The organism is Paraconexibacter sp. (assembly GCF_059438195.1).
This window is the reverse complement of record NZ_JBLKKY010000021.1, coordinates 1-56,727: the sequence shown is the minus strand read 5'-3', so window position 1 is coordinate 56,727 and position 56,727 is coordinate 1. Positions and strand designations below refer to the sequence as shown.

Sequence of the window (56,727 nt, the reverse complement as noted above, 5' to 3'; positions counted from 1 at the left end):
CTCGACGTCCGGATGGCCGGCATGGACGTCGGGAAGATCCACGACGTCGCTCACGAGGAGGGCCATGCCGTCCTCACGCTCGGCATCGACGACGACGCGTGGCCTCTGAGCGAGGGCACGACCGCGCGCATGCGGTTCGGGACGACGGTCGGCAACGCGACCCGCTACGTCGAGCTCGTCCCGGGGCCCGACGATGCGTCGCCGCTCCCGGAGAACGGGATCATCGCGAACGAGGACACGGTCGAGGCCGTCGAGTTCGATCAGGTCTTCGACATGCTCGACCGCGAGACCCGCGCGAACGCCCAGGGCCTCGCCGCGGGATCCGCCGAGATCTTCAGCACCCGCGACGACGAGCTCTCGAAGGCGATCCGCGACACGGCGCCGGGACTCGACGCCGTCGGCGGCCTCGCGAACGAGCTGGTGCGCGACGAGAGGGCGCTCGTGTCGATGGTCCTCAACGCCCAGCGGGTCACGGGCGAGCTCGCCGAGCGTGACGCGCGGATCCGGCAGCTCGTCTCGGGGGCCGCGACGACCTTCGACGCCTTCGCGTCTGACGCGGGCGGCGTGGAGAGCTCTCTCGAGCGCGTCGGTCCCGCCCTCGACGAGACGCGCACGACGCTCCGGCGCCTCGACGAGAGCATCGGCGGCCTCGACGCGCTCGTCGCCGACCTCGCTCCCGGGGCCGACGCCCTCGGACCCCTCGGCCGCGACCTGCGGCCCGCGCTCGCCGGGCTGCGTGACGTCGTGCCCTCCGCGGTCTCGACCTTCCGGACGGCGCGCAAGGCGGCCCCCGACATCACGAAGCTGCTCTCCGACGGCAGCGCGTTCGCCCCGGTCGCCGCGCCGGTCCTCGAGAAGCTCGCCCCGATGGTCGGGTGCATCCGGCCCTACGCGCCCGAGATCGCGGGCCTGCTCTCCACCTGGACGAGCTGGCCGAAGGGCTACGACGGGGACGGCACGATCGGCCGGGTCTGGGCGAACTTCGGGAACATCCCCGTGAGCTCCACTCCGGTCATCGATCCGCAGCAGCAGCAGCAGCTCACCGGGCAGGGGTATGCCCTCGTCCGCCCACCCGGCTACAACGCCGGCAAGCCGTGGTTCCTTCCCGAGTGCGGGATCACCGAGAAGGGCCTCACCGCGTCCGCGGACCCGGACGCGAACGGAGGGACCCCCTGATGCGCCGATACATCACCGGCTACCTGCCGGTCATCGTCGTCGCCGCCGCCGCGCTCGCCGGCGCCGTCGCGATCGCCACGAAGGTGATCGGCGACAGCGGCAAGTACGTCGTGTACGCGACGTTCGACGACGCGGGCGGCATCCTCAAGAACTACACCGTCAAGGTCGGCAACGTCGCCGCCGGCACGATCGAGGAGATCACGGTCGACGAGAACGACGACGCGCGTGTGCGCATGGAGCTCGACGACGGAGTCGGACCGATCGGCGCGGGCGCGACCGCGAACGTCCGTCCGGCGAACCTGCTCGGCGAGAAGTACGTCGACCTCGACCTCGGGGACAGCGATCGGCCGCTGCCGTCCGAGAGCGTGATCCCCGAGAAGCGCACCGGAGTTCCCGTCGAGCTCGACGACGTCCTCAACACGCTCGATCCCGACACACGCACCGGCCTGCGCCTCCTCATCAGCGAAGCCGGCGTCGCGATGGCGGGCCGGGGCGCGGACTTCAACGCCGTCCTCGAGGACCTGCCGCCGGCGCTCGACGAGGCGCGCAAGGTCATCCGCGAGGTCGCCGACGAGAACGAGGCCCTCGAGTCGCTCGTCGTGCGCGGCGATCGCGTCATCGCCTCGATGCACGAGCGGCGCGACGACCTCGGCGAGTTCGTCGAGAGCACCGCGGGCGCGCTCGAGACCGTCGCCGCGCGCCGGGAGGATCTCGGCGAGGCCGTCCGGACCGCCCCCGCCGCGCTCGCGCGCCTCGGCGCCACGCTCGACGACCTGCGAGTCGCCGCGGACCGCCTCACTCCGGCCAGCCGCGACCTCCGCCGCAGCTCGCCGGCTCTCGCGTCGACGCTCGAGCGGATCCCCGGCTTCGTCGACGACGCCGACGGCACGCTCGCCGCGGTCGAGCGCGTCGCCCCGTCGCTCACCTCCCTGGGTCGCCGCGGCACCCCCCTCGTCAAGAAGCTGCGCCCGACGGTCGGTCGTCTCGCGACCTTCGCGAGCGACACCCAGCCGTTCGTCGACGCTCTCGACGGCGGCAAGGGACTCATCGAGTTCTTCAACTTCGTCAACGGGTGGGCCGGGGTCATCGACAGCGAGGACAGCCTCGGCCACGTCTTCCGACTCCGCCTGACCTTCGACGAGACGCTCGTGTCGAGCGCGATCACGCGGTACATGGAGCGCATGGGGCTCGACGAGCCCGCGACGCGCAAGCGCCGCAAGCCGAAGTCGGGCGGCGAGGCCCCGGCCCCCGCGCCGTCGCGCCCCGACGCACCGCAGCCGGCGCCACCGGCTCCGCGGCCCTCGCTGCCGAAGACGGTCGAGACGCTCACCGAGGACCTGCTCGAGCAGCCGCAGAAGGCCCTCGACGACCTGCCGAAGAGCGTCGAGTCGATCGTCTCCGGCGTCCTCGGCGGGTCGGGCGGCAAGAAGTCCCCGCGGCCCGACGACGTGAACACGCTCTTCAACTACCTCCTGGGGCCATGAGAGAACGTCTGCGAGACCTCCTCCCCGTCGCCGTGCGCCCCGGCGCCCGTGCCGCCTCCGTCCGTCGCGGCCGAGGCTTCATGGTGACCCTCGGGGTCCTCGGCGTCGGCGCCATCGTCGTGATGGTCGCGATCGCCTACAACGCGCCCAACGCCGTCCCCGGGCGGGGCTACTACACGGTGTCCGCGACGTTCGCCGACGCCGACAACCTCACACCGCACTCGCAGGTCCGGATCGGAGGCAGCCTCGCCGGTCAGGTCCTCGACCCGCGCATCGACGACGACGGCAACGCCGTCGTGGACCTCCAGATGGATCCCGAGTTCGGGCCGCTGCTCTCGGACACGACCGTTGAGGTCCGTCCGCGCAGCGCGGTCGGCGTCCGCTATGTCGACATCACGCCGGGCCAGAAGGGCCGGCCGCTCGACGACGGCGCGGCCATCCCCGTCGAGCAGACGTCGGCGACGACGGCCCTCGACGAGGTGCTCGGGACCTTCGACGACGAGACGCGCGCCCGGGCCAAGCCCCTCCTGCGTGGCATGGGCCAGGGTCTCGCGGGGCGCGGCGAGGATCTCAACGAGGCGCTCGGCGCGGCCCCCGGAATGCTCGCCGACACCGAGGAGGTCCTCGGCGAGCTCGCGGACCGCGAGGGCGCGACACGCGGCTTCATCCGCGGCGGTGAGAGCGCCGCGAGCGCGGCGGACCCGGTGCGCCGAGAGCTCGGCGAGGCCTTCCGGCCGGGCGCCGAGGCGCTGCGGCCCTTCTCCGAGTCGCGCGACAGCGTCCAGGGCACGCTCGAGCAGGCTCCGAGCGCGCTGCGCGCCGTGCGCGACGACCTCGCCCCCGTCGACGCGCTCGCGGGGCAGCTCGCCCGGCTCTCCGGCGGCCTGCAGTCGACGCTGCGCCCCGCGCCCGTCGCGCTCCGCGAGACGAGCGCGCTCCTCGACGTCTCGCGCCCCGGGCTTCGCGCGGCCGAGAAGACCGTGGAGCTCGCCGGCGAGGCGGTCGACCCGACGCTCGAGCTGCTCCGCGCCGCGGACCGGGCGCTCCCGAACCTCGACACCCTCTTCGAGGAGGCCACGCCGCTCGTGAAGAAGCTCGGGCTCCACGGGTGCGACTTCGTCGCCTTCGGGGAGCGCTGGGGAAGCATGATGGCCTACGGCAGCGAGGCCGGCGGCGTCCTGCGCTTCAACGTCTCGTCGCCGACGCCCGAGACGTTCTACGGGACCGGCGAGTTCGCGAAGGACAACCAGCTCGGCGACATCCTCTACGCGAACACGTCGGAGGCCTACGCCCGGCCCTGCTCCCGGACCACGAAGGGAGGGAAGTAGCCATGGAGTGGCTGCGCAAGCGCTTCGAGCACGTCCCGGGAATCGACCGGCCGCGACCGGTCCGCAACGGGCTCCTCGTCACAGCTGTCTTCGTCTTCGCGATGACCTACATGCTCACGGGGGGCGGTTTCCTGCCGCTCCCGAAGGGCGGGCAGGTCATCACCGCCGAGTTCGACGCCGCGCCCAACATCGAGCTTCCGACCTCGGTCGTGCGCGTGAAGGGCGTCGACGTCGGGAAGATCGAGAGCGCCGAGCGTCACGCCGACGGGCGCGGCGTCACGGTGAAGATGCGGATCGATGACGAGCACGGCATCGACATCCGCGACGATGCCGAGGCGTCGATCTTCTGGCGGACGCTGCTCGGGTTCCAGTTCTACGTGGAGCTCGATCCCGGCTCGTCCCCGCGGCCTCTCGGCGACCAGGTCATCCCCCGCGACCGCACGACGAGCCAGGTCGAGCTCGACGAGGTGCTCGCGACGCTCGACACCCCGAGCCGGACCGGCATCCGGAGGATGATCGGCGCCTTCGACGAAGGCTTCGAGGACGAGGACGCGCTCGGCGGCGTGGTCGATCGCCTGTCGCCCGCGATGCGCGAGATCGGCCCCGGCCTCGGCGCGCTCCGCGGGCGCGGATCGGGCGATCTCAGCGCGACGGTCCGCTCGGTGAGCCGGCTCGCCGGCGTGCTCGCCCGCAGCGATGACGAGCTGGGCCGGCTCGTCGACGGCGCGTCGGGGAGCCTCGCGGCGACGGCCGCCCGGAGCGGTGATCTCCGCGCGATGCTCCGCGAGGCGCCGGCCGCCCTCGACGCGACCCGCGTGACGATGGCCCGGGTGCGGACGACGCTCGACGAGCTCGATCCGGTCGCCGCCGCGCTGCGCCCGGGCGTCGCACGCATCGACGAAGCGGCGGCCACGCTGCGCCCCGCCCTGCGCCGGCTCGACCCGGTTCTCGACGATGCGCGCCCGCTCCTCGGCGACCTGCGGCCGGCGCTCCGGCGCCTCGAGGCCGCCTCCGACGACGGCAGCGCCCTCCTCGAAGGGCTCATGCCGACGGTGACCCGCGCCGAGGACTCGATCCTGCCGTGGCTCGACACCGTCGACCCCGAGACGGAGATCAAGAACTTCCAGAGCGTCGGCCCGGTGGCGGCGACCGTCGCGAGCAGCGCGCAGCAGTTCGACGTGTTCGGACACACGCAGCGGTTCGACGCGGTGCGCTCGGGCCCGCGGGCCGCCGCGTTCGCGCCGTGCCATCTCGACTTCCCCGAGACGCTCGAGCTCGACTGCGCGGATCTGCAGCGCGTGCTCGGCGCGGCGCTCGGGATCCCGGCGGCGCCGCCCGACCCGGCGGTGACCCCGAACGACACGTCGTCGTCGCGCGAGGCCGCCGAGCAGCGGCCCGCGTCCAAGGCGCGCGATCGCGTGTCCGGCGCCGTCCTCGATGCCTTGTCCGACGTCCTCGGAGGGAGGTCCCGATGAGCGGTCGCTCGGCGCGCGCAAGCCGCCTCCTGCTCGAGATCCGCCGCTCGACGCGGCCGATGGTGTTCTTCGCCCTGTTCTGCATCGCGGGGGCGATCTGCGCGAGCGTGATCGCGAAGAACATGACGTTCGCCCGGCCGTGGGCGAGCTACGAGACGATCCGCGTCGCGGTGGACGACGCGAAGGGCGTCGCCGAGGGCAAGCACCAGGTCCGCGTCGCCGGCGTGCGTGCGGGCGTCGTGGACAGCGTCGACCTCGTGGACGGAGAGGCCGTCCTCACGCTGCGCATCGACGAGGAGTTCGCCCCGATCTACCGCGACATGCGCGCGCAGGTGCGACCGGTGACTCCCCTCCAGGACCTCTACGTCAACATCACGGATCGCGGGAGCGAGGCGGCGGGACGGGCGACCGAGGACGAGATCCTGCCCGCCGACAACATCATCACGCCGGTCGACATCTCGCGGGTGCTCGACACGTTCCAGGCCGACACCCGCGAGCGCTTGGGCATCCTCCTCGATGAGCTCGGGACGGCTCTCCCCGACGGCGGCGAGAAGCTGCGGACCGCGTTCGCCGAGGTCGCGCCGTTCCTCGACGTCGCCGAGGACGCGACGAAGGTCCTCGCCGAGCGCGAGCGCAACGTGCGCGACGTCGTCTCGAACTTCGGCGGGCTCGCCGATTCGCTCGCCCGCCGGGACGGCCAGCTCACGACGCTCGTGCGACGGGGCGACGAGGCGCTCGGCACCCTCGCCCGCGAGGACGATGCGCTGCGGGCCACGATCGGCCGGATCCCGCCGACGCTGCGGTCGATGCGGACGTCCTTCGCCAGCGTCCGGGCGCTCACGGAGGAGCTCGATCCGGCGCTGCGCGAGCTGGAGCCCGTCACCGGCGAGCTCGAGAAGGGCCTCCGCGGCCTCGAGCGGTTCGGGCGCGACGCCTCGCCCGCTCTCGAGCGGCTGCGGCCCGCGGTCAACGACCTGCGCCCTCTCGCCCGTCAGCTCGTGCCGACCTCCGACTCGCTCGAGGGCGCGTTCGGGACGCTGCGGCCTCAGGCGGCGCAGTACGACCGGCTCACGAAGCAGGTCGACGGCTGCAAGGACGTCCTCCAGAGCTTCCTGCACCACACGCTGTCGGTGTTCAAGTTCCAGGACAGCCTCGGCGCCTTCCCGCGCGCGGAGATGACGATCGACGTCGACGGGGCGACGGACGGCGAGGTGCCCGGCCTCAACACGCGGGCGCTCCCGCGGTGCACGGACAGCCTCACCGAGGGCGAGGGGTGATCGCATGAGGGTCCACAACAAGCTTCAGAAGGTCGGGGCGCTGCTCGGCTTCGCGGCGATCTGCTGCGCGATCTTCTACTTCCTCTACACGATGGCCGGGGGGCGGGGGCCGCTGCACGATCCGTACGAGATCAACGCGGTCGTCCCTGACGCGTTCAACCTCGTGCCGAACGCCGACGTGCGTCGCGACGGGGTGAAGGTCGGCCGGGTGACGGAGATCGTGCCCCGCGGCACGGATTCCTTCCTCACGCTCGAGATCGAGGAGGAGGACCAGGCTCCGATCTATCAGGACGCGACCATCCGGGTCCGGACGAAGACGCTCGTCGGAGAGAGCTATCTCGACATCGAGCCGGGCACGCCCGAGAGGGGAGAGCTGCCGGAGGGATCGGGGCTCCCACTCGCCGCCGCCGAGGAGGCGGTGCCGCTCGAGCGGATCCTCAGCGCCGTCACCCCTGAGACGCGGCGGGACCTGCAGACCACGATCCGCTCCGTCGGGGGTGCTCTCGACGGCCGGGGGGACGAGCTCAACCGCCTCGCGGGCGCCCTGCGCCCGACCATCGCGGACGGCGGGCGGCTCATGGAGGCTCTCGCTCCTCAGCGCCGTCAGCTCGCTGCTCTCGTCGACGAGTCCGGACGCGTCCTGGAGGCGTTCGGCGCACGGACGGACGATCTCCGGCGACTCATCACGTCCGGCAAGCGGACCGCGGAGATCGTCGCGGCCCGGGACGAGGAGCTCGGCGAGATGTTCGAGCAGCTCGAGCCGACGCTCGCCCAGGCCCGCGAGAGCGTCGACCGCCTCGGCGGCTTCTCGACGAGGGCGGTGCCGGTCGTCGCGAAGCTCGCGTCGGCGACCGACGACCTCGCCCCGGCGGTCCGCGATCTCGCGCCCGCCGCCAGGGACGGTCGCCGGCTCTTCGAGGAGCTCCCGCCGTTCCTCGAGGCCGCCGACCCGCTCCTCGAGGAGCTCGGGCCGGCGGCCACGGCGCTCGAGCGCGTCCTGCCCGCTCTCGACGCGGTCCTGCGTGAAGCGAACCCCGCGGTCGCCTATCTCCGTCCGTACGCGGGCGAGGTGGGGGCCTTCTTCAGCAACGTCGGCGGCGTCATCGACTCTCGCGACGCGCTCGGCGACATCGTTCGCGTCCATCCGATGATCGGCGACCGGCAGTTCACGAACTACCCGAAGGAGCTGAAGGAGCTCGTCGCCGCCTTCGAGGACGTCGGCGGCATGAGCCGCTTCATCGACCGCCGCGAGAACCCGTACCCGAAGCCGGGAAGCGCGAACGAGCCCGAGAACTTCGACGGGCAGTACCCGCGCGTCGGACCGGCCGGATAGCGTGCCCGGCGTGGAGCCGCGGTTTCCGTTCGTCCAGTTCGAGTTCTCTCACGACATCGGTCCGCCGGTCGGCCGCTACACGCTGCGGCCGGCCCTGCGGCCGGGCGAGACCGCGGCGGAGCCTCCGCCGCGGGAGGACGCGGCACCCGAGGAGGACCCGCGCCTCGGCACCTCCGACGTCCTCGTCGTCTCGCTCGAGCAGGCTCGGCCTGCGCAGGCGGGGCGCTGGTTCACGCGCGACCGCGCGAAGCTCGCCGACGAGGGGGAGCCGGCGCCCGTCCCGCTCCTCCTCGCCACGGTCATCCGCGCGACCGAGATGGTGCGGACGCGAGAGGAGGCGCGCAGCCTCTTCGCGACGGTGCGCGGGTCGGCGCAGGAGCGCGAGCGGCGCGTGGTCGAGGCTCTCGGCGACGTCAACCGGGCGATCGCCGCCTACCGCACGTGCGCTGCGGATCCGTACACCCGCGAGGTGACGCGGCGCGACCCGCGGGTGACGCGCGTCGGCATCGGCGCCGCGAAGGACGTCAAGCTCGGACGCTGGGAGGAGGCCGTCGTCGCGGAGCCGCCCGTCGCGCCTCGCGTCGGACGCGGCCTGCGTCTGCTGCCGACGCAGGGCATGGCGGCGGTGCTCGCCGGCCGCGCCCGCTGCTGCGAGGGGGAGGAGCTCGTCCTGCGCGCGGTCGTGGACGTGGAGAGCGGCCGCGCCCGCGCGGCCGCGATCAGCCTCGAGGGCGCGCATCGCCTCCTCGGCGCCGAGCTCGCCGACGAGGCGCTCCACGGGCACGCCTTGCGCTGCTGGGAGCGCTTCGCGGCAGCGCGCGAAGAGGTGACCCGCCTCGCGACCGCCGCCGCTCGCGAGCCGCTCGAGGAGGAGCAGGTCGCGCGGCTCCACGAGCTGGCCCAGGAGGCGGGCGAGCTCGTCGACGCCTGGCGCTACGAGAGCTGAGCGCTCTCAGGCGGGGACCGCGCCGCCGCTCAGCAGGCCGATGTTGTCGCTCGCGGTGCGGCACGCCGCATCGACGAGCGTCCCGATCTGCGGTCGCGTGTCGTCGGCGCGCCAGGCGATGCCGATCTCGCACGCGGGCGCTCCGTCGAGACGGACAGCCCGGACGAGCGGCCCTGATTCCCAGCGCGTCATCGAGGCGGGGATCGAGATGACCGTCGGCGTCATCGAGACCATGAGGAGGATCTCCGTGACGGTACGAGCACGCGGCGCGCGGTCGCGTGCGGTGGCGCGTCCGCGGAGGTCGTCCATGAGCCAGTAGCCGCCCCACTCGGGGGGTGCGTCGAGAGCGATCGTCTCCTCGTCGAGGACCTCGTCGACGTCCAGCTGGGTCGCATCGGCGAGGGGATGCCGAGCGTTGACGAGGAGCTCGCGCGCCTCGAGCGCGAGCGGGCTGATGACGAGCCGCCGGTCCTGGAGCATGCGGAGCGGGCCACGGACGATCGCGAGGTCGACGGTGCCGTTGAGGATCGGCGTCGTCTGGTCCTGGTAGCCGAGCTCCGTCGGGACGAGCGTCACGCCGGGAACGGCCTCGGAGCAGCTCTGGAGGATCGGGCCGGTGAGCTCGCCCGCGCTCACCGCTCCGGCGGCGAGACCGAGACGCAGCGTCGGCTGATCGTCGTAGCGACGTGCCCCGAGCTCGGCACGGACCCGCGCCGTGTGCTCGAGCATCTCGTGGGCGTGGACGAGGAGGTCGCGTCCTGGCTCCGTGAGGCGGACGCCCTGCGGGCTGCGCTCGAAGAGGGTGACGCCGAGCTCCTTCTCGAGCGACCGGATCGCCTGGGTGACGGCGGGCTGCGCGACGTAGAGACGCCTCGCGGCGCGACGGATCCCGCCTTCCTCCGCCGCGGTGGCGAAGTACTCGAGCTGCCGCAGGTCCAAGGGTCTCCTCCCGAACGATCCTCAGCCGATCCCACCGATCGTAACGCGTGCGCGCGCGCGAGAGCAAGGCCTCGATATCGCTTTCTTATCGCTCCTTGCCCGCCTGTGCGCGCCGTGCGTGAATGGGCTGAGCAGGGGCGTGACACGAACGATGGCTCCCCCATCACGTGACGACGTCCCTGCTTTTCATCTTCTCCCGGCCCCACGAAAGCGAGATGCTGGATGCTCTCCGTTCGCACGAAGCAGAGATATGAGCTGTTCGGCGCCTGGTGCGCCCCGATCTTCTCGCTGCTCACCCTCGCGAGCTTCATCCTGCTCGCCCGCTTCTACGACCCGGCCGCAGCGCATCTCGAGCCGTCCGAGCTCGCCGCCCACTACGCCGGCATCAAGTACGAGACCACGATCGGCATGTCGCTCTTCGCGCTGGCGACGTGCTTCCTCCTCGTCTACAGCGTCCAGCTCAGCCTCTGGCTCTGGCGTCGCGAGGGCCGTTCGCCGCTCATGTCGATCGTCCAGGCCGGTGGCGGGTTCGCCGTCGTCCTCCTCGTCTTCATCTCGTGCTGCCTGTGGATCGGCGCCGCCTACCGCTCGGACGTCGCCGAGCCCGACGTCACGGTCGCGCTCAACGACGCGGCGTGGTTCGGGTTCCTCGTCGGCTGGTCGATGCTCGCGCTGCAGATGCTCGCGACGGCGGCCATCACGCTCGCCGACAGGGGAGCCCGGCCGCTGGTGCCGCGCTGGCTGTCGTGGTTCTCGGTCGTCGGCGCCGTCCTTCTCGTCACCGCGAACGGCTGCGCGGTGACCGAGACCGGGCCGTTCGCCTGGGACGGCGTCCTCGGGTACTACGTCCCGATGGCCATCTGGGGCTTCTGGCTCGACGCTCACGCGTGGTACATGCGCAAGGACATCCGGGAGCGCGGGGCGACCTTCGAGGCGCCCGACGCCTCCGTCCCGGGCGAACCGCTCTCGCAGAGCGTGCCGTCGCGGTCCACCGGCGACCGCGACCTCGCGCCGGCCTGAGCCCCCGGAGCCGTGAGTGTGGATCCACCCGGCTCCCAGCCGGGTGGATCCACACTCACGCCCCTCAGAGCCCCGCGAGCAGGCCGCGCTCGAGCTCCTTCAGGTGGGCCCGCATGTGCGCCGCCGAGCGGATGACGTCGGCGTGGCGGCGGATCTCGGCGAGGCCGAGGTAGTGCCCGTACGTGATGATCGCCCGGTGCTCGGCGACCGCGGGCGTCGCCCCGAGGTCGCGGAAGATCCGCCGCAGGAACGCGAGGCGCGCATCGGTCGAGCGCGCGAGGACGGCGGCGACGTCGGGGTCGTCGGTCGCCGCCAGGAGCTGGACGATGATCGTCGGCTCCATCTCGATCGCCGCGTAGCGCAGGATGCCGCGCAGCCGCTCGCGCGGGTCCTCGATCGCGTCGTAGCGCGCCGAGAGCTCCGTCACCTGGCGGCGCTCCCAGAGCCCGAGCGCGGCCCGCAGCAGCTCGCGCCGGTCGGCGAAGTGGTGGTAGACGCCGCCCTTGCTCACCCCGAGCCGCCGGGCGACCGCCTCGACCGAGAGGGCGCGGACCCCGGCGACCTCGATCTCGTCGAGGGCCGCCTGGGCCCACGCCTCGGGCGTCGTCTTCGTCGGTCGTCCGGGCCGGCTCACACGGCGATGGTCGCCGCTTCACCGGCCGGCAGCCAGCGCACCCGGTCGGCGAGGCCGGAGCCGCCGAGCACGCGCTCCGCCGCGCTGCGTCCCTGACGGAAGTGCTTCCACCCCTCGTAGTGGATCGGGAGGACCGTCGCGGGGTCGGCGAGCTCGCAGAGCTCGACCGCCTCCTCGGCGTTGAGCGTGTAGCGCAGCGGGCCCGAGAGCCACGGGAACGTCACGCCGCCGAGGTGGGCGAGGACCGTCCCGACGTCGATGCGCTTCGGGACCTCGCGCAGCCCGTCGTAGAGCACGGTGTCTCCGGTCATCCAGAACGCGCCGTGCTCCTGGCCGTCCCACCGCAGCGCGAAGCCGGCGACCGTGCCGACGATCGGCTTGCTGCCCGGCGGGCCGTGGCGGCAGGGCGTCGCGGTGATCTCGATCGGCGTCTTGCCCTCGGCCTCGAGCGTCGTCGTCGCCCACGGCGCGAGCCCGCGCGCCGAGCCGCCGAGCCTCTTCGCGCCCGGCTCGGTCGTGATGACCGTCCCCATGCGCGGCAGCAGCTCGCGCGCCGTCGGGTCGAGGTTGTCGCCGTGGTGGTCGTGGCTGAGGAGGACCGCGTCGATCGGCTCGAGCTCGTCGAACCCGATCGCCGGGCCCTGCGTCTTGCGCGAGACGGTCCCCCAGCCGAAGAAGTAGCGCTTGCCGGGCGGATCGAACGTGGGGTCGGTGAGGATCCTCCACCCGTCGATCTCGAGGAGCGCGGTCGGCCCCCCGATGTACGTGATGCGCATGTCGCTCATGCGAGCGTCGCCTCCCTCTCGTCGCTGGAGGCAGAATCATACTGCGCCGTATGAAACCGTCGGCGTCAGCGGTCGGCGGGCTCGTCGTCGCGCCCGTCCGGCCACAGCGGCCGGTAGCCGCTGCGCAGCTCGCGGCCGGGCCGCCGCCAGTGCGGCTCGTTGTCGAACTTCTTCTTGAGGTTGAGTCCCCGGAAGTAGCGGAAGATCGGCCCGTACGTGAAGCGCTGGACGTTCGCCGCGGCCGTCCCCCACGGGTCGGGGTCGTGGAAGGGCGTGTAGTGGTCGGGGAAGCCCGGCATCGTGCACCCGATGCAGATCCCACCGACGTTCGGGCAGCCGCCGACCCCGCCGACCCAGCCGCGGACCGGCACGTTGCACTTCGCGACCGGGCCCTTGCAGCCGAGCTGCACGAGGCACCGAGGGTCGTCGCCGTGGGTGGTCGCGAACTTGCCCTGCTCGGTGAAGCCGGCGCGGTTGCAGCCCTCGCGCGTCGTGCGCTCGAACATCTCGACGGGCCGGCCCTGGGCGTCGAGCTCGGGCGCCGGACCGCGGCCGACCGCGTGGAGCACGAGCTCCAGGAGGATCTGCGTGATGTTGTCCGGCTGCGACGGGCAGCCGGGGAGGCACACGATCGGAAGCCCCTCGCGGGTCCGCCAGTCGCGGCCGAGGTAGTCGGCGACGCCCATCGCGCCGGTCGGGTTGCCGCGCATGGCGGGGATCCCCCCGTAGGCCGCGCACGTCCCCACGGCGAGGACCGCCGCGGCCGTCGGCGCGAGCCGGTCGATCCACTCGTTCACCGTGATCGGCTGCCCGTCGTGCGGGTCGACGCCGAAGCCGCTCCAGTAGCCGTCGCCGCTGATCTCCTCGTTGCCGACCGCCCCCTCGATGACGAGCACGTAGGGCGACGCCCGGCCCTCCTCGGCGTCGACGAAGTGCGCGATGAAGTCCTCGCCCGACTCGACGGCGAGGACGTGGTTGCGCAGGACGACGCGAGGCACCCCGGGGATCGTGCCGAGCACGAGGTCCTCGATGCTCGGGTTCGTCGCCGCGGTCATGGCGATCGACTCGCCGTCGCAGCCGAGTCCGCCGGTGACCCAGAGGACGTGGACCGCGGGGTCGCTCGCCGGCTCAGGCACGTCGCCTCCGCGCCGCGTCGTCCTCACTCGCCGAGTCGACGACACGCGGCTCGACGGGCTCGGGGCGACCGATGTGGAAGCCCTGAGCATGCCCGACCCCGTAGCTCGTCACGATCTCGAGCGTCTCGGCGTCCTCGACGAACTCCGCGGTCGTCCGCAGCCCGAGGCTGCGCGCGATCTCGGCGACGTTGCGGACGATCACCTGGTCGGTCGGGCTCGCGGCGAGCTCGCGGACGTACTCGCCGTCGATCTTCAGCCAGTCGAGCGAGAGGTGCTTGAGGTGGGAGAGCGAGGCGAAGCCCGCGCCGAAGTCGTCGAGCGCGAAGGTGCACCCGAGGTTGCGCAGGGGCTCGGCGAACCGCCGCGCCGCATCCATGTTCGCGATCGCGGCGGTCTCGGTGATCTCGAAGACGAGGAGCCGGGGGTCGACGCCGGAGCGCTCGACCCGGTCGGCGATCCGGCGCGCGAGCCCGTCCTCGGAGAGCGAGCGGGCGGAGAGGTTCACCGCATAGCAGAGGTCGCGGCGCGCGCCGTTGCCGTTCGTCGCCGCCGCACCGGCCGCGAGCAGCTCGAGGGCGCGGTCGACCATGAACAGGTCGATCGCGACGATCATGCCGGTCCGCTCCGCCGTCGGGAGGAAGTTCCCGGGGGCGATCGGCTGCCCCGCCTCGTTGAGGACGCGGACGAGCAGCTCGTACTGGGTCACCACCCCGAGCGAGGTGTCGAGGATCGGCTGCCGGTAGGGCACGAGCTCCTCGGCGTCGAGGATCTCCCGCAGCCGCTGCGTCCAGGAGGCGCGGACCTGCCGGCGGACGACCTCGCCCGTCCCCGGCTTGTGGACGACGAGACGGTCGCGGCCACGCTCCTTCGCCGCGTAGAGCGAGACGTCGGCGGCGAGCATCACCTCGTCCTGCGTGTCGGCCTCGCCGAAGGCCGCGAGCCGCCGCTGCAGCTCACGGCGACGCGTCGGTCGCCGACGACGAGCGCGCTGCGCCGGATCGAGTCGAGCAGCTCACGCGCGAGGGCCAGCGCGTCCACGCGCGAGGTGCGCGGCAGCACGATGGCGAACTCGTCCCCGCCGAGCCGCGCGACGACGTCGGTCGCCCGGAGGCGCTCGTCGAGCAGCATCGCGATCCGTCGCAGGACGTCGTCGCCGGACCGGTGGCCGAGCGTGTCGTTGACGTCCTTCAGGCCGTCGATGTCCAGGAGGAGGAGCGCGCCCGGCTCCCCGTGGCGCGCGGCCGCGGCCACCTCGCGCGCGAACTGGGACTCGAAGCAGCGGCGGTTGAGGAGGCCGGTGAGGACGTCGTGGTCGGCGAGGTACCGCAGCTGCGCCTCGGCCTGCTTGCGCTCCGTGACGTCCCGGATCGCGCTCACGACGAGCACGCCGTCCTCCGTCTCCAGCGGGCTCAGGCTGATCTCGACGGGGAACTCGGTGCCGTCCTTGCGGCGGCCGTGGAGGTCGACGCCGATGCGTCCCATCCCGCGGGCGGTCGCGTGCTTGAGGTAGCGCTTCTGGTGATTGCGGTGCCGCGCCCTCGCGTCCTCGGGGATGAGGACGCCGACGCGCTGGCCGATGAGCTCGGAGCGCGCGTAGCCGAACATCTCCTCGGCCCGCGCGTTGACGAGCGTGATGTGCCCGTGGTGATCGACGATCACCATCGCATCGGGTGCTCCTTCGAGGAGGGCGCGGAACCTCCGCTCGGAGCGGGAGAGGAGCCGGTCCCGGCGCATGAGCCGCGCGCCGAGACGGTAGTAGGCGTGGCTCACCGTGTAGACGACCCATCTCAGGATCTCGCTGAGCGTCGTCATCGGGGTAGGGGCCGCCCGTCCTGTGCACCGCGGGCGGGCACGGTGTCCATCTCGAGACTCCTGTCGTCGGAGCGCTGCCTCCCAGGGGACGTTCGCACGTCCGGGAGGTGCCGGACATCGGTCATTCGTTGGGTGTGTCGGCGCGACGGGTGGCGGACTTGAGCGTCAGCCGGTGAGATCGCCGGTCGCCCGGCGGACGTCGCGCAGCGAGTCCGTGAGGTCGCGGAGCGTCTGCGCAGGCACGCCGTCGAGCCCGAAGCCGGCTTCCGCGGCGCCCTTCGTCGCCCGGCGCAGGAGCGTGCGGCCGTCGCGGGTGAGCACCGCGAGCGTCGTGCGCCGGTCCGTCGGGTGGGGCTCGCGCCGGACGAGCCCTCGGGTCTCGAGGTGGTCGACGAGCTGGGTGATCGTCGTCGGGTGCACCATGAGGTACCGGGAGAGGTAGGACAGCCGGCGCGCGCCGCCCTCCGAGAGGGCGAGGGTGACGAGGACGAGGTAGGAGGTGCGGCCGAGCTCGAACGGCTTGAGCGCGCGTTCGAGTCCGCCGACGACGACCTGGTGGGCGCGCATGAGCGACGCCGCGGCGGCGAACCGCTCCGGCTCGGCGAGCCCTTGCTGCTCCCAGTGCTCGCGGACCCACTCGACGGGGTCGGGCTCGGGCTCGCGCGGCACGAGGGGGACCCTACTGCGGCGACCCGGCCGGGAAGATCGCGCGCAGGCGCTTCTTGTCGGCCTTCCCGGCGTCGGTCATCGGCAGCTCCTCGGCCGAGATCCACCAGCGGCTCGGGACCTCGAAGCTCGCGAGCCGGGCCGCCGCGTGGGCCCGGAGGTCCTCCTCGTCGAGGGACGCCCCCGGCCGCAGCCGGACGGCGGCGGCGACCTCCTCGCCGAGGTCCGGGTGCGGGAGCCCGACGACCGCGACGTCCGCGATGTCGGGGTGGCTGTGGAGCGCGCTCTCGACGTGCGGGGCGGCGATGTTCTCCCCGCCGCGGATGACGATGTCCTTCGAGCGGCCGGTGATGTACAGGCGGCCGTCGACGAACCGCCCGAGATCGCCGGTGTGGACGAAGCCCTCGGCGTCGATGACCGCGGCGGTCGCCTCCTCGTCGTCCCAGTAGCCGAGCATCTGGCCCGGGGTGCGGGCGAGGACCTCGCCGACGCCCTCGTCGTCCGGCTGGGAGATGACGAGCTCGACGAGCGGGAGCGGGGCGCCGGTCGTGCCCGGATGCTCCTCCATGAGCCGCCCGGAGGCCGCCGCCATCGTGCCGCTCGTCTCCGTCATCCCGTAGACGTTCGTGACCCGGCGCTTCGTGTTCGGGAAGGCCGCCTGGATCCGCTCGAGCAGCTCGGCGGACACCGGCGCGCCGCCGAGCGGCACGGACCGCAGGCTCGCGACGTCGCGCTCGGGGAGGGAGGGGTGCTCGAGGACCCGGATCGTCATCGTCGGGATCGCGCCCCACACCTCGACGCGGTGCTTCTCGATGACCTCGAGGACCTGCCCCGCGTCGAAGCGACCCTCGAGGAAGCAGAGCTTGCCCGCCCCGAGCATCGCGGTCCCGAGCGCCTGGAGCCCGCCGATGTGGAAGAGCGGCCCGGTGAGGAGCGACACGAAGCCGGCGTCGTCCGTGAGCTGCTGGGGGAGACGGCGGGAGACCGCGAGCGACTGGTGCAGCGTCCCGATCCAGGACCGGTGCGCGAGCGTCGCGCCCTTGGGCAGGCCGGTCGTCCCCGCCGTGAAGACGATGAGGGCGGGGTCGTTCTCGTCGGCGCCCTCGGTGAGCGCGACGAGCTCCTCGAGCTCGCCGGGTCGCAGGCCCGTCTCCGCCGCTGCGTCGACGGTGGGGCGCAGGGTCTCGACGTCGATGGTCCGCACGCCGGAGTCGACCTTCGCGAGCCGCTTCGCGTCGCCGATCACGAGGGTCGGGGTGACGAGGTCGAGGGCGTGCTGGACCTCCTCCTCGCTCCACCATCCGTTGCCCGGCGCGACGATCGCGCCGGCGCAGATGCCGGCCCACAGCGAGACGACCCACTCGGGGGAGTTGGCCGCGAGGACGAGGACGCGGTCGCCGGGCCGGACGCCGTGCTCCTCCCGCAGGAGGCGCGTGACGGCGGCGACGGCCGCGAAGACGTCGCCGAAGGACAGCTCGCGGTCGCCCTGGACGAGGTGCGTCCGGTCGCCCCAGCGGGCGGCGTCGAGGAGCAGCTCGGCGAGGCGTCGCCGCCGCGGCTCGTAGACCCGGAACGGGACACCGCCGATCTCGGCGCTGGTCACGGTGTCGCCCCACTCGAAGCTCATGAGAAGAAGTCTATCGCAAAATAGTCGGGTACTAGAGTATTCTCTTCGTCATGGGACAGACCGAGACACGCGAGGAGCGCGAGGCGCGCATGCCGGAGGCGCGCCTCACCGACGAGCTCATCGAGTCGATGCGCAAGCGCGCGGGAACGCAGCTGCGCATCGAGCACTCGACGAACAACGAGGAGGCGACGCGCATCGCGATCGCGAAGTTCGCGGCGGGGATCGGCGACATCAACCCGCTGTGGACCGACGACGCGTACGCGACGGCGTCGCCGTACGGGGCGCCGGTCGCCCCGCCGAGCTTCATCATCGGCTGCTTCTCGGGCATCCAGTTCGGCTGGCCCGGCCTCGGCTCGTTCCACAACGTCTCGCGCTGCACGTTCCATCGCCCCATCTACCGCGGCGACGCAGTCCGCGCGACCTGCACCTACGACGGCTTCACCGGTCCGCGCCCCTCGAACTTCGCCGGCCAGATGGTCACCGACCTCTTCACGAACCGCTACCGGAACGACGACGGGATCGAGCTCGCCGAGATCCGCTGGGAGGTCGTCAACTTCGAGCGCTCCGTCGCGAAGGACAAGACGAAGGCGAAGTCGTCCTCCGGGTCCGGGCCCTCCCTGCCGCACGAGTGGACGCCCGAGGAGGTCGAGCGCATCGACGCCCAGGTCCTCGCCGAGATGCCGCGCGGGGAGGAGCCGCGCTACATCGAGGACGTCGCGGTCGGCGACCACGTGGACACGCTGACGAAGGGGCCGATCGGGCTCACCGACGAGATCGCGTTCGTCGTCGGGGGCGGCACGCCGATCCCGCGGCTCAGCGCGCACGCCGTCGCGCTGCACTCCTACGCGAAGCATCCGGCGTGGTCGTTCCGCGACCCGGAGACCGGCGCACAGGAGCCGATCTACTCCGTCCACTACAACCGCCACGCGGCGCGCGCGATGGGCGTCTCCTACCCCTACGACGTCGGCTTCCAGCGTCAGGCCTGGCAGGTCCACCACCTCACGCACTGGTGCGGCGACCACGGCTGGGTGAAGTCCTGCGAGGCGCGCTATCGCCGCTTCGTCTACCTCTCCGACGTCGTCGAGCTCTCGGGCACCGTCACCGGCGTCCGCGTCGACGACGACGGTGAGCACGTCGTCGACATCGAGACGCGCGCGGTCAACCAGCGCGGCGAGGACGTCATGCCGGGCAAGGCGACGGTGGCCCTCCCGTCGCGCGCGGCGCCGGGCGAGAGCCCCGCCGGGCGACGGGCGCGCTGAGTCGGGCGGGGCGCCGCGGCGTCCCCGACCGCGCGTCACTCCGCGTCCGTGACCCCGAGGTAGCGCGAGATCGCCTCGGCGCGGTTCACCGCGCCGACCTTGCGCAGGATGTGCTTGACGTGGCTCTTCACCGTCCCCTCGCGGATGACGAGCCGCTCGGCGATGACGTTGTTCGAGCAGCCCTTCACCATGAGCTGGAGGACCTCACGCTCACGGGCGGTGAGCAGCTCGTCGATCGCGTCGCTCGTCGGGAGCGCGTCGTAGCCGCTCACCCCGGCGTCGCCGCCCGGTCGGTCGGCCTGGTCGCGCACGAGCTCGAGGTCGGCGCCGGCGGCCTCGCTCACGATCCGCTCGGCGACGTCGAAGGTCTCGCGGATCTGCGAGCGCTGGCCCTCGAGGCGCTCGAGGATGACCGCGCGCTCGTAGAGGCGGCCGAAGCCCTCGGCGAACGCCCACACCGCGTCTCGGTCGGTCTCGTCGACGGTGCGGCCGCTCGGATGGTGGTCGGCGTGCAGGAAGCCGACGACGCGGCCCGCCGGGATGATCGGGGCGATGACGTGGGAGCGCGACGGCGCGAGCGGGGCGATCGGCTCGTGGAGGCGCACGGGCGAGCGCGAGTCGAGGACGAGCGCGGCCCGGCGCTCCTCCAGGACGCGACGCTCCGCCGGTGAGCTCGCGAGCGCCACCGGCTCCCGGCGGATGCGGTCCGCGAGATCCTCGTCGTCGGCGGAGTAGGCCATCCACGGGATCCATCCGTCTCCCTCGATGCGCGAGAGGAGGGCGCGCTGGACCCCGCAGCTCTCGACCGCGACGCGGCACGCGCGGTTGAGCAGCTCCGCCGACGACGAGATCGCGCGGAGCTGCCCGAGCCCCCTCTCGACGGCGGCGTCGAGCTGCGAACGCTGCTCGGAGACCTGGCGGTGGCATTCCACGGCGAGGTCCTGGGCCGCGAGCGCGAGCGCGAGGAGCTCCTCGGCGGTCTCGTCCATGTCCGTGCGCTCCGCGAGCCGCTCCCGCGCGGCCACCGCCACGGCCGGCAGGTTGTCGCCGAGCACGACGAGGTCGTCGGTGTCCTCGAGCCACTCGGCGTGGTCGGCTCCGAGGAGCGCGGCGGTCCGCGTGCGAAGCTCCGCCACGTCGCGCGCGAGGCCGCGCCGGACGCGCTCGCTGGTCATGGTCGTCGTCATGCGCGCTCGCGCCGGACGAGGTGCAGGTAGCGCGAGACGGCCTCCGCGCGGTTGCTCACGCGGAGCTTGCGCAGGATGTGCTTCACGTGCGACTTCACCGTCCCCTCGGAGATGACGAGCTGCTGCGCGACCGCCGTGTTCGTCGCACCACGCGCCATGAGCTCGAGCACCTCCCGCTCCCGCGGCGTGAGGAGGCCGTCGATCCTGGACGGGGGCCGGGTCCTCCCGGCGTGCGGTCGCTCCGGCGGCGTCACGGGCTCGTGCAGCGCGAGCTCGATGTCCGCCTCGCACATGCGGTCGATCGTCTCGGCGGCGTCGGCGAGCGCCTGGCGGAGCTGCTCGCGCTGGCTCTCGAGCCTGGCGATGAGCACCGCGCGCTCGAACAGGAGCCCGAAGTGCTCGGCGAAGAGGAAGAGGTCGTCACGATCGGTCTCGCTCACGGGCGGCTCGTCCGGACCGAAGCGGTCGGCGTGGAAGAAGCCGATGACGCGGCCGGTCGGCATGATCGGAGCCGCGACGTAGGAGTGGCTGCGGGAGATGTCGACGATCTCCTTGAACGTGCGGTTGTCGCTCGGCGGGTCGGTGATGATCGTCGGCAGCCGGCGCCGCACCAGCTCCGTCTCGACGAGCAGGTGCGCGAGCGGGATCTCCGCCTGGTCCACGTACGCCCTGAACGCCTCGCCGCCGTCGGGGTCGGCCCCCGGCTCGATGTGGAGGACCTCCGGCACCCACATCGACCCGCGGACCCGGGAGATCATCACGCGGTTGAAGCCGCACGCCGCGCAGGCCTCCCGCGGCGCCGCGTCGATGAGCTCGTCCGGCGTCGTGCACTCACGAAGACGGTCGAGCGCCCTGTGGATGCGCAGGAGCCCGTCGAAGCGCCGGGCGACGGCGTCGCGCGTCGTCGTCCACGCCTCCTCGTCGAGCTCCGCGAGGCGGTCGAGCGCATCGACGACCTCCGCGACGGTGCGCGGTGGGTTCTCGTCCAGCTCCTTGCGCAGGCTCGCGCGGACCTCGTCGCAGCGCCTCCCCGCGTCCGGTTCCGTCACAGCCGTCGCCATCCGCACTCCCCTCCCAGAGAGATAACCCGCCAGGAGGGTAACGCGCAGAGCGCGCGAAAGCGAGCGGAGGCGCGGCGCGGCGAGCCCCGGAGCCGTCACACGGGCCGCGGCCTGCGGCTACCATCCGTCGTCCATGGCGCACGACCCGGAGAAGCGGGAGGTCGAGGAGGGATCCCTCCGCCGCCGCGTGAGCGACGCGCTCGCGCAGATGGGGAGCCTCGGGCTCGTCGCCCTCTGCGTCGTCGGCTTCGTGCTCCCCGCGATCGCGGGCATCACGATGATCAGCCGCCTCGGCGGGGCCGGCTGGTTCATGTACGCCCTCGTCATGGGCACGTGGGCGCTCGTCTTCGGTCCGATCCTCGCGAGCGCCGCCCAGCTGCGCGAGAGCGGGAGCCGCCGCCATCGCGAGGAGAAGGCCCGCCGCATCGAGGAGCAGCGGCGGAAGTTCGGCCTGCACCACCGCATCGCGGAGGAGCAGGACGGCCCGGACGCCCCCTGAGCGGCGTCGCCGCGACTCGTCGCACAGACGCGAGAGGCGGCGGGCCTCTCGGCGCCGCCGCCTCGGGTCGACCGGGTGGGTCGTCGCTCGCCTACTCGTCGAAGACGAGCACGGGCTTGATGACCTCGCCCTTGTGCGACGCCTCGAACGCCTCGTTGATCTGCTCGAACGGGAAGGTCTTCACGACCTTGTCGAACGGGAACTCGCCGTCGGCGAAGTGCTTCGCGAGCTTCGGGATGAGCTCCTGCGGGTTCGCGTCGCCCTCGATGACGCCGCAGAGGTTGCGCCCGACGAGGAGGTGCCCCTGGTCGATCGTGATCTCGTGCTCGAGGCCCTGGAAGCCGACGGTCGCGCACGTGCCGGGCGTGCGGAGGCACTCGAGCGCGTTGCGGATGACCTCGTTCGTCCCGACCGCGTCGAGCGAGCAGTGGAAGCCGGGCGCAGCCGGGTCCATGAGGTCCCAGAGGAGATCCTTCGACTCCTTGGGGTTGAACGTGTGCGTCGCGCCGAGCTCCTTCGCGAGCTCGAGTCGCGCCGGGTTGATGTCGACGGCGGCGATGACGTCGCAGCCGCAGATCTTCGCGGCCATGATCGCCGACATGCCGACGCCGCCGAGGCCGAAGACCGCGATGTGCTCGCCCGGCTGCGGCTTGAGGACGTTGAAGACGGTGCCGGCGCCGGTCTGCAGGCCGCACCCGAGCGGGCCGAGCATCTCGATCGGGTAGCTCGAGTCGACCTTCACCGCGTTCGTCGCGAGCGCGATCGCGTGGCTCGCGAACGAGGACTGGGAGAAGAAGCAGCCGTGGACCTCCTCCTCGCCCTTGTGGAGCGGCGTGGTGCCGTCCATGCGCGTCCCGAAGTAGTTGAGCGGCGCGAACATCTCGCAGTAGGCGGGACGGCCCCTGTCGCAGTAGGTGCACTCGCCGCAGTGGCCGAAGGTGAGGACGACGTGGTCTCCGACGGCGAGGCTCGTGACCCCCTCGCCGACCGCCTCGACGATGCCCGAGCCCTCGTGGCCGAGGACCGTGGGCAGCGGGAGGGGGATCGTCCCGTCCATGCCGGTGGCGTCGGTGTGGCAGATGCCCGCCCCCTTGATCTTCACGAGGACCTCGCCCTCGGCGGGCGGGCCCACCTCGATCTGCTCGATCGACAGCGGCGCGTCGACCTCGCGCAGGACCGCGGCGGTCGCCGTCGCGCTCGCGGTCGTGTCGGCGCCTGCCTGCTCGGACATCGTCATGAAGTCTCCTCCCGGATCACGTGGTGCTCGCGAGACTAGGCGGGGTGCGACCGGGGCGCCTGCCCGGAAGGGGGGAACCCGCCCTCCCGGGAGGGAGATGAGGGCGCCCCGGCTCAGGCGTCCCCGGGGTGCGCATCGCGGGATCCGGACGAGGGTGCGCCCTCCGCGCCCTCATCGGTCGCCTCGTCACGCACCTCGTCGGCGGCGAGCCCGGCGCCGAGGACGACCGCGGCGACGGCGAGGAGCGCGATGAACGGCCCGATCCGCCGGTCGACCTCGAGGATGAACTGCCCGAGCGCCTCGTCCGGCGGAGCGCCGATCCGGTAGGCGACGCCGGCGAGCCCGATGACCGCCGCCCCCGCGAGCGCCCGGTAGGCGAGCGCGTCCGACGGACGCAGGACGAGCAGCGCGGCCGTCGCGGCCGCGACGGCGGCGAGGATGACGTCGAGCGTCCCGAGCCACTCCCATCCGGTCGTGAGCTCCTGGACCTCGATGCCGCCGCGTGCGCCGGAGTACCAGGGGAGGAAGAGCGCGACGACGATGAGGACCGCGCCGCCGAGCATGAGCGCCGGCCCGAGGCTCGGGGGCAGGGCCACCGCCTCCTCGTCCGCGGGCTCCTCGTGCGACGCGTCCCGGGCGGCCTCGGCCTCCACGGGAGGCGTCGCGAGCCGCTCGCGGCGGGCGGCCCGCTCGGTCCAGCGGCGGCCCGACCACGGCCGGTCGCCGCCGCGCTCCCCGGCGGGCGCCGGCGCCGTCTCCGGCGTCCCGGCGGTCTCCGCCTCCCGTCGCGTGCGCGCCTCCTCGGCCGCGCGGGCCCGCTCCGCCTCTCGCGCCCGCTCGCGCGCGGCGCGCTCCTCCGCGGCGCGTGCCTCTTCCGCGGCACGTGCCTCCTCCGCCTCCCGCGCCCGCTCACGTGCGGCGCGCTCCTCCGCCGCTCGAGCCTCCTCGGCGGCGCGCGCCTCCTCGGCCGCCCGGGCCTCCTCGGCCGCGCGGGCCTCGGCGCGCTCGCGGGCGGCGCGCTCCTCCGCGGCCCGTGCCTCGGCCTCCTCGGCGCGGCGCTGCGCCTCTCGCGCGGCCTCCGCCGCTGCCGCGCGCTCCTCCTCGTCGCGGCGACGCTCCTCCTCGAGCTCGCCGGCCGCGCCGAGACGGACGACGACCTCCACGTCGAGCCCCGCCTCCTCGATCGGCGGCTCGACCACGATGCCCTCGCGGGCGAGCGCGTCGGCGACCATGCGACGGTCGCCCTCGTCCGGATCCTGGATCCGCCAGGTGCCGATGAGCTTGCGAAGCGTCACGCGGCTCGGGCGGCCCCGCTTCTCGAGGTACTCGCGGATGCGCTGCTCTGCGGGTGGGGTCATGTCGACGAAGTGGCTCCTCGTGGTGGCCGGCAGGACGGGTGCCCGGCAGGAGGACGGCGCGGGACGGCGAACGTCCACGGATGGCGTGGGCGTTCGAGTTCGTCGAGGTGCGCCATCGCGTCGGGTCGCGGCGGGTGCTCGACGGGGTGAGCTTCGGCGTGAGGGTCGGCGAGGCCGTCGCGCTCCTCGGCCCGGCGGGATGCGGCAAGACGACCGCCTTCCGGCTCCTCGTCGGCCTCGACCGGGCGGACGAGGGCGCCGTCGTCGTCGCCGGGCGCGACGTCGCCCGCTCGTCGAAGCGGGTCCGGCGGCGTCTGCAGCGCCGGCTCGCGGTCGTCTTCCAGGCGGCAGGCAGCGACGGCTACGCGCTCTTCGACTCGGCCGACGTCCTCGAGAACCTGCTCTTCCCGATGCGGGAGGTCGGCCGCGTCCCCGCGCGCCGCCTCGAGGCGGCGGCTCGAGACGAGCTCGACCGGTTCGGGCTGCTCTCCCGCGCAGGGCTGCGTCCCTCGCAGCTCGACCGCGATGCGCGCAAGCGGCTCGCGCTCGCCCGCGCGCTCGCGCTGCGCTCCCCGCTCGTCGTCATCGACGCGCTCGAGGACGGGCTGCGCCCCGACTCGCTCCCGCTCGTCGTCGACGCGCTCGCCCGGGAGCACGCCGATCGCGGGACGAGCCTGCTCCTGACGACGCGCGACCCGCGCGTCGCGGCGGCCGTCGGCGATCGGGTCGTCGAGCTCGAGCAGCGCCATCCGTCCTCCGGCGCGGCGTCCTACGACCGGGATCCGAGCGAGCTGATCCGCAGGTAGCGCGAGACCGCCTCGGCGCGGTTCGCTGCGCGCAGCTTGCGGAGGATGTGCTTCACGTGCGACTTCACCGTCCCCTCGGAGATGACGAGGCGGCTCGCGATCCCCGAGTTCGTCTCGCCCGCGGCCATGAGCTTGATGACCTCGATCTCGCGCCGCGTGAGGAGCTGGTCGAGACGCGACGGGCCCGAGGCGAGCATCGCCGCCGCCCGGCCCGCCGTCGCCGAGTCGTCGCCCTCCACGTCGGCGACCGCGATCTCGGTGTCGCAGAGCTCGTCCATGAGCTGCTCCGTCGAGGCGACCATGCCGCGGACCTGGTCACGCTGCGCCCGCAGGCGCTCCATGAGGACGGTGCGCTCGTAGGCGTACCCGAACCCCTCCGCGAAGGCCCACAGCATCTCGCGGTCGAACTCGTCGACGTGACGGCGCTGGAAGTAGCGGTCGGCGTGGAGGAAGCCGATGACCCGGCCCTCCGGCATGATCGGCGCGGCGACGTAGGACCGCGTGTCGGCCGCGTCGACGATCGGCCGGTGGACGCGAGGGTCGTTCTTCGGGTCGGTGACGACCATCGGGATCCGCCGGCGCACCATCTCCGTCTCGAGGAGGAGGTGCGTCAGGTCGGCCGGTCGGTCCCGCGCGAAGGCGAGCAGCTGGGCCGCGCCGTCGGGGTCGTCGACGAAGTGGACGGCCTCGGCGACGAGGCGGCTGTCGTGGACCCGGAAGAGGATGGAGCGGTCGAAGCCGCAGGCGCGGCACACCTCGACCGGCGCGCGGTCGAGCATCCCCGAGACCGAGGCGACGCCGCGCAGCCGGGCGAGCCCGGCCTGGACGTCACCGAGCGCGCGCAGCCGCACGCTCACCTCGTGGTCGCGGTACTCGCGACGCAGGTCCTCCGCCTCGATGAGGAGGTCGCTCAGCTCGAGGGCCGCGTCGCGTCCGAGGGACGGGTCGGGATCGCGGAGACGCCCGACGAGGATCGGCCGCAGGCTGTCGAGGAGCTCGACGGCGCGCGTCGAGCCGTCGACCCCCTCCTCGCCGTGCCACTTCTCCCACCCGAGGACGCGTGCCACGCGGTCGAGCAGCGACACGGTCCGCAGCTCGAGGCGGGAGTCCGCGATCGACCCCTCCGACCGGGGGGGCCAGGCGGCCGGCGGGCGCGCTGGCGGGCGACCGTCAGCCGCCCGCGAAGGCACTCCGGCGTCCCCCCGCTCGAGTGCGCCCGACGCCATCGCCGTGCCCGTGGCCTATGCGTCCGGCGACCAGGGCGGAGGCGGGGCGGCGTTCTCCTTCTGGTCGCCCATGATCTCCTTCCACACGGAGAAGTCGAGGGAGCGCAGGATCGGGACGATGCGCAGGAACTTCCGCACCGGTCCCTCGTAGGCGATCTCGCCGCGCGTGATGGCCATCGCCATCTGCTTCTCGCGACGGATGACCTCGAGGAAGACCTCCGGGGTCCCGTACATCTGGACCTCCGAGGTCCCGGCGATCTCCGGCTCCGCCGTGATCGGCGTCTTCGTCAGGTCGAGCGTCACGCCGACGTCGTCGGCGTAGTGGATGTGGACGACCGTCTGCGCGAGCACGAGTCGCTCTGCGAGACGGGACTCGTTCGCGCCCTCGAAGAACCGGGCGGTGACGTCCGCCATCTGCTGAGGATCGATGGTCATCGTGCTCGTCGTGCCTCCGTCGTGCATCTCGGTCAAGGTGTTCTCCTCCCTCGTGCGGTCCGACGCCTCCCCGCGCCGGTTGCCGCTATGTTCGCTTCTTCGTTGGCGTCGTGAGGGGAGGAGGTGAGATGGCCGACCACGTGCCCGTGGACAGCGAGAAGTGGAGCGATGGCCCCCGCCTCGAGATCCCCGGCCTCGCGGACGCCGTCCTCGCCCTCTGGCAAGAGTCCGCCGTCGTCGCCGGTGAGGACGATACGGCCATCGCCGCTCCCGAGGACGTCGCGGGCGCCGAGCAGCTCCTCGACGAGTCCGCGACGTGGCTCGTCGGCGTCCTCGAGTCGCGTGGCGGGGGCGAGCGGGGCGACGAGGATCGCGCAACCGCCGCGCGCCTCCTCGTCCGTCACGGTGAGATCGCCGCGGACGTCAGCCAGGTGCCTCTCACCCGGCGCATCACGGGCTTCGCGCAGGTGCACGCCGCGCTCGGACGTCTGCGCAGCTCGGCGACCGTCGACCAGATGATCGAGCGCGCGCCCGCCGAGGTCGCGCGCTGCGGCTTCGACCGCGTGATGGTGACGCGTGTCGACGGAGCGGCCGCGACGCCCGCGAGCGTCCACGTCGTCGGCGACCCGGCGGCCGCCGAGGAGATCCTCCGGCTCGGCCGCGCGAAGCCGGCGCAGATCGATCACCTGCTCCTCGAGTCCGAGATGCTGCGCCGCCGCGGCCCGGTCCTCGTGGCCGACGCGCAGAACGACCCGCGCGTCCACGAGACGCTCCGTCGCGGCACCGGCACCCGCTCGTACGTCGCCGCCCCGATCATCCCGCAGGGACGCGTGGTCGGCTTCATCCACGCGGACTGCCACCGGCAGCGCCGCAGCGTCGACGAGTTCGACCGCGATCTCCTCTGGATGTTCGCCGAGGGCTTCGGTCACGCCTACGAGCGTACGGTCCTCCTGCAGCGACTGCGAGCGCTGCGCCAGGAAGTGCGCCGCGCGAACCACTCGATCCTCGCCGTCATGGACGAGTTCTGCGAGGCGGAGGTCGAGGTGGTGCGGGCCGGGCGCGGCGACGAGGGGGTCGCCCGGACGGCGGCGGCGATGTTCGTCACGTCCGACAGCCGCATCGAGTCGCTCCTCACCGCCCGCGAGCTCGACGTCATCCGCCTCCTCGCGACCGGTGCGACGAACGCCGAGATCGCGACGAAGCTCGTCGTCGCCGAGGGCACGGTGAAGTCCCACGTGAAGCACATCCTGCGCAAGCTCCGCGCGAGCAACCGCGCCGAGGCCGTCTCGCGCTACGTGCGGCTCACGCACGGCGGCTCCGAGGCCTGAGCTCCCGCGCCGCGCGCTCATGCGGCCGCCTCCTGCGTGAGCCCCAGCTCGTCGACGAGCTCGCGCTGTCCGGCGAGGACGCGCTCGAGTGACGATCCGCGCGCGTCGCCGACGGCGAGGTCCGCGGTGAGGGAGGCGAGCCCCTCGGCGGCTTCGCGCGCGAGGGGCGTCCAGCGGCGCACCCAGGACCCGATGGTCTCGCGGTTGTGCTCGCCGTGCTCGGGGTGCGCGCACGCGCTGCGGAGGACCTCGAGCGTCCATTCGCGGGCCCAGCGCGGCTGCACCTGCGCGGGTTCGGCGAGGACGGGCGTCGTCGTGTCGCCGTGGAGCGCGGCGGCGCGCAGCCCCCACTCGCGCCGGATCATCTGGCCGACGAGCGGATCGAGGCAGACGTTCACGGCGACGACGATCTCGCCCCAGTCCTCACGGAGGCAGACCGCGGACTGCGCGCGCCGCGCGGGCTCCCAGCCGCGTGCCGCCTCCCAGCGGGCGCGAGCCGACTCCAGTGGCAGGTGCCCGACGATGGACTCGAGATCCATCGCGTAGAGAACCACGGTCTGGGCCTGGCGCAGGAGCATCGACGCCTCGACGTCGATCGCGCGGGCCACGGGCCCCCACCGGCACGTCCTCGCAGCCCGGCTGAGCGCCTCGTGGGTCGTCTGGTACCAGAACGCAGCGACCTGCAGGTTGTCGCAGAGGAACGCGAGCCAGGTGTCGTCGACGTCGGCGAGGGCGGAGCCCTGCGTGATGCGCCGCACCGCGGACTCGACGCGTGCGGTCGCCCGCGACTCGCGCTCGAGCGTCGAGCTCCAGCGGGCGTGGACGGCGTCGAGCTCCACGTCCTCGGTCCCGCGGAGCAGGCCGCGCGGACGAGCGGCCGGACGCGCGGACGTCGACGTGCGGCTCTCCTCCAGGGCCATGGGGCGAGCCTACGTGACTCACGGAGGACGGGGGCATCGCTCTGGCGCGTCATCTTTCCCCCCCGGAAGGAGGATGCCCCCGCGCGGGTCGGGTTCGCGACGCGTGCGACGTGAAGGCCCGGAAAGGAGGTGAAGATCCCTCCTCGGAGGGATGGCACCCACCCGCTCCGCGCCTACGGTCGCCTCTCAAGCTCCGCCGGTCCGACGGATGGCTCCGGCGGCGCGACATGACACCCGATGAGGAGGATGCAGTGGCTTACTTCAACGACGCCGACGAGGTCTACAAGTACATCGGGGGCGCGTTCCGCGCGGCCCGCGACACCGAGGCCGGCCCCAAGATGGCGGCCGCGGACATCGACCTCCAGGTCTACTACTCCGATCCCGAGGCGCCGATGCTCATCAAGATGCACGGCGACAACATCGAGGTCTGCGACGGCGAGGACAACCCCGACGCCGACGTGAAGCTCTTCATGCCCGCCGACATCGGCGACAAGTACTGGCGCGGGGAGTACAACCTCGCCGTCGGCCTCGCGAAGGGCCACGTCAAGGCGAAGGGCCCGGTCAACAAGATCCTCAAGCTCGTGCCGCTCACGAAGCCGCTGTTCCCGATGTACAAGGACATGATCGCCGAGAAGGACGCCGCCGCCGCCTGAGGTCGCGCGGCTGCCGCGGGACCCGGCGCGAGCCGGCCCGCGGCACCCTCGGTGGGCGCCCCGCGGCGTCCGCACGGGCGCGACGGTTGATCCGGCCGCCCCGTCCGCCGGTATAAGTGGGGCATGGGCATCGGCTGGCTCATCCTCATCTTCTTCGGCGGCATCATCCTCTTCTTCTTCCTCCTGGGGAAGTTCACGGCCGGCTCCGGCGCCGACCTCGTCGACTGGGATCCGACCCGTCGCCAGGAGATGAAGCTCGCTCTCGAGGACGAGGACGCAGCCGACCTCCTCGAGATCACGAACCGCCGCCGGCGGGCGCACGGCCTGCCCGAGCTCTCGCAGGACGACGTGCGCGCCGCGCTCGCCCGCCAGCGCAAGTCGGGCGACCTCTGAGCGGGGCGCTCCGGCGCCTCGCCCCGGCCCTCCCGGGGGCTCCGTCGGACGGTCGAGGCGTCCCGATCCACCCCGGAACCGTCCGAAAGGGGGGGAGAGATCCCTCCCTCGGGTTGCGGCACGGCCCTTCCCCATCGGTCTAGACTCGCTCTGGCGGAGGGAGGCCCGGCGGTCCTGCGCGTTCTGGAGAGAGAGCCGGGGAGGAGGAGGACTCAATGGCTCGAGGGTTCGGCGGCAATGGCACGTCATCCGCGCTGGATGCCCAGTTCGAAGGCGGGAAGCAGCTCGATCCCAAAAGCGCGACGCTGCTCGACAAGGCGGCCGAGCACGCCGACGAGCACGCGCTGCACGAGGGCGCCGTCCAGCTCGAGGAGCGCGAGCCGGGCGAGTTCTGGTCGATCGAGACGCGTGGGGTGAAGAAGGCCTTCGGGCGCGCGAAGATCCTCCAGGGGCTCGACCTCGGCATCCCGGAGGGCATGGTCACCGTCGTGCTCGGCCCGTCCGGCACGGGCAAGTCGGTGCTCATCAAGCACATCATCGGCCTGCTCTTCCCCGACCAGGGGGATGTCCTCGTCCACGGGGAGTCGCTGAGCAAGATGACGATGTCGCGCCTCCTCGAGGTGCGCAAGAAGTTCGGCATCCTCTTCCAGGACGGCGCGCTCTTCGGGTCGATGTCGGTCTACGACAACGTCGCGTTCCCGCTGCGCCAGCACACCGACCTCGGTGAGGACGAGATCGCGGAGATCGTCAACGCGCGCCTCTCCGACGTCGGCCTCACGCACGCAGGCGGCCGTCTTCCGAACGAGCTCTCGGGCGGCATGCGCAAGCGCGCCGGCTTCGCCCGCGCGCTCGTCCTCGAGCCGGAGATCGTCATGTTCGACGAGCCGGACTCCGGCCTCGACCCGGTCCGCACCGCGCTCCTCTGCGAGCTCATCACGCAGATGCACGAGCAGCACGGCGGCACGTACATCGTCATCACGCACGACATCGAGTCGGCGCGTCTCGCGGGCGAGTACTTCGCGGTGCTGTGGAAGGGCAAGATCGTCCAGGCGGGGGAGGCGGAGGGCATGTTCAACTCCGAGAACCCGTTCGTGCAGCAGTTCCTGAACCGGCGCCTCGACGGGCCGCTCGGCATGGAGTAGGAAAGGGCCCGCTCCCCCGCGCGGGGCACGGATCGCACGGCGATCCTGGGCGCGCGGAGGGGCATTCTCCCCCAGGGGGGGGATCTGTTCTCCCCCCCCGGATGATTGGCCGGGGGAGTGCAGTTCAGGCAAAGTCGTTCAAGCCCGAGGGGAGCGGGCTGGCCGCCACCGGTCTCTCCCCGACCCATTCCACGAAGCAGGTCGAAGGAGAGAGACACGTCAATGGCGACAGTCGCCAACAGAACGGTCGCACCGCCCGTCAGTGCGCCCCCCAAGACGCCGCGGCGGAGCGGTGCTCGCGCGCTCACGGACGCCCCGATCGGCATCCTCGAGCAGATCGCCGGGATGATGCTCCTCACCGGCAAGGCCGTCGTGGCGACGTTCACGCCGCCTTACAGCTGGAAGGAGGAGTTCGTCGAGGAGTCGTGGAACATCCTCCGCCGCTGCCTCATCCCGATGATCCTCTCGACCGTCGCCTTCGGCTTCGGCGCCCCCGGCCTCCAGGCCGCGAACCTCACGCAGATCTTCGGCACCGTCGATCGCGAGGGCGCGTTCTTCGTCATGGCGTCGATCCGCGAGTTCGCCGGCTGGATCAACGGCATGGTCATCGCGGGCGTCGCCGGCACGGCGATCTGCGCCGACCTCGGCGCCCGGAAGGTCCGCGAGGAGCTCGACGCCCTCGCCGTCCTCGGCCTCGACCCGATCCGCACGATCGTCACCCCGCGCTTCCTCGCGCTCGGGATCATCACGCCGCTCATGAACATCGTCGCGCTCGTCTTCGGCGTGCTCGGCGGCTGGATCGCGACGGTCGTGGTGTGGGAGGAGACGACGGCGGGCTACATCGCGACGTTCACCTCGAACTTCACCCTCCCCGACCTCCTCGGCTCCGTGCTGAAGACGACGGGCTTCGGGTTCATCATCGCGATCGCCTGCTGCTACAAGGGCATGAACGTGAAGGGCGGCGCCGAGGGCGTCGGCCGCGCGGTCAACCAGGCCGTCGTCATCGCGTTCGCGGGGATCTGGGTGTTCAACTTCCTGTTCACCGCGCTGCTCCTCGCCGCGTACCCCGAGACCGGCAACCTCCACTAGGGGAGAGGAGAGAGAGTCATGGAAGCTTCAGCGACCAGGGCCCCGCGACTGCGCGGTGACCTCGCCCCTCGTCCGACGACCGGCTCGCGCGTCGCGACCGGCTTCGCGACGCCGGTGCGCAACGTCCTCTCGGAGCTCGCCGAGATCGGGACGTTCTTCGGACGGACCTTCATGGAGCTCCGCGGGGTGTGGAAGTACTCGGCGGAGATCCTCCGTCAGTCCTCGATCCTCATCACGGGATCCGCGGCGATCATCTGCTTCATGGTCTTCATGATGGGCGTCGTCTGCGGCACGGAGGCCAACTACGTCCTCCGCGGCTACGGCGCGACCGTCTACTCCGGCGTGTTCACCTCGTACTGCGCGGTGCGGGAGATGATCCCCTACATGTGGGGCTACATCCTCTCCGCGAAGGTGGGGTGCGGCCTCGCCGCGGAGATCGGGTCCATGCGGATCCAGGACGAGATCGACGCGATGGAGTCGATGGGCATCAACCCGATGCGCTACGTCGTCGCGACGCGTCTCGTCGCCGCGTGGCTCGTCTTCCCGTTCATCTTCATCCTCGCGACGGCGTTCCACTACGTCGGCAACTACCTCATCCTCATCGTGCAGATCGGTGAGGTCTCGCAGGGCGGCTGGGAGAACGTCCACTGGACGTTCACCACACCCATCGACATCTTCTACTCGTTCCTGAAGATCTTCGTCACCGGCACCGTCATCGTGATGCTGGGGATGTTCTACGGCTTCAAGGCGAATGGCGGACCGGTCGGGGTGGGGACCGCGACCGCGAAGTCGATGATCCTCAACCTCGTGCTCGTGCACGTGTTGGGGGCCGGCATGACCATGCTGTTCTGGGGCGCGGCACCGAATGCCCCGGTCGGCGGCTAGGGAGAGAGACGAAGGGTCACACCAGCAATGGCGATCGGAAACGCGCCCCGGGTCGATCTCGACCCGGGGCAGGATGAGAAGCAAGGACCGCTGCGGCGAGTGGGGTCGACGCTCGTCGACCGCCCGTGGATCGTGGTGGGTCTCGTCGGCTTCGCGATCCTCTGCCTCTGGATCTACGGCACCCGTACCCAGGAGAACGAGGTGAAGGCCGTCTTCGACGAGGGGGTGAGCCTCTACTCGGGGCTCGACGTCCGCGTCGACGGCCTCGACGCCGGCAAGATCAAGAAGGTCGAGAACGTCGACGGCCAGGCCGTGGTCACCCTCGGCATCGAGGACGACGAGGTGTGGCCGCTCACGCGGGGCACGAAGGCGGTCCTCCGGTTCGGGACGACGATCGGCAACGGCACGCGCATCGTCGAGCTCGAGCCCGGTGACCCCGAGGCGCCGGAGATCCCGGACGGCGGGATCATCCCGACCAAGGACACCGTCGAGCCGACGGAGTTCGACCAGGTCTTCGACACGCTCGACACCGAGACGCGCTCGAACCTCCAGGACACCCTCGCGGCGACCGGCGAGACCTTCGGGGATCGCGAGAAGGAGCTGAGCGAGGCGGTGCAGGAGAGCGCCGACGGCCTCTCCGCGGTCGGCGGCTTCGCCGACGACCTCGCCCGCGACGACCAGGCGCTGCGCGCGTTCGTCATCAACTCGAACCGGGCCATGCGGACCCTCGGCGCCCGGCGCGGCGAGATCTCGAGCCTCATCGGCGGCGCCTCCGCCACCTTCGACGAGTTCGCGGCGAACACGCGGGGCATCGAGCAGTCGCTCGACAAGTTCGCCCCCGCGGTCCAGGAGACGCGGACGACGCTCGCCCGCCTCGACGACTCCGTCGGCACCCTCGACGGGCTCATGCAGGACCTCAAGCCCGGGGCGAAGGAGCTCAGCGCGCTGAGCAAGGACCTCCGTCCCGCGCTCGCGTCGCTGCGTGACACGGTGCCGGACGCCGTGACGACCTTCCGCACGACGCGCAAGGCCGCCCCGGCGGTGACGACCTTCCTCAAGGACGCCCAGCCGTTCTCGAAGGAGGCCGGCCCGGCTCTCGCCGAGTACGCGCCGATGCTCAACTGCATCCGGCCGTACGCGCCCGAGATCGCCGGCCTCATCTCGACGTGGGCGGCGTGGTCGACGCACTACGACAGCAAGGGCCACATCGGCCGCATCTGGGGCAACGCCGGCACGACGTCGCCGACCAGCATGCCCAACAGCGTCATGGACTCGGACACGCTCACGCCGCTCGGCCAGGGCTACGCGCTCGTGCGTCCGCCCGGCTACAACGCCGGCCAGCCGTGGTTCCTCCCGGAGTGCGGCATCACGCAGGACGGCCTCGATCCCACCAAGGACCCGACGGACGAATGATCGCAAGGTACGTTCCCGCCCTCCTCGGGCTCGCCGCGGCCGTCGTGGCTGCCGTCGTCATCGCCGGACAGGTGAGCGACGACGACAGCTACAAGGTCTACGCGAAGTTCGACGACGCCGGCGGCATCCTCAACAACTACAACGTCAAGATCGGCGGCGTCCCCGCCGGCAAGGTCTCCGACATCTCGCTCGACGGCGAGGACAACGCCGTCCTCGAGCTCTCGCTCGACGAGGGGGCGGCGCCGATCGGCAAGGGCGCGACCGCGAAGGTCCGCCCGGTCAACCTCCTCGGCGAGAAGTTCATCGACCTCGACCCGGGCGACCTCTCGGCGCCGCTGCCCGAGGGCGCGGTCATCGAGAAGGAGCAGACCGACATCCCGATCGAGCTCGACGACGCCCTCAACATCCTCGACCCCGACACACGCGGGGCGATGCGGATCCTCATCAACGAGGCCGGCCTCTCGATGGCCGGACGCGGGGCGGACTTCAACGCGGTCCTCGAGGAGCTCCCGCCGGCGATCGACGCCGCGCAGGAGGTCGTCCAGGAGGTCGCGGACGAGAACGAGCGCCTCGAGGAGGCGATCGTGCGCGGCGACCGCGTCGTGGCGGCGGTCGAGGACAAGGACGACGACCTCGGCGAGCTCGTCGAGAGCGCCGCCGATGCCCTCGAGAACGTCGCGCAGAAGCGCGAGGAGCTCGGCGGCACGCTGCGGAGCGCCCCGTCGGCGCTGTCGCAGCTGCGCTCGACGCTCGTCCGCCTCCAGGGCGCGAGCGACGAGCTCCGCCCGGCCGCGAAGGACCTCCAGGCCACCGCGCCGTCGCTCGCGCAGACGCTCGAGCGCACGCCGCAGTTCGCCAAGGACGCGAAGGCGACGCTGGAGACGGCGACGGAAGTCGCGCCGACCCTGCGCAAGCTCGGCAAGCAGAGCACGCCGATCCTCGGTGAGCTCCGCCCGACGGCCGACCGACTGGCGGCCTTCACCTCCGACGCCACGCCGTTCCTCAACACGCTCGACGAGCGCCGAGGCTGGAAGGACTTCCTCGGCTTCGTCGACGGGTGGACGGGAGTGACCGACGGCTCCGACGGCTTCGGGCATCACTTCCGCCTGCGGCTGTCGGCCGACGAGGAGTTCGTCACCCGGGCGCTCGACCAGTTCGCCGACATCGAGATCTTCGACGAGAAGGGCTCGCGCGGCGGCGAGGGCACCGAGTCGAACCCGGAGCCCGCTCCGGCCCCGGCGCCCGCGCCGGCGACCCGCGAAGCGGACAAGGCTCCGAAGCCGAAGGACTCCGTCAAGCCGCTCACCGACAGCCTCCAGAAGGGTCTCGCCGACGTCGGCAAGTCCGTCGAGGACGCGGTCGGCGGGCTCACGAACGGCCTCCAGAAGGGTCTCACCGATCCCCTCGAGAAGGGCCTCGGCAAGACCCTCTCCGGCAACCGGTCCGGCGGTGGCGGCAGCGCCAGCGACGCGACGAAGCTCTTCAACTACCTCCTCGGCCCATGAGAACACGATTCACAGAGCGCCCGGCCGCGCATCAGCGCGGGCGCGGGTTCATGGTCGGCCTCGGCCTCTTCGGGCTCGCGGCGGCGATCGGACTCGTCGCGATCGGCTTCAACGCGCCGAACAACATCCCGGGCCGCGGCTACTACAACGTCGAGGCGGAGTTCGACTACGCCGACAACATCGCCAACCACGCGCAGGTGCGTCTCGGCGGGAAGATCATCGGCCAGGTCCTCGACCCGCGGGTCGAGGACGGCAAGGGCATCGTCGACCTCCAGCTCGACCCCGCTCACGAGCCGCTCCCGGCCGACACCCGCGCCGAGGTGCGCCCCCGCTCGGCGGTCGGCGTCCGGTACATCGACCTCAAGCCCGGCGATTCGACGCAGCCGATCCCCGAGGGGGGCCGCATCAGCGCCGAGAACACGACGTCGACGCTTCCGCTCGACGCGGTCCTCGGGACGTTCGACGCCGAGACCCAGGTGAACACGCGGAAGTTCCTCCGAGGCCTCGGCGGCGGGTTCGCCGGCCGCGGCGAGGACCTCAACGAGACGCTCGCGACCGGTCCGCAGTTCCTCGAGGACACGGACACGGTGCTCGGGGCGATCGCCGATCGCGAGGGCGCCACCGCGAGCCTCATCCGCGGCGGCGCGACGGCGGCGACGGCGGCCGATCCGGTCCGCGACGCGATCCGCGACGGTTTCGCGCCGGAAGCGGAGGCGCTGCGGCCGTTCGCGGACGACGCGGTCCAGCGGGCGCTCGACTCGGCGCCCTCGGCGCTGCGCACGGCGTCCTCCCGGCTCCCCAGCGTCACCGCCTTCGTCGGCGAGCTGGAGGGCCTCGCGAAGGAGTCCCGGCCGGCGCTCCGCGCGTCGCCCGCGTCGCTGAGGCAGACGGCCGCGCTCCTCGATGAGGCGCGCCCCGGACTGCGTGACGCGAACGAGACGCTGAAGATCGCGCAGCAGGCGGTCGACCCGACGCTCCAGCTCCTGCGGATCGTCCGGCCCGTCCTCCCGCAGCTCGACTCGACGCTCGCGAACGCGCTCCCGCTCGTCACCGAGCTCGGTGCGCACGGCTGCGACTTCATCCAGTTCGGCCGCAACTGGACGAGCATGCTCAGCACCGGCAACGCAGCCGGCGGCACGCTGCGCTTCAACGTCGTGACGCCCGGGCCCGAGTCGGTCTACGGCCAGCAGACGAAGGCGCTGGGCACGAACATCCCCGAAAACGCGTACCCGGCGCCCTGCGCGGCGGGCGGCCCTCAGGAGGACGACTGATGAAGGGCTTCCTCTCGCGGTTCGAGCACATCCCGGGCCAGGAGCGGCCCAGGCCGATCCGCAACGGCACGATCGCCCTCCTCGTGGGCGCCGCGATCGTCGCCTTCATGTACATGGGCGGCACCGTCCCCTTCTGGCCGAAGGGCGGGGAGACGATCACGGCGGAGTTCGAGACAGCGGCGAACGTCACCTCGAAGACGCCGGTCCGCGTGCGCGGCGTCGAGGTCGGGCAGGTCGAGAAGGTCGAGCGCCGACCGGGCGGTCGCGGCGTCGTCGTGACGATGCGCGTCGATGAGGACGACCTCGACCTGCGTCGCGACGCCCGCGCCGACATCTACTGGCGGACGCTCCTCGGCTTCGCCTTCTACGTCGAGCTGACGCCGGGGTCCGACCCCCAGGAGCTCGGGGACACGACGATCCCGATCGACCGCACGACGACCCAGGTGGAGGCCGACGAGGTCCTCGCCGCGGTCGACGCGCCGAGCCGCGCGGGCATCCGGTCGATGCTCCGCGAGTTCGAGACCGGCTTCGCCGCCGACTCGGGGGCCGGCGAGACCGTCGACAACCTCGGGCCCGCGATGGAGCAGATCGGTCCCGGCCTCGAGGGCCTCCGCGGCATCGAGAGCGGCGATCTCACCGACCTCGTCCGCGACGGGAGCCGCCTCATGGGCGCGCTCGCGCGCAACGAGGTGCAGCTCGGCCAGGTCGTCGGCAACGCGAACGAGACGCTCGCCGTCACCGCTGCGAAGCGTGCGGCGATCGGCCAGACGCTCCAGCAGGCGCCCGCGACGCTCGACGAGACGCGCACGACGATGGCGCGCGTGCGGACGACGCTCGACGAGCTCGATCCGATCGCCGAGGGCCTCCGGCCTGGAGCCCGCGAGCTCGACGACGCATCGGTCGCGCTGCGGCCGGCGCTCCGCGAGCTCGAGCCGCTCCTCGACAAGGCCGAGCCGCTGCTCGAGGACCTCCGGCCGGCGGTCCGCCGCCTCGGGAGCGCGAGCACGAAGGGCACGGGCCTCATCAAGGGCCTCGACCCGACGGTCAAGCGCTCCAACTCCACTCTCATCCCGCGCCTCAACCGCGTGGACCCGGAGACGAACCTCAAGGAGTTCGCCGAGGTCGGGCCGACGATCGCGTCGGTCAACTCGAGCGCGTCGCTCTTCGACGTCAACGGGCACACCCAGCGGTTCCAGCCGATCGCCGGCGGTGAGCAGTCCGTGATGTTCCCGTGCACGACCGACTTCCTCAACGGCTCGACCGAGATCGACTGCTCGGACCTCAAGAGGGTCCTCGGCGTCGCGTTCGGACTGCCGATGGGCTCGGACTCGAGCGGCAAGAGCACGTCGGGCGGCTCGAAGAGCCGGAAGGCGACCCCGAGCGGGTCGAAGAAGGGCGGCTCGTCGGCGAAGGGCGGCTCGGCGCCGTCGGCCGGCGGGACCGGGAACACGTCGTCGGCACCGCTCTCCGGGGTCGATGACATCGTCAAGGACGTCGTCGACGTCGTCGGAGGTCTGCTGTGAACTCCCGCCTCCTCCTCGAGGTCCGCCGCTCCCTGCGGCCGTTCATCATCCTGCTCGTCCTCATCACGCTCGGCGTGATCGCGTTCGCGGGCATCTTCCGGAACCTCACGTTCGAGCGCCCCTGGCAGGGCTACAACGAGGTCCGGGCCGAGTTCGACGACGTCAAGGGCATCTTCCCCGGCGGCCACCAGGTCCGCATCAACGGGGTGAAGGTCGGCGTCGTCTCCAAGGCCGACCTCGAGCCGGGCAACCGCGCCGTCCTCACGATGAAGATCGAGGACAAGTACGGGGACGTCTTCAAGAACGCGAAGATGCGGATCCGTCCGGTGACGCCGCTGCAGGACCTCTACGTGAACATCACCGACCGCGGTGACGCGTCGGCCGGCGTCGCGACGAAGGACGACATCATCAAGGCGGAGAACACGATCTCGCCGGTCGACATCTCGCGGGTCCTCGCCCAGTTCAACGAGGACACGCGGACGCGGATGTCGATCCTCCTCACCGAGCTCGGCAAGGGGCTCGGCGACGACGGCGGAGAGCGGCTCGCACGTGCCTTCACGGAGATCGCGCCGTTCCTCGAGGTGGCCGAGGACGCGACCGAGGTGCTCGCGAAGCGCGAGCGCAACGTCCGTCGCCTCGTGCACAACTTCGGCAACGTCGCCGCCGCGCTCGCCGAGCGCGACCGGGACATCAACCGCTTCGTCACCGAGGGCAACAAGAGCCTCGGCGTCCTCGCGGCGAACGACGACCAGCTCGCGGCGACCTTCCAGGGGATCTCCGATCTCCTCCCGGTCATGCGGAGCTCGTTCACGAGCCTGCGGGGGCTCTCGGACGACCTCGACCCCGCGCTCGCGAGCCTCGAGCCCGTGACGCAGGAGCTTGAGGAGGGCCTCAAGGGCCTGGAGACCTTCGGCAAGGACGCGACCCCGGCGCTCACCGCGCTGCGGCCGGCGGTCACCGATCTGCGGTCGATGGCGAAGGAGCTGTCGCCGACCTCGGTGGCGCTCGACAACTCGTTCGCGCGGCTCACCGGTGAGGTGGCGCCCGCGCTCGACACGGTGACGAGCGAGACGGTCACGTGCATCGAGGAGATCACGAGGTTCTTCTCGAACACGATGTCGGTCACGAAGTTCGAGGACTCGAACGGCGCGTTCCCGCGGGCGGAGATGACGGTCGACCTCGACAGCGCGAGCGTTGGGAAGGACCTCCAGATCCCGGGTCCGACCGCGCACCGACTGCCGAGCTGCACGGACAACATCGGAGGCTAGGGAATGCGCGTCGAACATCTCCGCGGGAAGGTCATCGGGCTCGTCCTCTTCGGGCTCGTGTGCCTCCTCACGTTCCTCTACCTGTTCCAGCTCGCCGGTGGCCGGATCCGCTTCAGCGAGCCGTACGGCGGCAAGGCGATGGTCCCCGACACCTTCAACATCGTCCCGAACGCGGACGTGCGGAAGGACGGCGTGAAGATCGGCCGCGTGAAGACGGTCGAGCCCGTCGGCGGCATCGGCGAGGTGCTCTTCGAGCTCGAGGACGAGGACCACGCGTTCATGTACCGGGACGCGACGGTGAAGGTCCGCACGAAGACCCTCGTCGGCGAGTCCTACCTCGAGCTCGACCCGGGTACGCCGTCGAGCGGCGATCTCCCGGACGGCTCGACCCTCCCCGTCGAGGCGAACGTCGAGTCCGTGCCGCTCGAGCGCATCCTCTCGAGCGTCGACGAGGACACGCGCGCCGAGATCCGCCGCAACATGCGCGGCATCGGCAACGGCCTCGACGGCCACGCCGGCGATCTCAACGAGACGTTCGGCGCGATGAAGCCGACCGTCGCGAGCGGCGGGCGCCTCATGCGGACGCTCGAGCCGCAGCGCCGGCAGGTCGCCGCGGTCCTCGAGAACACCGGCGAGGTCCTCGAGGCCTTCGGTGAGCGCACGGCCGCCTTCCGCAACCTCGTCGTCGACGCGAAGCGGACCGCCGAGGTCGCGGCCGATCGCGACGAGAAGATCGTCGAGCTCTTCGACGAGCTCGCTCCGACGCTCGACAAGGCGGAGGAGAGCGTGAACGTGCTCGCGAGTTTCTCGGGCCGCGCGACGCCCGTCGTCCGCGACCTGAAGGTCGCCTCACGCAACCTCACCCCCGCGATCCGGGACCTCGGGCCCGCGGCGCGGGACGGCCGGACGCTCTTCGCCGAGCTCGAGCCGTTCCTCGACCGGGTCGACCCGCTCCTCACCGAGCTGAAGCCCGCCGCCGAGACGCTGCGCGAGCTCGTGCGTCCGCTCGACGCGGTCCTCCGTCAGGTGAACCCGGCGGTCGAGTACCTCAAGCCGTACAGCGCGGAGTTCGGGGCGTTCTTCTCGAACATCGGCTCGCTCCCGAGCTCGCGGGATGCGACGGGCGCACGCGGCCGGGTGTTCGCGATGGTCGGCCCCGACCAGTTCACGATGCTGTCGCAGACGCAGGCCGATGTGCTCAAGGCGCTCGTCGAGGCAGGCGGCTTCCAGGAGATCTACACCAACAAGCAGAACTCCTACCCGAAGCCCGGCGCGGTCGCCGATCCGCAGGACTTCGACGGGACCTACACTCGCGTCGAAGCTGACAAGTAGGCTCACCGCGTGACACGGCCGCGCCTCCGCCTTCCGACGGGGGAGGTCGGCCGCACGCTGTGGGCGGCCGGCCTCGTCCTCCTGCTCGCCGCGTTCGCGGCGAGCAGGTTGTCGCCGACGCCCGCGCCCGACCTGCTCGTCGCCGACGGCTCCGAGATCGGCGAGGCGAGCGCCGTCCTCGAGGAGCGGTTCGGCGAGGAGCCGATCGCCGTGAGCCTCGAGGGCGACCTCGCGCTCACGCTCGCGCCGGCGAACCTCGTCGCGTCCCTGCGGCTCGAGGGCGAGATCGCCCAGCTCGACGGCGTGCGCTCCGTCTACGGGCCGGGCACGTTCGTCAACCAGACGATCCTGCAGGCCGAGGAGGTCGTGAAGCGCGAGCTGGGCGCCGTCGGCGAGAGGGCGACCGCCGCCGCGCAGGCGGCTCGCGCGCGCGCGATCGAGCGGGGCGCCAGCGCACGGGCGGCCGACGAGGCCGCCGAGCAGGCGCGTCAGGAGGCGCTCGGCGAGCAGGCCCAGCAGTACCAGGAGCTCCTCGTCCGGGTCGGCGCGGTCGGGCTCCCGGCCCTCTCGAACACGTCGTTCGTCCGCACGCTCGTGTTCGGGCCGGGGGTCGAGCCGAAGCAGCGCTTCCAGTGGCTGTTCCCCGACGCGGAGCACACCGTCATCCTCGTCCGCCCCGATCCGGGCATCGACGCCGACGCGGTCCTCGACCTCGGCGAGCGCATCGAGGACCTCGTCGCCGAGAGCGGGCTGCAGGACGTCGAGACCGAGGTCGCCGGCTTCCCCCTCATCGCGGCGGGCCTCGAGCGCGAGACGCGCGAGGAGATCCTCCGCATCGCGCCGGTCGCGATCATCGCGATGCTCATCCTGCTCGTCGTCGTCCTGCGACGGCGACGCGGTCGCTTCGTCTCGCTGGCGCTCGCGCTCGGCGGCACCGTCATCGCGGCCGGCCTCAGCTGGCCGCTCGGGCTCGGGCTCTCCGTGTCGACGGTCGCCGCCCTCCCGGTCGTCCTCGGGCTCGGACTCGACTTCGCGGTGCAGCTCCAGGCGCGCTACTGGAACGAGCGGTCACGCGGCCGTGAGCCGGTGGAGGCGGCCTCGGCGGCCCGCGCGGCCGTCGGCCCGACGCTCGCGCTCGCCGCGGGGGCGATGACGATCGCGTTCCTCGTCCTCGTGCTCTCCGCGGTGCCCCTCCTCGACCGGCTCGGCGTGTTCCTCGCCGTCGGCACGCTCTCGTCGCTCGCGATGACCCTGCTCGCCGGCCCGGCGCTCCTCGTCGCCCTCGACCGCGGGCCGGTGGCGCCGATCGCCCTCGGGCGGCGTGCTCCGTTCTCCCGGCTGCGGCTGCGGCCGGCGGCGCTCGCCGTCGCCGCCGGCCTCGCCGTCGGCGGCCTCGCGGTGAGCGGCGAGACGAAGCTCGAGACCGACATCGCGTCGCTGTCGCCGGCGGGCATGGACGAGCTCGAGGCGACCGAGACCGTCCAGGAGGCCCTCGGGACGAGCGGGCAGGTCCGCGTCGCGATCGAGGCGCGGGACGTCACCGCCCCGGAGGTCGTCCGCTGGATGGGCCGGGCGGGGGACCGCGTGCTGGAGGCCCAGCCCGACCTGCGCCCGGGCCCGAACCTCCCCGAGCTCGTCACGGGCGGGGGCACGAGCCCCGTCATCACGCGCGAGGGCGTCGACGGCATCCTCGCGCTCCTCCCGCAGTACTTCGTCGACGCCGTGGTGACGCGTGACCGCAGCGTCGCCGAGCTGAGCTACGGGATCCCGCTCGTGCCGGTCGCCGAGCAGGCGGAGATCGTCGCGGACATCCGCGACGCGATGCGGGGGGCGCCCGACGGCGTCGAGGTGACGACCGCGGGCCTCGTCGCGGCGGCGACGACGAGCGCCGAGGACCTCGAGGGGGCGCGGCCCGACCTTCTCCTCCTCGCCGCCCTCCTCGTCGCGCTCATCCTCTTCGCCGCGTGGCGGGACGTCACGCGGGTGGCGATCGTCCTCGCTCCCGCGCTCCTCGCCGCCGGGCTCGCGGCGCTCGTCCTCGTCGCCGTCGGTCTCGACCTCTCCCCGCTCGGGGCGGCGCTCGAGCCGCTCGTGCTTGCGGTCGGGCTCGAGTTCGGCATGCTTCTCGACATGCGGTACCGGGAGGCACGTGCGGCGGGGCGCAGCCCATCGCGCGCACGGGAGGAGTCGACGCGCGAGATCGGCGGCGCGGTCGCGCTGTCGGCCGGCACCGTCGCCGCCGGGTTCGCCGTCCTCGTCGCGAGCCGGCTCCCGCTCCTCAGCCAGCTCGGGTGGCTCGTCGCCCTCGAGCTCGCGCTCTGCCTCCTCGCCGCGCTTCTCGTCGTCCCCGCCCTCTCCGAGCGTCGCGACCTCGCGCGCGCGACGACGCCGCGCCCGCCGCGCGGCTCGAGCGGGCCCGACCCGGTGACCGAGCCGCCCGCCGCGGGCGCGAGCGGTCACGCCCTCAGCACCGCCGGAGGAACCCCCAGCTCATGAGCCCGCGTCTCCAGGTCCCCGGCGAGGAGCCGGGCAGCCAGCCCGCCGACGAGCCGGCGGCGACTCCAGCGCCTCAGCTCTCCCACGAGGAGATGGCGCGCGAGCGCCGGCAGGGGCTCATCGCGGGCGCGATCGGCATCATCTCGATCCTCCTCACGTTCATCGCCTTCCCGGTGGAGGCGAGCGACCTTCCCGAGCGCGTCGGCGACAGCGACGACCGCACGCAGCTCATCGACGTCGGCTCGAGCGGCGACGGTCAGCTCATCGCGATCCTCCTGCGCTGCGCGAGCCTCGTCCTCGCCATCGCGATCGTCGTCTTCCTCTATCGGGTGACGAAGAACCGCAATCCGTTCACCAGCGCGTGGATCCCCCGGCTCGGCGTCGTCGCGCTCATCGGAGCGGCGGCCTTCCTCCTCCTCGGCTTCCTCGAGGTGCGGGACATCGGCCGCGAGTACCTCGCCTCGGGTGAGCGGTCGCTGGAGCGCGCCGAGTCGCTCCTCGACGACGCCCGCGACGGCGGCACGCTGCGCTGGATCAACATCGGCTCGCTCCTCACCGCGTTCCTCAGCGGCGTCTGGGTCTCGCTCGCCTCGCTCGAGGCGATGCGGACCGGCCTCCTCACGCGCTTCCTCGGCATCTTCGGCATCGGCGCCGGTCTCGCGACGGCGATCAGCTTCCCGGTCGGGCCGTTCCTCTTCATCGGCTGGCTCGGCAGCGTCGCGATCCTCGCCCTCGGCTGGTGGCCGGGTGGGCGGCCGCCCGCATGGGAGGAGGGCCGCGCCGTCGGGTGGGACGAGGTGGACGCGCGCGAGGGCCGGGCCCGGCGGGCGCGGAGGGAGCAGGGATCGCTGTGAGTGATCCGATCGCGACCGGGGAACGTGACTAGGGTGGAGAGGAGGACGTGATGATCCGTACGACCGACCAGGGCGGGGGCGCGACGGGCACCGGCGGCGTCCCGCCGATTCCGCCGGACATCGAGCCGGTCGCCTCGGACGAGGGGCCGATGCGCGGTGAGCTCAAGCGCCAGATCGAGGCCCTCGAGACCGAGATCGCCCAGTTCATCGTCGACAACTGCCCCTACGAGGAGCTCCCGAGGCTCGCGCAACGCGGCCCGGCGGTGCTCACGACGGAGCAGCTCGAGTTCGTCCGCGACGAGCTGCTGCAGCTCCAGGCCGATCTGCACGAGCGGCTCGTCGGCAGGATGAGCGAGCGGTTCGACGACGACGGAACGCCAGAGCCCGAGGTCGTCGGGCTCTTCGAGCGCCTGCGACGGCGCCTCCAGCAGGTCATCTCGGGCTGACGGACGGAGGGACGAGTGGGGAAGCGCAGTCGGAAGCGCGGTGGGACCGCGTCGGCGGACAGGCCCCTGCCGCCGCGGGCGAGCGCGCGCCCGCCGGGCGCGCGGGAGTCGGATCTCCGCACGCCCGCGACGACGTTCTGGGGGCGGATCACCGAGTCGTGGAAGGTCGCGGGCGAGCGACCCTCGAAGTCGATCCCGAAGGATCAGCGCCGTGCGGGGCGGCCCGAGCGGCCGCCCGGCCTCTGGGGGCCCCTGCCGATCAGCGAGGTCCTCATGCTCGTCGGCATCGTCGGGCTCGTCATCGGGATCGCTCGAGGCCCGGAGGACGGCGAGTTCGCGATCCTCGCGAGCCTCGTCGTCATCGGCATCGGCGCGTTCGAGTTCGCTGCGCGCGAGCACTTCCGCGGCTACAAGTCGCACGTCCTCTTCCTCTCGCTCCTCACCACCGTCGGCTTCCACGCGCTCGTCGCCTTCGTCGGCCCCGACGGCGCGGGGAGCAGCCCGGCGCTCGTCGCCGCAGACGCGGTCGTGTTCGGCGTCGTCGCGTGGCAGCTCGGATCCATCTACAAGCGGTCGCGACGGCGGCTGCGGGACGGCACGGCATGAACCGCTTCCCCTTCGTCCAGTTCGAGGTCACCTCGTCGCTCGGCCCGCCGCCGGGGCGCTATCTCGTCAACCCGCTGCCGGCGCACGAGGCGGAGACGGCGGACGGGGGCAGCGTCCTCGACGAGCTCGACGGGCTCGTGCCCGAGGCCGCCGGGCCGTCGGCCGAGCCCGGGGCGGCACCCGCGACCGTCGCGGCGAACCCCGCGGCGGGGCCGGCGCGGACGGGCTACGAGGTCGACGCCGAGCTCCTCGGGACCGCCGACGTTCTCGTCATCCGGACCGTCGGGGCGCCTCCCCCGCGGTCGGGCCTCTTCGGGCGCAAGGGCGCGCCCTCCGTCGCGGAGGGGGAGGCGCCGCGGGAGCTCGCGGTCACGCTGGCCACGATCGTCTTCGGCACGCGCCTCCTGCCGGACCCGGCGACGACGCGGCGCTTCTACGACTCCGTCCAGGGCTCGCCGGAGCAGCGCGACCAGTGGGTCGGCGCGGCCCTCGTCATCCTCAACCGGGCGATCGCCGCCTACCGGCTCTGCGCCGCCGACCCCTACGTCAACGAGATCGCCTCGCTCGATCCGCGGGCGATCCGCATCGGCTACGGACCCGCCGACGTCCTCGTCGGAGGCAAGTGGGAGGAGGCCGTCGCGGTGCCTCCGCCGCCGCCCATGCGGATCTCGCGGGACGCCCGCGTCATGCCGGTGCAGGCGATGGGATCGGTGCTCACCGAGCAGGCGCAGACCCTCGAGGCCGAGGAGCTCCTCCTGCGGGCGGTCCTCGATCTCGAGCAGGGCCGCCCGCGCGCGGCCGCCGTCGGCTTCGGCGCCGCCTTCGAGCTCCTCCTCGGGGAGCTCGCCGGCGTGGTCCTCGCCGGCTCGGTGCGCGCGAAGCTCGAGGAGGTCATCGACCAGCGCTCCGACATCGCCCAGATCGCGGCGGCGGCGCGACGGGCCCCGCTCGAGGACGCGCAGGTGGAGCGGCTCGCGACGCTCGTCGAGCAGACCGGCGCGCTCATCGATCACTGGCGCTACCAGGCGCTCGGCTACGCCTGAGCACCACGCCCGCCCGAAGAGGGGACGGATCTCCCCCCGCGGGGTGTGGTCGGTCCGGCGGCAGGCCGGGACGATGCTCCGCGACGCACCCACGATCGGCCTGACCCGATCGACCTCCCATCCGTCGGCCCGGCCGGGGCGACCATGCGTCGTCGCGGCCGGGCTGGCACCCCTCCCGGGGGTGGATGATCACCCCAAGGGACGATGCCCGGGTCGGCGGGTCGGCATAGCCTTCGGCGACCGATCTCAGCGAGAGGAGAGAGACCCGTGGCGACAGTTGGCGTGACGCACCACCAGATGTTCATCGACGGCCAGGACGTCGATTCGGAGGACGTGTACGAGATTCGTCATCCCGCGACCGACGAGCCGGTCTGCACGATGGCGAAGGGCACGGTCGAGCACGCGGACCGGGCCGTCGAGTCGGCGCGCAGGGCGTTCGAGTCGGGCGTGTGGGCGAACAAGCCCCAGGAGGAGCGCGCCGAGATCATGAAGGCGATCTCCGAGCGCATCGCCACGGACCTCGACGACTTCGTCGAGGCGGAGATCTCCTGCAACGGCGCGACGATCCGCCAGGCGATCGGCTTCCACTGCGGCCTCGCGTCCGGCCACTTCCTCTACTTCGCCGAGCAGGCGGCGGCCTACGAGTTCGAGAAGGACGTCCCGACCGTCGCGTACCCGACGATGTCGATGAACCGCGTCCGCCGGGAGCCGATCGGCGTCTGCGCGGCGATCGTCCCGTGGAACTTCCCGCTCGTCCTCGGCATCTGGAAGATCGGCCCCGCGCTCGCCGCCGGCAACTCGATCGTCGTCAAGGTCGACGAGAAGACCCCGCTCTCGCTCCTCAAGCTCGCGCAGGTCGCGCACGAGTGCGGCGTGCCGCCCGGCGTCTTCAACCTCGTCTCCGGTGACGGCAAGGAGGTCGGCGCCCGGCTCGCTTCGCATCCGGACGTCGACAAGGTCGCGTTCACCGGCTCGACCGCGGTCGGCCGCGAGATCATGCGTCTCGCCTCCGGCACGGTGAAGAAGGTGACGCTCGAGCTCGGCGGCAAGGCGCCGACGGTCGTCCTGCCGGACGCCGACATGGACATCACGCCGGACGGCTGCCTCTTCGGATGCATGCTCTACAGCGGTCAGATCTGCGAGTCGAGCACGCGGATCCTCGTCCACGAGTCGATCCACGACGAGTTCGTGGAGCGTCTCGTCGCGCGAGCGAAGACGATCCAGCTCGGCGACCCGTCGGACTTCGACACCGACATGGGGCCGGTCGTCTCCGAGCGTCAGCGCGACCGCATCGTCGACTACATGGAGGCGGCGAAGGCGGCAGGCGCGACGGTCGCGCTCGGCGGCGGCACGCCCGAGGGCCCGGAGTTCGAGAAGGGCTGGTGGATCGAGCCGACGATCTTCACGGACGTCACGAACGACATGCAGATCGCCCGTGAGGAGATCTTCGGCCCGGTGATGGTCGTCATCAAGTACTCGACCGAGGAGGAGGCGCTCGCGATCGCCAACGACACGGACTACGGCCTCACCGCCGGCGTCTGGTCGACGGACTACGAGAACGCCGTCGAGCTCGGCAACAAGCTCCGCGCGGGCACGATCTGGATCAACAACTGGCACCAGGTCGACCCTGCCCTCCCCTTCGGCGGCTACAAGCAGTCGGGCGCGGGCCGCGAGCTCGGCGAGGGCGCCCTCGACGAGTACACCGAGACGAAGCACATGCACGTCGACCTCACCACGAAGCTCGAGCGGCACATCTTCGACATCCTCCTCTCGACGCCCCCGGGCGAGGAGTAGGAGCCGTCGACACCTGAGTCGTCCCGACGGGCGGGCCTCGCGGCCCGCCCGTCGTGCGTAGAGTCCCTCACAGAATGAAGAGTGCGTCCGCAGGCGTCCGGATCGTGGATGCAGGGCGGAGCGGATCCATCCGATCGATGCTGGTGGCATCGGTTGGATGGACCCGCGCCGATCCGGCGCCGCGAGACGGCCGCCTGCGGGCGTTCTCTCTTCTTGAGGGACTCTGAGGGTCCGCGTCTCGATGACGCTCCTCGAGGCGATCGCGCTCCTCGCCGCCGGCACGTGCGCCGGGACGATCAACGCCGTCATCGGCTCGGGGACGCTCGTCACCTTCCCGATGCTCCTCGCGGTCGGCTACCCGCCGGTGGTCGCGAACGTGACGAACGGCCTGGGTCTCGTGCCGGGCTCCGCGACGGCGGTCCACGGCTACCGTCGCGAGCTGCGCGGGCACTGGCCCCACGCGCTGCGGCTCGCCGCGATGTCGGCGGCCGGGGCGGTCGTCGGCGCCGTCCTCCTCCTCACGCTGCCGGCCGCGGCGTTCCGCATCGTCGTCCCGTTCCTCATCGCCGGCGCGCTCGTCCTCGTCGTCCTGCAGCCGCGCATCCGAGAGCGCGTCGTGGCGCGCCGCGCGGCGCGCGGTCCGGCCGATCGGCCGAGCCTGCGGCTTCGGGCGTCGATCGGCGCCACCGGCGTCTACGGCGGCTACTTCGGCGCCGCGCAGGGCGTCATGCTCTTCGCCCTCCTCGGGACGTCGCTGCCCGACGACCTCCAGCGGGTCAACGCGCTGCGCAACCTCCTCGCGGGGACGGCGAACGGCGTCTCGGCGCTCGTGTTCGTGGTCGCCGCCGACGTCGCCTACGAGGCGGCGGCGGTCATCGCCGTGGGCGCGGCGGCGGGCGGCGTCATCGGCGCGCGGATCGGCCGCCGCCTCTCGCCGACGACCCTGCGCGTCATCGTCGTGATCGTCGGCCTCGCCGCGATCGTCCAGGTCGTCCTCTGACCCGCCCCACCCGCCGTGAGTGTGGATCTACCCGGCGCTGCGCCAGGTGGATCCACACTCACGGGGAGGTGGTCAGGTCTCGAGGCCGCGAGGGAACTCGCCGCGCTCCTCGCCGGACTTGATCCACGGCTGCGAGCGCTCGCACCACACCTCCATCTCCGGCGCGATCCACGAGCGGTCGTCGAGGGTGCCGGCCTTGATCGCGACCATGTCGCCCATCTCGCGCAGCGTCGTGAGGATCGGGGAGCCGCACTTCGAGCAGAACTTCCGCTCACGCGTCTCGCCCGTGTCGGTGCCGACGGTCTCGAACGTCGCGAGGGTGTCGCCCTCGATGTTCAGCGACGAGCCGTCGATGACGATGTTGAGCGAGAACGGCGCGCCGCTCTGGCGCTGGCAGTCGTCGCAGTGGCAGATCGCTGTCGCGGCGGGATCCGCGTCCGCGGAGTAGCGGATCGACCCGCAGAGGCAGTGGCCGGAGATCGGTGTGTCGCTCATCGGCCTACCCTCCTCGACCGCGCCCGCCGCGCGCAACACGTCTCTGCCCGAGGGGGGAGAAAGACCCACCCCCGGAGCGAGCGGCTCAGAGCCGCCAGAGCATCGTCCCCGTCCCGAGGCCGCCCGCGCAGCACATCGTGACGAGGCCGGTCTCGGCGCCCGTGTCCTCCATGCTGTGCAGCAGCGTCGTCACGAGACGGGCGCCGCTCGCGCCGAGCGGATGGCCGAGCGCGATCGCGCCGCCCCGCTGATTGACCCGCGACATGTCCGGCTCGAGCTCGGCGGCCCACGCGGCGACGACGGAGGCGAACGCCTCGTTGATCTCGATCGCGTCCACCTCGGCGATCGACATCCCCGTCTGCCGCAGGAGCTTGCGCGTCGCCGGGATCGGGCCGGTGAGCATCTCGACCGGGTCGACGCCGACGGTGCAGTGCGCCTGGATCCGCGCGCGCGCGTCGAGGCCGAGCGCGTCGGCGCGGTCCCGGCTCATGAGGAGGACGGCGGCGGCGCCGTCGGAGATCTGGCTCGAGTTCCCGGCGGTGATGACCCCGCCCTCCGCGAAGACGGGGCGCAGCCCCGCCAGAGCCTCGGGGGTCGTCTCGGGGCGGATGCCCTGATCGGCGGTCACCTCGCCGTCCGGCGTCATCACCGACACCGTCTCGCGGTCGAAGGCGCCACCGGCGGACGCCTTCGCGGCGCGGCGGTGCGACGCGGCGGCGATCGCGTCGAGGTCGGCCCGGGGGACCCCGTAGCGGAGCGCCAGATCCTCGGCCGCGAGCCCCTGGCTGCGCAGCGGGTGGCGGTCGAGGAGGTCCTGGGGGCGGGGGGTCCCGTACGCGTCGCGCATCTCCGCGGCGGCGCCGAACGAGACGCGTCCCATGTGCTCGACGCCCCCGGCGATGACGATGTCGCATGCACCGGCGGCGATGAGCGCGGCCGCGTGGTTGACGGCCTGCTGGCCCGAGCCGCACGCGATGTCGAGGGAGGTCGCCGGCACGGTCACGGGCAGGCCCGCCTGCAGCCATGCGTTGCGCGCGACGTTGAGCGACTGCTCGCCGACCTGCTGGGCGCACCCGACGACGACGTCGTCGACCGTCCACGGGTCGACGCCCGTGCGCTCGAGGAGCCCGCGGTAGCACTCGCCGAGGAGCGCGTTCGGGTGGACGTCGCGGTAGACGCCCTTCTCCGGGTGTCCGCGTCCGATGGGCGTGCGGACCGCTTCGACGACGACGGCCTCCGCGTTCGTGCTCACGAACCGGACGCTAGTCGATGCCCGGCGGTCTAGACTCCACCCCGAGGGGAGAGGGCGTGCCGACACTCGACAACTGGGTCGCGAAGAGCCCGCAGATCACGGATGGCGACCTGCGGGAGCGGGTCGCGGCGATCGTCGGGCGAGCCGCGACGGCGCTTCCCGAGCACGGCGACGAGACCGTCCGCTCCCCGCGCGAGATCGAGGCCGCGATCGCCGTCGTCGACGGGCTCAGCGGCATCGTGCGCGACGAGCTCGCCGCCGGCGTCATCGACGCGTCACGCGCGACCGAGCTCGCCGACCTCATCGTCGATCTCCGGGACGCGAGCGGCGACCTGCGGGAGCACCGCATCGCGCAGCGCTCGGACGCGATGGCGCGCATGCAGCGTGGCCTTGCGCGCCTTCGCGGCATCGGCTCCGTCGACGACATGCTCCGCCGGGCGCCCGCGGAGCTCTGCCAGGCGCTCGGCTTCGACCGCGCGTTCATCTCGCGCGTCGAGGACTCGGTGTGGGTCCCGGTGATGGTCCACGTCGAGGGCGACGACGCGTGGGCCAAGCAGATCCTCGAGGCCGGTCAGGCGGCGCCGCAGCCCCTCGACCACCTCATCCTCGAGTCGGAGATGGCCCGGCGCCGAGCGCCGATGCTCGTCCGCGACGTCCAGAACAGCGAGTACGTCCACCAGCCGATCGCGAAGTCCTCGGACAGCCGCTCCTACGTCGCGGCGCCGATCATGCCCGAGGGCAGGGTCATCGGCTTCTTCCACGCCGACTACTACGTGCAGCAGCGCCACCCCGACGAGTGGGACCGCGACCTCCTCTTCGCGTTCGCCGAGGGCTTCGGGTACGCCTTCGAGCGGACGGTGCTCGCGGAGCGCCTCAAGGCGCAGGGCGACCAGGTCCGCGCGATGACCGCCTCGCTCGAGACCGTGCTCGGCGAGATCCGCGAGAGCGAGGTGAGGATCGCGGGCCGCGAGGAGCCCGCGCCGGTGGGCCGCTCCGCGCCGGTGCTGCTCGACAGCGCCGCCGACCACCGGCTGAAGACCCTCCTCACCGCCCGCGAGCGGGAGGTCCTCGCGCTCCTCGCCGCCGGGGAGACGAACGCGTCGATCGGCGTGCGCCTCGTCATCTCCGAGGGCACGGTGAAGACGCACGTCAAGCACATCCTCCGCAAGCTCCGCGCCGCGAACCGGGCCGAGGCGGTGTCGAAGTACCTCCGCCTCTCGGCGCGGTCGGGGAACGGCAGCTTCTGAGCCACCCCCGCCTGACGACACTCACCCTCAGCGTGGGTCTCGTCAGGGAGGATGGGTCAGCGGCGCGGGTCGTCCTCGCGGAGGACGATCCACATCCCGGTCGCCTCGGCGACGAGGTGACCGCCGATCGTCGCCTCACCGGCGACCTGGACCTTGCGGCCGTCGACCTCGGTGAGGCGGGCCGTCACGCGCACGGGCGCGTCGCTCGGCGCCGGCGCCCGGAAGGCCGTCGTGAGCGTCCCGGTCACGGAGGGGTAGGCGAGGACATCGGTGACGAGCGTGCCGAGCGCCTCGTCGAAGAGCGTCGCGAGGACGCCGCCGTGCAGGTGCCCCGGCCAGCCCTCCGGCGCCCCCGCCGGCGTCCAGTCGAGGACGAGAGCGTCGTCGCCGACGGCGTAGAGCCGCGCCCCCATGCCGCCCGCCTCGACCGGCGAGCAGGCGAAGCACCGGGGGTTGTGCGTCGTGATGCGACGCGCCCCCGGCGGCGGCGCGTCGTGGAGCGGCGTGCTCACTCGCCGTCGGTGCGCAGCGGCGTGCGCTCGAAGGGCTCGGCGAGGAGCATCTCCTTCGTGAAGATGAGGTCCGACCGGTTGTAGTCGCTCATCTCGTAGTCGTGGCCCATCGTGATCGCGTCGAACGGGCACGCGACCTCGCAGTAGCCGCAGAAGATGCAGCGCGAGAGGTTGATCTCGTAGACCGCCGCGTAGCGCTCGCCCGCGGAGACGCGGTTCTCGGGGGTGTTCTCGGCGGCGACGACGCGGATGCAGTCCGCGGGGCACGCAGCCGCGCACAGCGAGCAGCCGACGCACTTCTCGAGGCCCGTGTCCTCGAAGCGGTGGAGGCGGTGCCGGCCGCGGAAGCGCGGGTAGACGGGCACCTTCTCCTCGGGGTAGTGGATCGTCGTCACGCCCTCGACGACGCGCGAGAACGTCGTCTTGAGACCGCGGAGCGTCTCGCCGAAGATGCGGTAGGCGCCGCCCGCGCCGCCCGGCTCGGGGCCGCGCTGCACGGTGACGACGTCGTCCTGGGGATTCCACCTGGCCATGGTGCGGTGAGCCTTTCGGTCAGACGGCGACGATGATCGCGGTGACGATCGCGTTGATCGTCGCGATCGGAAGGAGGACCTTCCAGCCGAAGTTCATGAGCTGGTCGTAGCGCAGGCGCGGCAGCGTCGCGCGGATCCAGACGAAGAAGATGACGAAGAGCGACATCTTGCCGAGCACGACGAATGGGTCGACCCACGTCGGCGGATCGATGCCGAAGGGGAGCATCCAGCCGCCGAGGTAGGCCGTCACCATGACGCCCGACACGACGAGGATCTCGAGGTACTCGGCGAAGAAGTACGAGGCGAAGCGGGCCCCGCCGTACTCGGTGTTGTAGCCGCCGACGAGCTCGGCGTCCGCCTCGATGAGGTCGAACGGCGCGCGGTTCGTCTCCGCGAAGCTCGCGACCATGAAGATGAGGAAGCCGACGAACTGCGGCAAGACGTGCCACATGTCGTCCTGCGCCTCGACGATCTCGGTGAACGAGAGCGTCCCCGCCATGAGGATGACGCCGACGAGGGCGAGGCCCTGCGCGAGCTCGTACGAGATGAGCTGCGCGGCCGCGCGCATCGAGCCGAGGAACGAGTACTTCGAGCCCGAGGCCCAGCCGCCGAGCATGACGCCGTAGAAGGCGACGCCACCGAGGGCGAAGAGGTAGAGGACGCCGATGTCGAGGTCGACGCCGTAGAGGCCGACCTGCGTGCCGAAGATGTCGACGGTGTTCCCGAACGGGATGACGGCGAAGGCGCCGACCGCGGTGATGATCGAGATCGCCGGCGCGAGGATGTACAGCCAGCCGATCGACGTCGACGGGCGGAACTGCTCCTTCGTCGCGAGCTTGATGATGTCGGCGAGCGGCTGCAGGAGCCCGAAGGGGCCGACGCGGTTCGGTCCGTAGCGGTTCTGGAATCGACCGAGGAGCTTGCGCTCCGCGACGAGGACGAGCGGGACGAGCTGGAGGGCGAGCGCGAAGAGGACGACGCCCTTGAGGATCTGGATCCACCAGTCCTCGTAGTAGCCGACGACAGCGAGCATCAGGTGAGGTCCTCCTCGTCGGGCGCGGGCGGCGCGCCCGTGATCTGCTCTTCGGGCGCCGCCTCGAGGCCGCCGGGCGAGTCGTCGGTCGCGCGGTCGGTCTCGTGGTCGGGCGCGTCCTCGGGCGCGACGGTCGCGCTCGCCGAGGGCTCAGGTGTCTCGGCGGCGGCCGCCCGCGCGGCGCCGGGGCCGCTGCTCACGAGCGCGCGCGAGCGGACCTCGACGAGCCCGCCGGGCCGGCCGAGCCGGTTGGCGGAGTCCTCGGCGAGGCCGGTCTCGAGGAAGACGGTGCCCGCGGGGCCGTCGGCGCGGAGGTGGACGACGCCCTCGACGGAGCCCTCGTCGGCCGCGACCTCGACGCGGTCTCCGTGCCCGATGCCGAGACGCTCGGCGTCGGCGGGCGACATCTCGACGCGCTGGGTCGGGACGAGGAACCGCAGCGCGGGGCTCGCGGCGACGTCGGCGCTCGCCCAGATCGAGCGGAACGAGCCGACGCGGAGCTTGCCGTTCGGCGAGGCGGCACCGGCGGTGGCGGCATCCGGCGCGGCGATCTCCGGCGGCGAGGGGAAGGCGCTCGCGGCGGCCCGCTCCTGCCAGCGGACGCCCCTGCCGCCGATCTCGTCGAGCGTCAGGCCCGCGTAGAACGGGACGGCAGCGGCGAGCTGCTGCGTCGCCATCGCGCCGGTGAGGACGTCGAGGTCGAGGCCGAGGCGCGTCCCGAGCTCGTCGATAACCTGCCAGGTCGGGCGGGTCTCGCCCTGACGGCCGATCGCGGGACGCAGGCGCTGGAGGCGGCCGTCGGGATGGGTGACGGTCCCCTCCTTCTCGGCGTGGCTCTCGGCCGGGAAGACGACGGTCGCGTGCTCGGCGAGCCCCTCGGTGAGGAACCGCGTGTGGGCGACGACCGCGGTGGCGCGCTCGAGCGCCGCGTCCCACGCCGCGGCGTCGTCGAAGTCGCGCAGCGGGTCGACGTGGAGGAGGTGGACCGCGGTGAGGTCCCCGGCGCGCAGCGCCTCGGCGATCTCGGGTGCGCCGCGGCCGCGGCGGTCGCCGGCGGCGAAGCCCGGTCCGACGCCGGGGAGGACTCCGGCCTCGGCGAGCCCACGGCCGTTCGCGGCACGCGGGACGGCGAGGAGCCCGGCGCCCTCGCGGCCCGAGAGGTTGAGGCCGCCGGCGATCTTCTTCAGCGCCGCGGCGGCCGTCGCGCCGCCGGCGCGGAGCATGTCCTGCCCGTAGAGGACGACGACGTCCTCGCCGTTCGTCCGCAGGAGGTCGGCGAGCGCGCGGACGGCGTCGGCGTCGGCGGCGGCGTCCCGGGCCGGGCCGTCGACGTCGCCGCCGTAGAGAGCGGCGGCGAGGGCCCGGACGAACGCGGCCTCGCCACCCGGCGCGAAGCGCACGGAGCGCGCGGCGATCGGGTCGAGCGAGGAGGGGCGCTGCGAGGCGACCGCGAGCTTCACCTTGCGCCGGCGCACGCCCTTGCGGATGCGGAGGTCGACGATCGCCATGTCGTCGACGGGCTCCGTGCCGAGGACGAGGACGGTGTGCGCGAACTCGAGGTCGGCGACGGTCGCCTGGAGCGACGGGTCGGCGAGCGCGTGGACGAGCGACGGGTCGATGCCGCCGGTCGAGTCGAGATCCTCGCCCTCGAGCGCCTCGCGGACGATCCGCTGGAGGAGGAAGCCCTCCTCGTTCGTCGTCTCGCCGCCGGCGATGCCGGCGACCTTGCCCTGCATGCGGCCGAAGGCGCGGGCGGCCTCGTCGAGCGCGCGCTCCCAGCTCACGGGGCGCAGGACGCCGCCGTCGCGGATCATCGGGCTCGTCACCCGCTCGGGCGAGTGGATCGCCTGGTAGGCGAAGCGGCCGCGGTCGCAGAGCCAGCCGTCGTCGACGTCGTCGTTCTGGCGCGCGAGGACGCGGAGGACGCGCTCGTCGCGGACGGTGAAGTGGACGTTGCACTGGCCCGGGCAGAGCGTGCAGACCGAGCC

The 56,727-nt window shown here is 72.4% G+C and carries 52 protein-coding genes (1 of these 52 only partly in view); 31 read left to right on the top strand and 21 right to left on the bottom strand.

The window, feature by feature from the left end:
- The 7 genes in view from ACME2J_RS09625 to ACME2J_RS09595 are tightly spaced (at most 10 nt apart) and all read left to right on the top strand, a layout consistent with a single transcriptional unit that may run on beyond the window.
- A protein-coding gene (locus ACME2J_RS09625; protein ID WP_495544688.1) for an MlaD family protein crosses the window boundary here: on the top strand, window positions 1-1,176 show its 3' portion. It extends 180 nt beyond the left edge of the window; 1,176 of the gene's 1,356 nt are visible here — the last part of the coding sequence; its start codon lies beyond the left edge, outside the window; it ends in the stop codon at window positions 1,174-1,176.
- A complete protein-coding gene (locus ACME2J_RS09620) occupies window positions 1,176-2,660 on the top strand; it encodes an MlaD family protein (protein WP_495544687.1) in 1,485 nt (494 codons plus the stop codon). The genes ACME2J_RS09625 and ACME2J_RS09620 overlap by 1 nt, the downstream gene beginning before the upstream one ends.
- Window positions 2,657-3,988: an MlaD family protein gene (locus ACME2J_RS09615; RefSeq protein ID WP_495544686.1), complete on the top strand. Its 1,332-nt coding sequence runs from the start codon at window positions 2,657-2,659 to the stop codon at window positions 3,986-3,988. Before ACME2J_RS09620 ends, ACME2J_RS09615 begins: the two co-directional genes overlap by 4 nt.
- 2 nt (window positions 3,989-3,990) lie before the next feature.
- The gene (locus ACME2J_RS09610) at window positions 3,991-5,463 is read left to right on the top strand and encodes an MlaD family protein (protein WP_495544685.1); all 1,473 of its coding nucleotides are present in this window, start codon (window positions 3,991-3,993) and stop codon (window positions 5,461-5,463) included.
- A complete protein-coding gene (locus ACME2J_RS09605) occupies window positions 5,460-6,740 on the top strand; it encodes an MlaD family protein (protein WP_495544684.1) in 1,281 nt (426 codons plus the stop codon). Before ACME2J_RS09610 ends, ACME2J_RS09605 begins: the two co-directional genes overlap by 4 nt.
- A 4-nt stretch (window positions 6,741-6,744) precedes the next feature.
- The gene (locus ACME2J_RS09600) at window positions 6,745-8,073 is read left to right on the top strand and encodes an MlaD family protein (RefSeq protein ID WP_495544683.1); all 1,329 of its coding nucleotides are present in this window, start codon (window positions 6,745-6,747) and stop codon (window positions 8,071-8,073) included.
- Between the two features lie 10 nt (window positions 8,074-8,083).
- A complete protein-coding gene (locus ACME2J_RS09595) occupies window positions 8,084-9,019 on the top strand; it encodes a hypothetical protein (RefSeq protein WP_495544682.1) in 936 nt (311 codons plus the stop codon).
- Window positions 9,020-9,025: 6 nt separating this feature from the next.
- Here ACME2J_RS09595 and ACME2J_RS09590 read toward each other — a convergent pair whose 3' ends face one another.
- Entirely contained in the window at window positions 9,026-9,958 is a 933-nt protein-coding gene (locus tag ACME2J_RS09590; protein ID WP_495544681.1) for a LysR family transcriptional regulator, read from the bottom strand.
- A 222-nt stretch (window positions 9,959-10,180) separates the two neighbouring features.
- On the opposite strand from ACME2J_RS09590, the gene ACME2J_RS09585 reads away from it, so the two are divergent.
- Window positions 10,181-10,978, top strand: coding sequence for a hypothetical protein (locus ACME2J_RS09585; protein ID WP_495544680.1), 798 nt, complete (start codon window positions 10,181-10,183; stop codon window positions 10,976-10,978).
- 64 nt (window positions 10,979-11,042) lie between these two features.
- Here the strand turns inward: ACME2J_RS09585 and ACME2J_RS09580 are convergent, their stop codons facing one another.
- From ACME2J_RS09580 to ACME2J_RS09550, 7 genes are all read right to left on the bottom strand, one after another.
- Entirely contained in the window at window positions 11,043-11,612 is a 570-nt protein-coding gene (locus ACME2J_RS09580) for a TetR/AcrR family transcriptional regulator (RefSeq protein ID WP_495544679.1), read from the bottom strand.
- A complete protein-coding gene (locus tag ACME2J_RS09575) occupies window positions 11,609-12,397 on the bottom strand; it encodes an MBL fold metallo-hydrolase (protein ID WP_495544678.1) in 789 nt (262 codons plus the stop codon). The genes ACME2J_RS09580 and ACME2J_RS09575 overlap by 4 nt, the downstream gene beginning before the upstream one ends.
- A 65-nt stretch (window positions 12,398-12,462) precedes the next feature.
- Entirely contained in the window at window positions 12,463-13,533 is a 1,071-nt protein-coding gene (locus ACME2J_RS09570) for an NADH-quinone oxidoreductase subunit B family protein (RefSeq protein WP_495544677.1), read from the bottom strand.
- Window positions 13,526-14,434, bottom strand: coding sequence for an EAL domain-containing protein (locus tag ACME2J_RS09565; protein WP_495544676.1), 909 nt, complete (start codon window positions 14,432-14,434; stop codon window positions 13,526-13,528). Before ACME2J_RS09565 ends, ACME2J_RS09570 begins: the two co-directional genes overlap by 8 nt.
- Entirely contained in the window at window positions 14,434-15,345 is a 912-nt protein-coding gene (locus tag ACME2J_RS09560; protein ID WP_495544675.1) for a GGDEF domain-containing protein, read from the bottom strand. Before ACME2J_RS09560 ends, ACME2J_RS09565 begins: the two co-directional genes overlap by 1 nt.
- 165 nt (window positions 15,346-15,510) lie before the next feature.
- Window positions 15,511-16,014, bottom strand: a complete 504-nt coding sequence (locus ACME2J_RS09555) for a MarR family winged helix-turn-helix transcriptional regulator (RefSeq protein ID WP_495544674.1) — start codon at window positions 16,012-16,014, stop codon at window positions 15,511-15,513.
- Between the two features lie 10 nt (window positions 16,015-16,024).
- Complete coding sequence (locus ACME2J_RS09550) at window positions 16,025-17,638, bottom strand: class I adenylate-forming enzyme family protein (protein ID WP_495544673.1); 1,614 nt, start codon at window positions 17,636-17,638, stop codon at window positions 16,025-16,027.
- A 50-nt stretch (window positions 17,639-17,688) separates the two neighbouring features.
- Here ACME2J_RS09550 and ACME2J_RS09545 point away from each other — a divergent pair, with 50 nt between their 5' ends.
- Window positions 17,689-18,897, top strand: a complete 1,209-nt coding sequence (locus ACME2J_RS09545) for an FAS1-like dehydratase domain-containing protein (protein ID WP_495544672.1) — start codon at window positions 17,689-17,691, stop codon at window positions 18,895-18,897.
- Between the two features lie 35 nt (window positions 18,898-18,932).
- Here the strand turns inward: ACME2J_RS09545 and ACME2J_RS09540 are convergent, their stop codons facing one another.
- Together ACME2J_RS09540 and ACME2J_RS09535 are read right to left on the bottom strand one after the other, a co-directional pair.
- A complete protein-coding gene (locus ACME2J_RS09540; protein WP_495544671.1) occupies window positions 18,933-20,072 on the bottom strand; it encodes a LuxR C-terminal-related transcriptional regulator in 1,140 nt (379 codons plus the stop codon).
- Window positions 20,073-20,080: 8 nt separating this feature from the next.
- Window positions 20,081-21,145 (bottom strand): helix-turn-helix transcriptional regulator, encoded by a 1,065-nt coding sequence (locus ACME2J_RS09535; protein ID WP_495544670.1) that lies wholly within the window; start codon window positions 21,143-21,145, stop codon window positions 20,081-20,083.
- Window positions 21,146-21,278: 133 nt separating this feature from the next.
- Between ACME2J_RS09535 and ACME2J_RS09530 the strand changes: the two genes are divergently transcribed.
- Window positions 21,279-21,644 carry a hypothetical protein gene (locus tag ACME2J_RS09530; protein ID WP_495544669.1) on the top strand — a complete coding sequence of 122 codons (366 nt, stop codon included), beginning with the start codon at window positions 21,279-21,281 and terminating at the stop codon, window positions 21,642-21,644.
- 91 nt (window positions 21,645-21,735) lie between these two features.
- Here ACME2J_RS09530 and ACME2J_RS09525 read toward each other — a convergent pair whose 3' ends face one another.
- Together ACME2J_RS09525 and ACME2J_RS09520 are read right to left on the bottom strand one after the other, a co-directional pair.
- Window positions 21,736-22,875 (bottom strand): NAD(P)-dependent alcohol dehydrogenase, encoded by a 1,140-nt coding sequence (locus ACME2J_RS09525; RefSeq protein WP_495544668.1) that lies wholly within the window; start codon window positions 22,873-22,875, stop codon window positions 21,736-21,738.
- Window positions 22,876-22,994: 119 nt separating this feature from the next.
- Window positions 22,995-24,239, bottom strand: coding sequence for a hypothetical protein (locus ACME2J_RS09520; RefSeq protein ID WP_495544667.1), 1,245 nt, complete (start codon window positions 24,237-24,239; stop codon window positions 22,995-22,997).
- A gap of 80 nt (window positions 24,240-24,319) precedes the next feature.
- Here ACME2J_RS09520 and ACME2J_RS09515 point away from each other — a divergent pair, with 80 nt between their 5' ends.
- Window positions 24,320-25,045, top strand: coding sequence for an ATP-binding cassette domain-containing protein (locus ACME2J_RS09515; RefSeq protein ID WP_495544666.1), 726 nt, complete (start codon window positions 24,320-24,322; stop codon window positions 25,043-25,045).
- Here the strand turns inward: ACME2J_RS09515 and ACME2J_RS09510 are convergent.
- Together ACME2J_RS09510 and ACME2J_RS09505 are read right to left on the bottom strand one after the other, a co-directional pair.
- Complete coding sequence (locus ACME2J_RS09510; protein WP_495544665.1) at window positions 25,009-26,130, bottom strand: LuxR C-terminal-related transcriptional regulator; 1,122 nt, start codon at window positions 26,128-26,130, stop codon at window positions 25,009-25,011. The two genes, ACME2J_RS09515 and ACME2J_RS09510, sit on opposite strands and share 37 nt — an antisense overlap.
- A 156-nt stretch (window positions 26,131-26,286) precedes the next feature.
- A complete protein-coding gene (locus ACME2J_RS09505) occupies window positions 26,287-26,742 on the bottom strand; it encodes a hypothetical protein (RefSeq protein WP_495544664.1) in 456 nt (151 codons plus the stop codon).
- Between the two features lie 92 nt (window positions 26,743-26,834).
- On the opposite strand from ACME2J_RS09505, the gene ACME2J_RS09500 reads away from it, so the two are divergent.
- Window positions 26,835-28,034 (top strand): LuxR C-terminal-related transcriptional regulator, encoded by a 1,200-nt coding sequence (locus ACME2J_RS09500; protein ID WP_495544663.1) that lies wholly within the window; start codon window positions 26,835-26,837, stop codon window positions 28,032-28,034.
- A gap of 17 nt (window positions 28,035-28,051) precedes the next feature.
- Here ACME2J_RS09500 and ACME2J_RS09495 read toward each other — a convergent pair whose 3' ends face one another.
- On the bottom strand, window positions 28,052-28,954 hold the full coding sequence (locus ACME2J_RS09495; RefSeq protein ID WP_495544662.1) for a ferritin family protein: 903 nt from the start codon (window positions 28,952-28,954) through the stop codon (window positions 28,052-28,054).
- Between the two features lie 251 nt (window positions 28,955-29,205).
- On the opposite strand from ACME2J_RS09495, the gene ACME2J_RS09490 reads away from it, so the two are divergent.
- The 18 genes from ACME2J_RS09490 to ACME2J_RS09405 all read left to right on the top strand — a co-directional run bounded on the left by ACME2J_RS09490 (window position 29,206) and on the right by ACME2J_RS09405 (window position 49,667).
- Entirely contained in the window at window positions 29,206-29,607 is a 402-nt protein-coding gene (locus ACME2J_RS09490; RefSeq protein ID WP_495544661.1) for a hypothetical protein, read from the top strand.
- Window positions 29,608-29,730: 123 nt separating this feature from the next.
- Window positions 29,731-30,000, top strand: a complete 270-nt coding sequence (locus ACME2J_RS09485; protein ID WP_495544660.1) for a hypothetical protein — start codon at window positions 29,731-29,733, stop codon at window positions 29,998-30,000.
- A 215-nt stretch (window positions 30,001-30,215) separates the two neighbouring features.
- Window positions 30,216-31,142 carry an ABC transporter ATP-binding protein gene (locus ACME2J_RS09480; protein ID WP_495544659.1) on the top strand — a complete coding sequence of 309 codons (927 nt, stop codon included), beginning with the start codon at window positions 30,216-30,218 and terminating at the stop codon, window positions 31,140-31,142.
- Between the two features lie 222 nt (window positions 31,143-31,364).
- Window positions 31,365-32,231 carry an MlaE family ABC transporter permease gene (locus tag ACME2J_RS09475; protein ID WP_495544658.1) on the top strand — a complete coding sequence of 289 codons (867 nt, stop codon included), beginning with the start codon at window positions 31,365-31,367 and terminating at the stop codon, window positions 32,229-32,231.
- 18 nt (window positions 32,232-32,249) lie between these two features.
- Entirely contained in the window at window positions 32,250-33,116 is an 867-nt protein-coding gene (locus ACME2J_RS09470) for an ABC transporter permease (protein WP_495544657.1), read from the top strand.
- Window positions 33,117-33,215: 99 nt separating this feature from the next.
- Window positions 33,216-34,529: an MlaD family protein gene (locus ACME2J_RS09465; protein ID WP_495544656.1), complete on the top strand. Its 1,314-nt coding sequence runs from the start codon at window positions 33,216-33,218 to the stop codon at window positions 34,527-34,529.
- A complete protein-coding gene (locus ACME2J_RS09460) occupies window positions 34,526-36,034 on the top strand; it encodes an MlaD family protein (RefSeq protein WP_495544655.1) in 1,509 nt (502 codons plus the stop codon). Before ACME2J_RS09465 ends, ACME2J_RS09460 begins: the two co-directional genes overlap by 4 nt.
- Entirely contained in the window at window positions 36,031-37,305 is a 1,275-nt protein-coding gene (locus ACME2J_RS09455) for an MlaD family protein (RefSeq protein WP_495544654.1), read from the top strand. The genes ACME2J_RS09460 and ACME2J_RS09455 overlap by 4 nt, the downstream gene beginning before the upstream one ends.
- On the top strand, window positions 37,305-38,828 hold the full coding sequence (locus ACME2J_RS09450; RefSeq protein WP_495544653.1) for an MlaD family protein: 1,524 nt from the start codon (window positions 37,305-37,307) through the stop codon (window positions 38,826-38,828). Before ACME2J_RS09455 ends, ACME2J_RS09450 begins: the two co-directional genes overlap by 1 nt.
- Window positions 38,825-40,096: an MlaD family protein gene (locus tag ACME2J_RS09445; protein ID WP_495544652.1), complete on the top strand. Its 1,272-nt coding sequence runs from the start codon at window positions 38,825-38,827 to the stop codon at window positions 40,094-40,096. The genes ACME2J_RS09450 and ACME2J_RS09445 overlap by 4 nt, the downstream gene beginning before the upstream one ends.
- Window positions 40,097-40,099: 3 nt before the next feature.
- Window positions 40,100-41,428 carry an MlaD family protein gene (locus ACME2J_RS09440; protein ID WP_495544651.1) on the top strand — a complete coding sequence of 443 codons (1,329 nt, stop codon included), beginning with the start codon at window positions 40,100-40,102 and terminating at the stop codon, window positions 41,426-41,428.
- Between the two features lie 9 nt (window positions 41,429-41,437).
- Window positions 41,438-43,924, top strand: a complete 2,487-nt coding sequence (locus ACME2J_RS09435; RefSeq protein WP_495544650.1) for an MMPL family transporter — start codon at window positions 41,438-41,440, stop codon at window positions 43,922-43,924.
- Window positions 43,921-44,778, top strand: a complete 858-nt coding sequence (locus ACME2J_RS09430; protein WP_495544649.1) for a DUF4386 family protein — start codon at window positions 43,921-43,923, stop codon at window positions 44,776-44,778. The genes ACME2J_RS09435 and ACME2J_RS09430 overlap by 4 nt, the downstream gene beginning before the upstream one ends.
- Before the next feature lie 50 nt (window positions 44,779-44,828).
- Complete coding sequence (locus ACME2J_RS09425) at window positions 44,829-45,224, top strand: hypothetical protein (protein WP_495544648.1); 396 nt, start codon at window positions 44,829-44,831, stop codon at window positions 45,222-45,224.
- Window positions 45,225-45,239: 15 nt separating this feature from the next.
- Complete coding sequence (locus ACME2J_RS09420; protein ID WP_495544647.1) at window positions 45,240-45,830, top strand: hypothetical protein; 591 nt, start codon at window positions 45,240-45,242, stop codon at window positions 45,828-45,830.
- Window positions 45,827-46,873 (top strand): hypothetical protein, encoded by a 1,047-nt coding sequence (locus ACME2J_RS09415; protein ID WP_495544646.1) that lies wholly within the window; start codon window positions 45,827-45,829, stop codon window positions 46,871-46,873. Before ACME2J_RS09420 ends, ACME2J_RS09415 begins: the two co-directional genes overlap by 4 nt.
- 267 nt (window positions 46,874-47,140) lie before the next feature.
- Window positions 47,141-48,667, top strand: coding sequence for an aldehyde dehydrogenase family protein (locus tag ACME2J_RS09410; protein ID WP_495544645.1), 1,527 nt, complete (start codon window positions 47,141-47,143; stop codon window positions 48,665-48,667).
- Between the two features lie 241 nt (window positions 48,668-48,908).
- Window positions 48,909-49,667 (top strand): sulfite exporter TauE/SafE family protein, encoded by a 759-nt coding sequence (locus ACME2J_RS09405; protein ID WP_495544644.1) that lies wholly within the window; start codon window positions 48,909-48,911, stop codon window positions 49,665-49,667.
- Between the two features lie 72 nt (window positions 49,668-49,739).
- Here ACME2J_RS09405 and ACME2J_RS09400 read toward each other — a convergent pair whose 3' ends face one another.
- Window positions 49,740-50,162 carry a GFA family protein gene (locus ACME2J_RS09400; RefSeq protein ID WP_495544643.1) on the bottom strand — a complete coding sequence of 141 codons (423 nt, stop codon included), beginning with the start codon at window positions 50,160-50,162 and terminating at the stop codon, window positions 49,740-49,742.
- 85 nt (window positions 50,163-50,247) lie between these two features.
- The gene (locus ACME2J_RS09395; protein ID WP_495544642.1) at window positions 50,248-51,414 is read right to left on the bottom strand and encodes a thiolase family protein; all 1,167 of its coding nucleotides are present in this window, start codon (window positions 51,412-51,414) and stop codon (window positions 50,248-50,250) included.
- A gap of 56 nt (window positions 51,415-51,470) precedes the next feature.
- On the opposite strand from ACME2J_RS09395, the gene ACME2J_RS09390 reads away from it, so the two are divergent.
- Window positions 51,471-52,661 (top strand): LuxR C-terminal-related transcriptional regulator, encoded by a 1,191-nt coding sequence (locus ACME2J_RS09390; protein WP_495544641.1) that lies wholly within the window; start codon window positions 51,471-51,473, stop codon window positions 52,659-52,661.
- A 56-nt stretch (window positions 52,662-52,717) separates the two neighbouring features.
- On the opposite strand, the gene ACME2J_RS09385 is transcribed toward ACME2J_RS09390, so the two are convergent.
- From ACME2J_RS09385 to ACME2J_RS09370, 4 genes are all read right to left on the bottom strand, one after another.
- A complete protein-coding gene (locus ACME2J_RS09385; RefSeq protein ID WP_495544640.1) occupies window positions 52,718-53,173 on the bottom strand; it encodes a PaaI family thioesterase in 456 nt (151 codons plus the stop codon).
- Entirely contained in the window at window positions 53,170-53,706 is a 537-nt protein-coding gene (nuoI, locus tag ACME2J_RS09380) for an NADH-quinone oxidoreductase subunit NuoI (protein ID WP_495544639.1), read from the bottom strand. Before nuoI ends, ACME2J_RS09385 begins: the two co-directional genes overlap by 4 nt.
- 19 nt (window positions 53,707-53,725) lie before the next feature.
- Window positions 53,726-54,739 carry an NADH-quinone oxidoreductase subunit NuoH gene (nuoH, locus tag ACME2J_RS09375; protein ID WP_495544638.1) on the bottom strand — a complete coding sequence of 338 codons (1,014 nt, stop codon included), beginning with the start codon at window positions 54,737-54,739 and terminating at the stop codon, window positions 53,726-53,728.
- The coding region (locus tag ACME2J_RS09370; protein WP_495544637.1) for a molybdopterin oxidoreductase family protein at window positions 54,739-56,727 on the bottom strand (1,989 nt) is incomplete at its 5' end. The genes nuoH and ACME2J_RS09370, both read right to left, overlap by 1 nt.

Coding starts and splice junctions, on each gene's coding strand:
- ACME2J_RS09620 (WP_495544687.1), top strand. CDS start 1,176: ATGCGCCGATACATCACCGGCTACCTGCCGGTCATCGTCGTCGCCGCC.
- ACME2J_RS09615 (WP_495544686.1), top strand. CDS start 2,657: ATGAGAGAACGTCTGCGAGACCTCCTCCCCGTCGCCGTGCGCCCCGGC.
- ACME2J_RS09610 (WP_495544685.1), top strand. CDS start 3,991: ATGGAGTGGCTGCGCAAGCGCTTCGAGCACGTCCCGGGAATCGACCGG.
- ACME2J_RS09605 (WP_495544684.1), top strand. CDS start 5,460: ATGAGCGGTCGCTCGGCGCGCGCAAGCCGCCTCCTGCTCGAGATCCGC.
- ACME2J_RS09600 (WP_495544683.1), top strand. CDS start 6,745: ATGAGGGTCCACAACAAGCTTCAGAAGGTCGGGGCGCTGCTCGGCTTC.
- ACME2J_RS09585 (WP_495544680.1), top strand. CDS start 10,181: ATGCTCTCCGTTCGCACGAAGCAGAGATATGAGCTGTTCGGCGCCTGG.
- ACME2J_RS09575 (WP_495544678.1), bottom strand. CDS start 12,397: ATGAGCGACATGCGCATCACGTACATCGGGGGGCCGACCGCGCTCCTC.
- ACME2J_RS09565 (WP_495544676.1), bottom strand. CDS start 14,434: ATGCTCGCCGCCGACGTCTCGCTCTACGCGGCGAAGGAGCGTGGCCGC.
- ACME2J_RS09560 (WP_495544675.1), bottom strand. CDS start 15,345: ATGACGACGCTCAGCGAGATCCTGAGATGGGTCGTCTACACGGTGAGC.
- ACME2J_RS09550 (WP_495544673.1), bottom strand. CDS start 17,638: ATGAGCTTCGAGTGGGGCGACACCGTGACCAGCGCCGAGATCGGCGGT.
- ACME2J_RS09545 (WP_495544672.1), top strand. CDS start 17,689: ATGGGACAGACCGAGACACGCGAGGAGCGCGAGGCGCGCATGCCGGAG.
- ACME2J_RS09540 (WP_495544671.1), bottom strand. CDS start 20,072: ATGACCAGCGAGCGCGTCCGGCGCGGCCTCGCGCGCGACGTGGCGGAG.
- ACME2J_RS09535 (WP_495544670.1), bottom strand. CDS start 21,145: ATGGCGACGGCTGTGACGGAACCGGACGCGGGGAGGCGCTGCGACGAG.
- ACME2J_RS09530 (WP_495544669.1), top strand. CDS start 21,279: ATGGCGCACGACCCGGAGAAGCGGGAGGTCGAGGAGGGATCCCTCCGC.
- ACME2J_RS09525 (WP_495544668.1), bottom strand. CDS start 22,875: ATGTCCGAGCAGGCAGGCGCCGACACGACCGCGAGCGCGACGGCGACC.
- ACME2J_RS09520 (WP_495544667.1), bottom strand. CDS start 24,239: ATGACCCCACCCGCAGAGCAGCGCATCCGCGAGTACCTCGAGAAGCGG.
- ACME2J_RS09515 (WP_495544666.1), top strand. CDS start 24,320: ATGGCGTGGGCGTTCGAGTTCGTCGAGGTGCGCCATCGCGTCGGGTCG.
- ACME2J_RS09500 (WP_495544663.1), top strand. CDS start 26,835: ATGGCCGACCACGTGCCCGTGGACAGCGAGAAGTGGAGCGATGGCCCC.
- ACME2J_RS09495 (WP_495544662.1), bottom strand. CDS start 28,954: ATGGCCCTGGAGGAGAGCCGCACGTCGACGTCCGCGCGTCCGGCCGCT.
- ACME2J_RS09485 (WP_495544660.1), top strand. CDS start 29,731: ATGGGCATCGGCTGGCTCATCCTCATCTTCTTCGGCGGCATCATCCTC.
- ACME2J_RS09480 (WP_495544659.1), top strand. CDS start 30,216: ATGGCTCGAGGGTTCGGCGGCAATGGCACGTCATCCGCGCTGGATGCC.
- ACME2J_RS09475 (WP_495544658.1), top strand. CDS start 31,365: ATGGCGACAGTCGCCAACAGAACGGTCGCACCGCCCGTCAGTGCGCCC.
- ACME2J_RS09470 (WP_495544657.1), top strand. CDS start 32,250: ATGGAAGCTTCAGCGACCAGGGCCCCGCGACTGCGCGGTGACCTCGCC.
- ACME2J_RS09460 (WP_495544655.1), top strand. CDS start 34,526: ATGATCGCAAGGTACGTTCCCGCCCTCCTCGGGCTCGCCGCGGCCGTC.
- ACME2J_RS09455 (WP_495544654.1), top strand. CDS start 36,031: ATGAGAACACGATTCACAGAGCGCCCGGCCGCGCATCAGCGCGGGCGC.
- ACME2J_RS09450 (WP_495544653.1), top strand. CDS start 37,305: ATGAAGGGCTTCCTCTCGCGGTTCGAGCACATCCCGGGCCAGGAGCGG.
- ACME2J_RS09440 (WP_495544651.1), top strand. CDS start 40,100: ATGCGCGTCGAACATCTCCGCGGGAAGGTCATCGGGCTCGTCCTCTTC.
- ACME2J_RS09430 (WP_495544649.1), top strand. CDS start 43,921: ATGAGCCCGCGTCTCCAGGTCCCCGGCGAGGAGCCGGGCAGCCAGCCC.
- ACME2J_RS09425 (WP_495544648.1), top strand. CDS start 44,829: ATGATCCGTACGACCGACCAGGGCGGGGGCGCGACGGGCACCGGCGGC.
- ACME2J_RS09415 (WP_495544646.1), top strand. CDS start 45,827: ATGAACCGCTTCCCCTTCGTCCAGTTCGAGGTCACCTCGTCGCTCGGC.
- ACME2J_RS09405 (WP_495544644.1), top strand. CDS start 48,909: ATGACGCTCCTCGAGGCGATCGCGCTCCTCGCCGCCGGCACGTGCGCC.
- ACME2J_RS09400 (WP_495544643.1), bottom strand. CDS start 50,162: ATGAGCGACACACCGATCTCCGGCCACTGCCTCTGCGGGTCGATCCGC.
- nuoI (WP_495544639.1), bottom strand. CDS start 53,706: ATGGCCAGGTGGAATCCCCAGGACGACGTCGTCACCGTGCAGCGCGGC.
- nuoH (WP_495544638.1), bottom strand. CDS start 54,739: ATGCTCGCTGTCGTCGGCTACTACGAGGACTGGTGGATCCAGATCCTC.